The organism is Pseudomonas sp. FR229a (assembly GCF_030209115.1).
GTDB lineage: Bacteria > Pseudomonadota > Gammaproteobacteria > Pseudomonadales > Pseudomonadaceae > Aquipseudomonas > Aquipseudomonas moraviensis_A.
The window spans coordinates 115344-166665 of record NZ_JARVSP010000020.1 but is presented as its reverse complement, the minus strand read 5'-3'; the positions used below and the strand labels follow the sequence as shown (position 1 = coordinate 166665).

Genomic DNA, 51322 nt, shown 5'->3' with positions numbered 1-51322 from the left:
AGGTCCCATCATCCAAACCTGCCATTCTTCAATCTGAACTAGTCGGTTTCGTCAGAGTAATGCTGGGGTTAATGGATGTTAAGTATCAGCATGCGATACTAGGGCCTGATCGGGTTTTGAATGGTGGGGGCCCCGAAACTCCTGACAAACCGGAGAGACCTGAGGGGCGAGATAGACCTGAACGACCTGATGGTGTGCCTCAAGAACTTATAGCCAGGGACCGGAGGAATTGCGACACAGTGATTGGTGGAATTAGGGGTTCACAAATGTCTCCTGAAGAAAAGCAGCGCGGCATTGATCGGGTGGAAGCGCATCACCGAGAATGCATCGCTAATGCCGCGTCATGCCTACCATAGGTTAAACTAATGACTAATCAACCAAGTGAAACCATCGACGAACAAGATATGCCTGCTCCTAAAGAGCTGGGTGACTTCGTAGCATTATGTGGCCATCCAGATCACAAACCCGCATGGCACGGGGAATACAAGGAAACATTATTGTTGTCCGACGCTGATGCGAGCGCTCATATACATGAATTTCCGGACCACAAACCATTTTCTACAACTTCATCCGAAGCTCAGAGAATATTAAGAGATTGGCAAAGACAAGACAGAGAGAATTCTGGACGCCCATAATCTCGACCGAAACCACCATGCCAAGGTGACCCCAAAACACACGCAACCTATTGATTTATAAAGGAATCACCCCAAAATTGGCAGGGTAGAAAACCGACCTAATCCGCCATAAGAATCAACAACTTAGCGCCGTATTTTCCTACAGTGCTCTGCCCCGCCACGGCGTTCTGCCGACAATGAATCCCCCTGCTACTCTGGTTTCTTCCACGGAGGAAACAAAATGCAAAACTCTGATCTGCTCCCTTCCCTGCTCATGAAAATCAACGAAAACCAGCTCGCCCTTGAGGCTGCCATCATGGAGCTCACCCTTTGGGTCGAGCAGCGCGGATCCGCCGATGTCGCCGAAAACATCCGAGGCTCTCTGGCCGCGCTTGATCGAAATGAAGAATTCATCAAAATGACCTTGGCTGTATTGATGGCGCCGGACTGACAGCTCGTCGCCTCAGCCTCGCCCACCTGCCGCGCCTCGATTACTGTATATGCAACCAGTATTCAGTAAGGCATCACCGTGGACCCCCTCTATATAGAAGACACCGACGATTGGCTCGGCAACCCGACCCCGCTCGAAACCTGTCGGCATCAGCTGCGGATGTACGAGAACGAGTTCGAAGCGCTCACCCTCCAGCTCGAGCGCGCACTGGAAAACCTTCGGGGCCTGGTCTGTGACAATGACGCTCTCATACAGGAGAGGAATTCTCTCAAGGCGAAGCTCCACCGCGCCGATGGTGATCTATTGAGCGAAAGGCGCAGATTTGCAGACGTGGAGCACCAGAGAGAACACCTCTTCCGAGAAAATCAGCGCCTGCTCAGGGAGCTTCGCGATAGCGAGGAGGAAGAGTGAGCGCGATTCGGGCTACGGCACATCCTTGAAGAAGACGTGGTGACCGAGTTTCAGCGTCCGCTTGGCCTTTGCCGCCCAGGCCGGCGCCTTGATGCTGATGGCGTAATAGTGGGTGGCTCCGCCGGTAGGATCCGGCACCTTGCCATCGATAACCTGGTCAGCCACGACCCGGCACTGCGCCAGCTCGCGGAACGGGATCTGCTTCACGCCGATCAGGAACTGATAATTCGGGTCAATCTTGTTCCAGCAGCTGAACTGCCACGGCTTTTGGCAGACGCCGGCGTAGCCTTCACCCCACCATGACTTCTCCTTGCCGTCGAACACGCGGTTACGGATCGTCCATGCCACGGCAACCTGCCCGGCGGCTCCCTCCCCACGAGCCTCTCCCCACAACGTCCGGGCGAGGATGTCTCGGTCTTTTTCAGTGGCACTCATAATTTTCTCCAGGCAAAAAAATACCCGCTCAAGGCGGGTTCGGTTTTCGTGACAATGTCAGACTGAGGGGGCGGCGCGCGCCACGGACGTCTCTTCGTTGTACGGCTCTGGTTGCTCAGGCCATGCGGGTTGAGTCGGCCAGGTCGGCTGGCCGGTCACGCGCCCGAGCAGCACGCGATACTTTTTCCATTCGGCGAGTGCCGATACCCGCACCGGCTTTTCTTCGACTTCTTCGGGGAGCGCGTAGTCGCCCTCGATGGCGTCAGTAATGGCGTCAATGCGACTTTGCAGGGCGGTAATTTGTGCGGTCGCCAAACGGGTTCGAGAATTGAGCATGGCGGATGTTTCGCGCAGGAGGTCCTGCGCAGCTATTTCATCAATAAGTTCCTGCGGAATCTCATCGACGTACGTCTCTCCTGCCACCAGATCCATGTCCGGATTGATGGCACGCCAACCTGTTGCGGTAATTGCGTAGGGCATGTTTCACCTATCGAAGTAGTAACCGAGCGCGTAACAGTTGGCACTTCCGCCACCGATGGCGCTGTACGTAATGGTCCCGTCTGAAGCAATAGGGCATCGGCCATTGAAAATGGCACCAGGCGGCACGAACACCATCCAGCCGGTCGAAATCGGTGTACCCGCGTCAGATGGGCTGAATCTCACCGAAGCGCTCCCGACGTTCTGCCAGGCGGCCTCGATAGTGTGCGCCGTAGCCGGAGTGATAGTGCGCGTATTGAATGCAGCAGCCGTTGTGCCGCCACTGAGCAGCCGGAAGGCCGCACTTTCCGGGTTGCCCACCGTGTACATTATCGAACTGTCGGACAGGCGATGGACGAACTGATAGGCACCAGCAGCATTCGTATTGATCAGAATCGAACCGATGTAACGGCGACTGTTGTCGCCAGATTTCTGGTGTGCCTGGTTGTAGTACCGCACCGGTGCAGCCGTCGCGGACTGCTCAATGGTTCCGGTGTCGGTTAGGTATAAGTGCACGGAGGTGTTGACCACTCCGACTGTGATGGGTGCGATCGTGCCGCCAGCGTAAGTCACAACTTTCCCAGCCGATGGCACGTAGGCACTACCTGGTCGGATCGCGATACTCGTTCCGGAAGACCAGACTAAGCCGAGCCCTTCGATGAATCCCGCGGCCCCCTTTCCCACCTGAGCAGTAGCTTGTGCCTGCAGCTTCCCCAGCGAAACGAGAACTGTGTCAGTCGCCGCAATCGCCGCCGGGGTTCCTGGGATTGAAAGCCCTGTCAATACAACCGAGCGAACGCGTGCATCGGTGAAATACTTGTTGGTCGTACCCTCTGGCAGGCCGTCGGCATTGGTCAGGCCCAGCGAGGCACGAACGCCGGTCAACGTTGGATCCTCGCCAAGCACTGCAATCACGCCGCCGAACTGGTTGACCAAGGCCCGGAGCGCATCCGCCGAAGCTTTCACGTAACCCTGCATCGGAGCTATTGCGTAAATGCCGGCGGCGTTGGTCGCGCCTTGGTAGTTCGGCGATATCGACAAAGATGTATCGCTGGCGATGTTAGTGACCTCATACCAACCGCCATCGGGCCCGCGAAATGCATCACCAACCCGACCATTTGAAAGGAACGAAGTGCCAGTGCCGATCACCGCGTTGGAATTTTGGACGAGCGAAACCGTACCGGTTTTATACCAGGGCATTTGTTAGTCCTATAAAAATTATCAGACAGAGATTTTTGCGAATACTGCCGGCAGGTAGAAAGCGATAGGGTTGGCGAAAGCAACTGTAACTGCGTAAAGCTTACCGGCCGAGAAATCCCACCAATTATAAATAGACCTAGGTACCGGGCCTCCCGAGCACATATTCATTCCAAAGTTATTAATGAGCAGATACTCGTCAGGTGTGAAATTAAAATCTACTACGTAGTAGCTTCTAGTTTCTCCTTGCGGCCCTAACTCGTACGTGAAGAATGTCCAGTTTTGGAACGCTCTTGTAAACGTGGCGCTTGCGGTTCCACTGTCAAATAGAAGATTGCTTGATCCATCCCACAGCCTCATACCATACGACGCTACAGGCTGCGCACCAAAGGTTGAAACAAAATAGCGCCCGTTGGGTTTGAAACCTACTTGACTGTAGGCTCCAATATAAAAACCAGTCCAGTTTCCCGGGCTTCCCAATATTTTCATCCCCCCAAGCTGGGCTATACCTGCGACGGTATCAGGACGAACGAACACCAACGGGGGGTTTTGAGAGGTGACTACCCTCGAAAAAGAGGTTATGGAACCATATCCATTGGTTGCGTTTGGAATATACCTACCACTTTCAATTACACAAAGCCTTGCATATTCCGAATCAAGTACAACTGAATTTCCACTATTTAGAAACTGCAGGCCATAGGACATTAGTTAAATCTCATCACGATCAAGAGCATGCTCCCCACTGCAACCGTGCTCGCTGCAAAACCTCGAGTATGGTTGTAAACCCGAGCAACCCCATCTAGCAGTTCCGTTTCAAACTGAAGTTGGTTCGCGGCGTAATCCCCTTGCGGGATCACGATGGCTGCCCCATTACTAGGCCCGACCCCTGGAACAGAAAAATCCAGGCTGCTCTTGGTATTTCCGAAACTGACAATGGTCGACAACACAACTCTTACAGTGAACGAATTTTCGTCTATCTGCAGAGCCCCATCGGGGCCCCATATCCTCATTCCATATGCCATGTGCTACCCCAGATAGCCAAGACGAACACGCAGCACTTTATTGGCGTCGTAGACTGAGACGCTCATTGAGTTGATCACCAGACGCCCCTGCCCTGGAACGATGCCGTTTATTTCGAGCGTGCCGTCTTTGTTCAGGATCCAGCCTTGCTGGCCGGCGATGTAGTTGGTGGAACTGATGTAGCTGCCGATCTTGGCGTTGGTGATCGTTCCGTCCTGAATGAACGTCGAGTTCATGAACACCTGCCCACCCTGCACCGCAAACGGAACCGAAATGGCGCCGCCAGCAATTGTGTTGACGATCGCGAACCGATCAGCACTCACCAGAAACTGACTTTGCAATCCGGCTGGTCCGTTTTCGATACCCAGGCCCACACCGGCAGCGATGTACTGACCCGTCCCTGAGTTGTACTGCATCTTCACCGACCAACTCGCAGAGACCTTGCCGTTCACGTCATTGACGATGGACGTGTTTTGCTCAATCGCTGTTTGCTGCGTTCCGACTGTGGTGCTGAGCTGAGTGATTGCCTGAGCGGTGGCTTCTTTGTCAGTGGCAACAACTTGGCGCAGGTCCGTCACATTCGCCTCGTTCTCGCCCACCTTGGCATCCAGCGTGGTGATCTTCTGCGCACTGGCAAAGTTCTCAGAAGCCCTGACCTTGCTTTCAGAAGCGACTGCCGCCGTAGTGCTCCAACCTTTCAGCGCGTCAGCGAGATCGCCCTCCCCGTCGTCATCCCGAAAGGATGCGCGCAGTGCCTCGAACGCTGTCGCCTGCGCAGTGACAACGCCGTCGAGCTCGGTGATCTCGGCGGTATTGGTCGCGACCTGCTGGGCAAGCCCGTTGGCGGTCTCTACCGTTTGCCCAACGTCGAGCCAGTAATCGGCGTTTGGTGGCGGAGTATTGGCCGGCACCGGGCCAGTGGCTTGATAGATCCGCTTGCCCTGAACCACCAGGTCGTACTCTTCGTAGGTGGCATCAGGGACATAGCCTTTCAGGCCGTCGAGCGCATCAATTTGCGCCTGAAGCCCGGGGATTTTTTCGATTTCCCCCCGTAAGTCATCACTCAACTCGGTTTCGCCGATCTGGCCGGCGATGAGTTCCAGAATGGCAGCGGCGTCAGAACTGGATTGTCCCTGCACGCCAATGCCGACCGGATACCACGGCCCAATGTTGCCGATCTTGTCGACGATGCGCCCCCAGAAATAGAAGGTCACACCGGCTGCAAGCCCGAGCATCGAGAAGTCGCTCTGCGGGTACGCGAGATCTGTCAGCTTGGTGGCCGCCTCCAAGCTGGAGGTTGGCCCATACCAAATTTCGGTGCGCTGACTATCCTCGGCGCCGGCAGGGAAACCCCATTTGAGATAGATGCCGAACAACAGCGGATTTGCGGTGAGAAATGCCAGTGCCGGCGGGAGCCCCTGCTTCCCACTGAGGTTGGTCAGGATCGAATTGCGCCACGGCGACGTAATATCGAATGCGCTCACCGCGCGCACCCGAGCTACATAGGCGCCGGCGTAGATACCGACCACGTCGACGTTTGTCATGCCGGTGCGCTGGACCTTGATCCAGTTGCCGCTGTCTTTGCGCCATTCAATGTCATAGCCGACGGCGCCATCCACGGCGTCCCAGCTGATGGTCATGGTAGCCACGGCCAGCCCCTGAACAACCGATGAAGTCGCCGACAGCGTGACGCTTGCCGGCGCCGGCACAACGGTGATCGGGATCACGCTGATCGGGCGTTCTTCCAAGCGTGCACCGGTGTCGATGAAAGCGAACTTGCTCGGCTCGAACTGGAGCGCGCTGATTTCGTAGTCGCCCTCGGTGGTGCGCTTGGTGCGCAGTACGCGGTAGAGCGGGATCGCCAGATCATCGGCATCGAGCGCCCATTGCAACTGCGCAACCGGCGGCTCGCTGTAGGCGACCGTGACGGTCACGGCGCGGCCGTTGACGCTTTGCACTGTGCGACCTTCGGCGCGGCCGCCCGGCAGGTTGATGATCAGCCTGTCGCCGGCCTTGGCTTGGGTGTCGCGATCGAGCGTGATCACCCGCCCCGCCACCGCCGAGATCCGGCCGCCCACTTCGCGACCAGCCAGCAGCGAATCCGCCACTGGGATGATATGCCCGGGCAGCGGGATAACGCCTTCCATACCGGTCTTGAACGAGACGGTGCGGTCTTGGTTGTTGCTGAGGATCGCCCACTTGCCGCGGCGCTGGGCCTCGGAGGCGCGGGTGCAGCCAATGGCGCTCAGCTCGGTCGGCCGGTCGCCGTAACGGCGCTGCAGATCCAGGTCAGCGAACGGAATGACGTCGGTGTCGTAGTTGTTCGCCGGGTTGTCGTAGCTGACCAGCGCCCGGGTGTAACGGGTTTTCGCCGAGGCGCTGCCGTAGGAGAACTTGCCGTCGATCACGTTCGACCGAGTGAACACATAGTCGAAGTCCTGCGCGCGCGGCATGTCCGCCTGCATCACCAGCTGCCCCTGCGCCCAGTACGTCATGCCCCGGTAGATCGCCGAGATATCGCGCAGCAGCGACCACGCATCAGCCTTGCCCTGCAGGTTCATATCGCAGAGGAAGCGCGGCTCCTGACCGCCGAGCCCGTTCGGCACCAGTTGGTCGCAATACTGGGCGATGCGGTACAGCTCCCACTTATCGACCATGAACGGCTTGATGCGCTTGCCCAAGCCGAAGCGGTCTTCGGTGCAAGTGCCGTAAGTGATCCACGCCGGGTTATTGGTCCAAGCCGATTTCATCGAACCGTCCCACGTCCCGGTGTAGGTGCGGGCGATCGGGTCGTAGTTGCTCGGGACCATCCAGCGGCGGGCCTTGCACTTGACGGTGACGGCCGGGATGTTGGTGAACTGCTCGGCGTCGAACTCGATGTAGAGCAGCGCAGTGTTCGGGTAGCGCAGCTTGGCGTCGATCACCTCTGTGTAACCGGCCACCAGCATGGTGTCGGCGATCTTGTTGGTGTTCTTGTTCGGCGTCAGGCGGCGCACTCGAATCTGCCAGCCAGTGGTGGCGTCGGGCAGATCGATGCGGCGCGAGCGCTCGTAGCGCGTGGTGGTCTTGCCGTCGACGGCGTCCACCAGCACCTGCTGATAGGCGCCGCCATCGGTGGCCACGTCAATTGCGTACTCAATTCGGTACCCGCCGACGTTGCCCTGGTCATCGGAGCGTTGCAGCGCCGGCCAGGCCAGCCGCATGCGCACGGCGGAAAGCTGGGTATTGGTGATCGAGCGAATCCACGGCGAGTCGCTGCGCAGCTCAATGTTCAGCGACGTCTCGTTTTCCACGGACGGAATGCCGGGGATGTACGTCTGATCCACTGAGCCCGGGCGCCAATCCCACTTCACGTTCGGGAAGTTGTAGTTGCCGCTGGCATCGCGGATCGGCGTGTTGTCCAGGTAGATGTCGTAATCGGTCGGGACGCTGTCGAATTCACCCTCGCCCACGGCGATCAGCAGCTTGGCCAGGTTGGTCGAGCGCAGGCTGTCGCTGGCTTCGGTCGGCGATTTCGGCTTGCTGCTGCCGCCCTTCTCACCGTGGATATCGATCTGTGCTGCTGCGCCCATGCTTTCCTCCAGGCGTAAAAAAACCCGCCGAAGCGGGTTAGGTGGTGATCTGTGCGGTGGAGCTTATGAAACTGCTGGCAGATGGAGAAACTCTAAAGACAGGTCTTGGCGCTCGCGACGCGGCGATCGATTATCCATCCCATGCTGCCGCTAGTGTAGAACCGAACTACGGTTTGCCCTTTTTCGCCGATAACGTCCGCCATCTCTCTGTTTCCGGCGTTAACCACAGACTTCCCACCGCCTGGGCGAGGCTGAAGGCTCACCGCGTAGTGGACCCCCGCCAGCGACTGGTTTTGCCAGGCATAAAGGATGCATTCTGCGACCTGCTGCTCCGGCTTCTGGGTTGTGAAGGTCTTCTCAGGCCCCTCTGCCCGCATATCCTGGAGTGATGTGGTACAGCCGCCCAGAGCAACAGCACAACAAACTGCCGCGATTATCCTTTGCATCGTCTTCCCTCCAAAAAATGGCGACTGTATCACCGGCCGGTCCCAGGCCGTTAAGCTTTGTCTTCAGCCAGGATTGACGCAGAGATGATCATCCCGCCCCACCGGCGTTCACCGATGCAGATCGGTACCGGGTTGCCGCTGGCAGTGGTGTTCTTGGCGCTGCCGAAGGCGTAGGACGGAGAGTTTTCGGGGGATGCGCTTTGCTTCAGTCCAGAGGCTTGCGGACTGAGCATTTGAATGACGCCGCCGATCGCCATCGACGCGCCGGCCGCATATAAAAACGGCGATGCGGCTGCAAACGGAGTGAATGACAGCACATAGGCTGCGGCGATCATCACTGTGCCGATAATGGTCTGTAACCCGCCAGCACGCTTGCTGCCACCAATCACTGGAACAATGCGGATTTCCCGTGTACCGCCGAGATCGAATCCGTCCATTCCGATGTTTGCGCGATTGCGGAAGATCGCAAACTTCAGTCCAAGGCTCTCCAGTCGTTTAATTTCCTCGGCGAACCCATCAATGGTCGCATTGAGCGCACGGAACACCTCCACGGCCGATCCGCCGTCGAGATGGAATGGCTTGCTTCGAAAAAACTTCTTCGCAAGCGAGCCCGACAACATGACTTTCGTCATTGGCGTGTAGGTAATTGCTGAGCACATGCCATTCTCCAGGCAATAAAAAACCGCCCGGAGGCGGTCTGTTCAGAGAGTCGTGGGCAGTATGTCGATCTGCCCATCGCCCCCGGTGAAAACTCGGTATTTCTTGATCGCGCCGTCTTTCACGATCGCTTCCCTCTCCACTCGGGCCGCACCCATGGAGCAGATGCCAGAGCCGGTGTAAGCGGCGCCAACTGAAACCGAATCAGGCGGCAGATAGAAAGATGCCTTCTGACCCGGATCGAGCTTGGCAGCTTGTTTGCCATCGATAAAAACGGCCATTGAACAAAGGCTTCCGGTCTGCCCAGAGTCGCGGATCACTTGCAGTGTCCCATATGCCCCTGATGGCTTGGCCTGGTAGGCCGACAGCTGGCTGGCCGGCGCCTGCTTGGCTTCATTGGAAGGCGTCGGCGAAGTTGCACACCCCGCCAACAGCGCTACCGCCAACGCTCCTATCAATGTCCGCATATTTACTCCTTATGGTCTCGCACGCTGAAGGTGAAGAAATAGAACGAAATTTTTTCGTCCTCAATATCTCTCAGCTCATACCTGATTCTATCGAGACCGTCGTCGATACGAGTCACCACGAGGTCCATGAGTTGGGTCAGCCCGCCACCGAAACCGCTTAGGTTCAGTGAGCTGACGTCACGAAAAACGGCCGTCACGCCCTCGGTTTCAGGATCATCGGCAGAAGACATGGTCAGCGTGAGGTTGTATTTGAAATCCACCATTTCGAGCCGCATCGAAGCTACGCAGTTGTTCTCGAAAAAGAGCTCGTTGAGGCGCGACAGCTCCATTTAAAACCTCGAGGACAAGGCAGGTGCTGCACTGCCCCAGGTAAACGCTCCGATATTTAATTTCACGTGGTCGATTCCATTGTATTCAGTTGTCGATTTTTTCATCGGAAATTATTCGACGCTGGTTTTCACCGCCGTCTTCAAGTAGGGCCTTTAAAGCCTTGGCGCGGCGGTCAAGGCAAGCATTAAATCCTGGGCTTCCAGGATCACCGAAATCTAAGCACGGATCACGATTATCGAGTGGCTGCCTTTTGTGTGAACACCCAAAAAGGAGCACTACCGCCAGCGCTCCTACGATCAATTTCATGCAGGTCACTCCTGTGGGAAAGGAAGCACGATATCACCCTGAGAGCTGTGTGGGCATCCAGCGTGGACGAAAGCCCAGTAACTGGGTTGGATCCCATCGTAGTAGCGTTGTGCCTCCCTCCACAGCGGTGAACCGACCATGCCGTATTTCACGAAAGACACGTCGCAATATTTCCATGAAGAAACGCCGAAAGTAAGCGTGTTGGGCGGAGACCCTTGGGGCACAGCCCATAAAATTGGTGCAGAGGTGCCTCACTCCGGCATCTATCGCTGCACCGGATGCGGCGATGAAATCACATCAAATAAAGGCGACAAATTCCCGCCCCAGAATAGCCACCAGCACAACGTACTCGCGGGCGTGGCATGGAAGCTTGTCGCACGGACGAAGACGAAGTAGTCGAGGCCCAGTCCTTTGCCTGCAAGCCCAAGGACTGGGATTGCGCCAATCTCGGCGCGTTTATGACCTGGAGGTCAAAATGAGTGATGAGGACACGTTTTCGCCATATGAACGCCATGACGCCGCAATTATCGGATTGACTCAGGTGGTCAAGGTTTTAGCAGCTGCCTTGTGCAACAACGCCACCCTTCGAGATTTCGTAGAGGCTGAATTGAAAGGTGCTTTAGCCGATGACGCCCCAAAAGGCGTTGCGGCAGCCAAACTGCACCTCTACAGAGCCCCCATCAGCGGCGCACTTAAGGCAATCGAAAGTGTGAATGCCAAACCACAGTCTTAAGGGCTTCAGCCAGCACCTGTTCGCCTTCGCGCTCGTCGGAGGCGAATCCATCAGCAGGCACTGTGTCGCATAATTCTGTCCTTGCCGAGCTTTCATGCGTGATTAAAGCTGTTTCGATAGGATCCGGCATAGGCCAGGCGAAGCGCCCAACGATGCATTGGTCTTCATTAGCGCTATCGACGCTGGTGGAATCGCCTCGGACTTCATTTTTAACTTCCATACATCAATCTCCTGTCCTGCGGTGTTATGCAGCCGGTTGTGCATTTTTGTGCCTGAGAATCAGGCGCGTGCGGTCGAGCCACGGGCCGCCGAAGACAATGACCTCAGATGGCCTGCCGTACAGGTGGTGCAGCAGGAACGGGCCGGGGCCGAAAGTCGCAGCATCCTCACCCGGCAGCGCAGGATCAGTGCCGAGAAAGATCCCGGCGTGGTTCGGGTAAACCGTGCGCCCCACTTCCATCACGATCATGTCGCCGCGCTGCGGCTGGTCGACGCGGTAAAAGCCGGCGGCCTCGTAGTTCGCCTCGTAAAGGCTGGTGTTGTCCTTGCTTTCCCACCAGCCCTCGGCACGCTTGAAGGCTTCGAACTCCAGCCCCCACTCGCGCTTGTACCAATCAGCGCAGACCTGCCAGCAGTCCCAAGCCCCATGCACAAATGGTCGCTTCAACAACGGGACTTGGCCGGTCGGAACGATTGTTCGCAGATCGCCCTCGGGCCAGCTCAGGATGTGCCAGGGCAACGCTGTCGCTTCGCACATAGCCAGATCGCGCGGTGACGGCCTGCTGGTGGCGTCCGGATGCGAATGCACCACGCCGATCACCTCACCGATGTCCTCGGCTGCGGCGTACTGCTCCGGGTCGATTCGGAACTCTTCGTTCGGCTCGGTGGATAGGTTGATGCAGGGGAAGTATTGTTGCCTGCGCCCGATCGCCAGCAGCAGCCCGCAGCACTCTTTCGGGTACTCGGCCGCCGCGTGCGCCTGGATCGCGTTCAAGATGTGCTTTCGCATGTCAGCTCCTTGCGATCAGGGATACAGCGGGGAAGCCACCGAACGGCAGCGGATTGCCCTCGCCGAAGCGCGGGATGCAGCCCCTGCCCAGCGTGGCGTCGCACTCGTCCAGCTCAGGGTTGTCAGTGATGACACCGTCCTTCGTGACGTACGGCCCGGTGTAACCGCAGTTCGGCCCGCGATAGCCGCCGGTGAGGCACCAATGGCAAAGGGTTGTGGCTTGTCGGCCGATTGATTCATTGCCGACGTCGCCCGGGCTCGCCAACTCCCAACTGACCGTCTCCCCGTCCTCGTTCGTCTTCTGGTCGATGTACCAGACCTCAATCGTCTCTTGGGTAGGGTCGGCCGTTGGGTTGCCGGCTGGGAAGTTCGCCGCGTCGAGGTAGCTGCCGAGCGTGTGCCGCATCGTCAACTTGAACTCGAGCAAGTCCTCGAACGCCAGACAGAGCGCGGTGATACGCCCATTCACGTTGCCCACGGACAGAGTAGGCCGGACCGCAGTTCCGTCCCCATTGGTTTCGATGCCGTCGATCTGCATCGGCCAGGCGCTGTACTCGTTGCCCTGCCAGTAGATCGCCTTCGCCGGCAACTGGTCGGCATCGTCGCCTGCGGCAATCAACTCAGCCGGCGTGTGCGGTATCGCGTGCCCGTGGAAGCGCAGAACGTCCGCGCCGTAATCCGTGCCGTCCAATTCAAAGAGCAGCACTTCGCTGCCAGGTTCAAGCACCTGGATGTCACTGATCAGCGGCATGGTTGCCCCTTATGGTTGGAATGCCCGCTCGAACGTGGCGGTGAGTTTGAAGACCCCGCCGCCCATTGGTGTAGGAGCGGGATTTTTGCAGGTGAACAGCCCGAGCTCGCCGAGCGGCGTTGTCCACAGAAACGCCTTCGCGCCGGCGTGCCGATCAAGGAACGCCATGATCTCCAGCACCTTTGATTGAGGGCCGCTGTAAGTGATCGGGTAAGCCTCTTCCTTGTTGTTCGGCCCGTCGCCAACTTCCTGTTTGTAGCCGTCGCCGAACTGCGCGGTGCGCACCCGATACAAGATCTCGGGCGCGTCACCGTGCTGGGTTGGCCAGTTGAATGTCTCGATGGCCATCAGCCCCTCCCGTTCGTAAGTTTCCAGATTGAGCCGCCTGGCTGCACCGCTCGCGCGATCGCAGTTTCAGCCTCAGCTTTCGCTGCTTGCTGAATGCCCTTGCCCAGCTGCGTGGTGTCTTCGGTGCTGGCTGCGCTGCCACTGCCCTGGGTTTGCACCGACACCGCGACGGGGAAGTTGTAGACGTTGCCGCCCCCACTCCCGCCGCCGCTGATTGCACGAACTCCCAGCTGGCCGCCGGCGGTGCGAGTCAGAGGCATGATCGCTTCTGGTCCCGCCTCGCCCATGACGCCCGTCTGCCCGCCCGCCATCCCGAACGCTGTCGGCTTGCTTACGACGGAGTTGGTGAACGCCGCGCCATTGGCGAACATCTGCAAGCCGTTTGCCCATGCTCCGCCGAGCGCCTGTGGAAAGTAGCTGCCGGAATAGCCTGCCGAAGACGCCCCCAGATTCGACGACGTCGCACCAGCGGAACCTGCCGCCAATCCGTTGCCGGTACCGCTGCCAGTGAAGTAACTGGTGGCCGCACCAACCAGACTGCTCAGCAACGCCGAACTGGCCTGACGGGTCGCGATCCGAGCCATATCCGCCAAGATCGACTTGGTGAAATCCGCAAACGAAAGCTTGCCGGTCATGGCGAAGTTGACGACCGCATCTTCCATCGAGCTGAACGCGTTACCGAACAGGGTTTTCGTCTGGCCGGCGATATTGCTCGCCGAGTCCAGGTAATTTGCCCAGGCGGACGTTGCACCCTTGGTCCAGTCCCCTTGAGCTTTCTCCACATCGGCGTAGTTTTGCCGGATCTGATCGGTCGCAGCCTTGTTCGCATCTGCGAGCGCCTGCGATTTGCGTGCGAACTCCTCTTCGGACATCTTCCGTGATGGGTCGGACTTCTGGTTAGCCAATTCCAATGTTTGCTGTGCGAACCGATCCTGCTGGCTGTTCAGCTCGCCATTAAGCGCATTCTGACGATCGCCTTGACCGACACCTAGGACCGCACGCTTCCCTGCGAGCTCCAGCGCCCGCTGCTGCTGATTCAGCGCTTGGACATATTGGTCCATCGTGAAGGTCTGCTTCTTGACCCTTTCCTCTTCATTGAGGCGCAGCACTTCCAACTGGCTGTCAGCGTCTTTTTGCGCCTTGACCATGCCGGCGCGCGCGTCAGCGATCTTTTGGTCGAGCTGGATGCTTTGCGCCGCGGTCGTGGTCTTTTTCGCCTTTGCAGCTTCCAGCGCAGCAATCTCAGCCTCGTACGCGCTGCTCACTTCGTCACGCTCGTTGCCGATCAACGCTTCGCGCTTCAGGGCATAGTCAGCCTGAGAAACAAGCCCGGCCTTCTGCGCTGCCTCCAGTTCCTTCTGAGCGTTTTTATAGTCAGCGCTGATGGCGGCCAAAGCGTTTTTGGCATCATTGAAGCCTGTCAGGTCGACCTGAGACGCTGCCGATTTCGGACCTTTGTTCTTATCTTCAAGCCCTTTCTTCAGCGTGTCGTAGGCGCCGCCAGAGAACTTGCTGCCGTCGTAAAATACGCCATCAAGCAAGGGCGACTTCTGCCCTGTTTTCTCCGCATTTTCGTACAGGGTTTTGAACTGCTGGTTGAGCTTATCCAGCGCGGCCTTGCGCTTATTTAGCGGATTAATGTCATCGAGCTGCGCATCAAGCGCTTTCTGAACCTCGATGGCTTTCTGGTTGGCATCATTATTTTCACCGGTGGCGATTGCCAAATTGGTGCTGGCGGTCTGCCGGGCTTTGAGGCCGGCGAGTTTCTTCTCCAAAGCTTCGGTGGAGTCGTCATGCTCGCCAGTACCCAGGCCCAGTGCCGTGTTGAGAGAGCTGAGACCGTTGGAGATTACGCCCGCTACTCCGCCGCCCTTGCGGGTATCCAGAATGCGCTGAGTGATCTCGATCTGCTTGGCCAAGTCCGGGAATATTTCCGAACGGACCTCGGCGTACGCGCCTTTGATGGCTGATTTGATTTTGTCCCAGTCGCGCTCAACATCTGATAGGGACGCGCGATAGGCCTCCAATCGCTTAAGTGCGGCCTGATTCACATCTTCGCTGAGAACATCAAGCGCACGCTGGCTCTCGCCCTGATCATCAAGTGCTTTGATAACCTGATACTGCTCAAGAGTCAGCAACCCATACTGACTGCTGATCTTGCCTGCGGCTTCTGTTGCCGTGTCGCCAGCGGTGGCGAAAGACTTGGCGAGTTCGGCAGCGCCTTGGCCAGTTATTTCACTCACGGCCGCTGCGGCTTCAGCCAGATTACGCATTTGCGTGCCGCTGGTAGCTGCTCCGGATGCAAGCGAAATAAGTGCCTCGCGGGCGCCGGACAGATTGCCGGTGACGCGCCCAGCGCCGTCGGCCATGTCCTTCAGGCTGGCGATGGTCTGACCCGCGCCGTTCGTACCGCCATTGATAGCGGCATTGAATTCGCGCGCCTGTTTCATTGCATCGAAGTATGCGTACCCCAGACTGCCGATTACAGCGACCAAAAGGCCAGCCGGGATCAACATCCCTGCGAGACTTTTCGCTGATTCACCGGCGCCAGCGCCCAGTTGAGCGATTGCGCGCGCACCACTGCCCAGATCGCCTGCCTGAATGGCGTTGGCGAGCTGCATGACGTTTTCTTGAGCTTGGCGCGTGCCGAGCTTTAGCTTGTCGAATGCGCCCGCGGCTTCAGTCAGTCCCGCGCGGTCCTTGCCGATCTTGGCCAGGGCTTCGTTATAGCGCTCGGTATCGACCTGCCCAGCTTTGTGCAGGTCGTTTAGCGCCTTCTCCTGAGCCTCCAGCTTCGCCAACTTGGCGGTCACTGGATCAATACCGTTGACGGTGCGCTTCAGCGCCTCAATCTGCCGATTCTCAGCCTCGATCAGCTTTTGCTTCTGGGCCAGCTCTTTGGCTTCCGCCTTTTCAATCTTGTCGTAGGCCTTACCCAGTTGATCCTGGTACTTGGCCTGCTCCTCGATGGTGACCAAGCCGCCCTTGCGGGCGCGCTCCAGCAATCCCTCGGCCTGAACCAGCGATTCCATGCTCGAGATATTGCCCGTCATCGCCTTGTCGAGCTGACTGATGACGGAGATTTCCGCTACTGCGCTGTCAGTTGCTTTGCGACTTACCCCGGCTTGACGGGCCCTTGCCGCCGTTGATTTATCGATGCTTTGCGCAACGTCCGCTTCTGCCTGGGAAACCCTTTTACCAGTGTTGGCCAGGCCTTCGCCCGTTTTGCCCAGGTCATCAATGGCCTTCTGGGCGCCTCCTGCAGAATCGACGAGCTTATCCAGATCGTCAGCAGCCTTTGCAGCCTGTGACGACTCGACCGCAATACCCAGGGAAGCGAAGTTGGTGCTCATTTTTGATCTCTCTGTTCCGCCATCACCTGCAAGGCTTCAGCCTCCATTCGCCGGAAGTCGCTGAAAATGGTTTGTCGCTGGCTGATCGGTACGCCACACATCCGAATCACACCGGATAGAACGCTGTAGTCCATCCCTGTTGCGCCGCACGCGCCTGTGCGCCACTGGGTGCTCATAGCCTCGAAGACCTTGAAGGCGTTCCAGTTGTCAGGCCAGATGCCGACTTCCTTGTCGGGGATGTCCTGACGCGACAAACCGAAAGCCATCAGGTCCGCATCCGATGGCCCCGGCTCGTACAAGGCGCGGGAGGCGCTTAGGAGTTTCCCAAGCGAGCCTCACTGAAAGCTTCCGCGTAAGCGTTCAGCACAGCCTTGGGGGCCGAGTTGATCGAATTAACGAGGATGCGCACGTTTTCAGGTGTGAACTTCTCTTCAATATCCCAGCCGACTACCACCGCCAGGAGCTGTTCGACCTGCAAATCAATTTGAGCGGCCGTGAACGCCTTGAGGTCCATGTCGCCGACCTGCTTGCTCAATTCGTCGTGTCGCTCATTCCAGGCGGTATACAGGTCCGCAAGCTCGGTGCGGTCCAAGTACTTGAACTCGAACTCCACCTTTTCGGCGCTATAGCCGGCCCGCTGGATCATCACCGATGCCTTGAAGGTCGGCTTCTGGATCAACTTGAATTTGGCCATGGCTTACACCGTGGCCGCGTAGCGAGTTGGGCGACCGGTCAGCGCGATGCTGATCACGCGGGTCATCAGGTTGTTACGGGACATGGTCGGTGTCGAAGTGATCGACACGTAGCCGTTGTAGATGATGCTGCTGCCGCCAGGAAGGTTGAGTCGAAGCAAACGCGCCTGCTTGTCGTCGTCTGCAGCTTCGCAGACTTCCACGTAGGGCTTGGAAGGATCATCGGCAACGGTGATGGTCAGCGTGATCGGATTTTTGGTGGTTGGCATCTGGCGATCATCATCGTCGGCCAGGAAGCCAAAGGTCAGAAACTGCTGATCGCCGCCGCTGGAGTTCAGCTCGGTGATCTGCGAGATCTCAGTGAAACCAGTCACCTCTCGTACCGAGCCAATGCCCGAGCCGGCCGGATACTGCTGGACGTTCACGGTATTCACGTTTTCCAGCGCGAAAGTGCCGCTGGCGATCTCGCCGACTCGTACGCCCCGCCCTTCAAGGCGAGTCCAGCCGGAGTTGACGGCGATAACATCGCCCTCGGCCAGGCCATGCGCTGCTGCGGTGGCGACGGCTGGGTTGGCGTTCGTCAAGGCAGTGAATGGGATCGCCGGGCCGTAAGTGGCAGCAATCTCGAAGGTGGCGCCGTTGGGCATTTGGATGCCGGCCATGGGTGTTTCCTCTTTCAGAAATGACAAAACCCGCAAAGATGCGAGTTTCGGGGTATGCCCAGCGGGCGTATTCAAGTGGCGATGTCAGCTCGATACTCGAACGACACCGGTACAGTGTATGTGGGTGGATCAGGTATCCCGGGGCCGGGATCAACTGGCGACATCGTAACTACGGTGAGGCCTGCCTTTGTGTCTCGCGCATAAAGCGGGAACAGCATGGTCAGCTCCGCCACAAGCGGGTTGGTCTTCGCCTTGCCGGTGCCGGCCGGCGCCACAATGCTGACCTGGTAGACGCCGATGAATGCGCGGTGGTCGCCGGCGAGCGTGCTGTTCGCGGTATCGCCCGGCAGCAAGAACGCCCGCAGATAGGTTTCGCCGTCGGCCGGGTCGTATTGGACGTTTTCGAACACAACCTTGATCGGCTCCGACCGGACCTTGCTCCAGGCAATGAGCTTGGCCTCGTAGATCGAGGCAATAATGGCGTGACTCATACCCGGTTGTTCCTTGTGGCTTCGTCGACGATCTGCTGAAAACGGGCCAGGGTGACGCGCACCATGCCGCCCGGTGCCTGCTTGGAGTGGCCGTACTCTAGAGGCACCGCATATGGCAGGTTATTCACGATGTAGGCCGTCTCGCCCGCGGTGAGTGCCTGGACCTGAAGGCGCAATTTGGCCAAGGTCACGCTGCCTGCGGGATCCACTTGATCGAGCGTGCCCTCCGCCGGCGCGCCAATGGAGAGCTGCCAGTTCCCACGAAACCGCCCGCCGACGTAATCCTTGCCTGCCACCAGGCCATTCACATTGAAATTCTGGTCGCGCTCGGTCTTTGTCAGAGGCTTGGCATACTTAACACCCCGCCGCAGCTTGCCGGCCTTCGTGAAGTTCGATTCGTTGAGGTTGATGATCGTGTTGCGCACTGCGACCTTGAAGTCGTAGTCGTCGGCTGCGCGGGTGTTGGTCTGGCGGTGAGCAACGTTCGCGGCCCAGATTTCAGGATTTCCCACCGGTGACATGCGGATAACGCTGCTGCCGAGCTCGATCACAATCTCGCGGATGGTTGCGTCGATTCCGTCCTTCGCTCGCTCGGCGAAGTCGCGGATGTTCTCGGCAAAGCTGCCATTCATGCTCGCGTACTTGTTCGTCATGACCGCACCTGCAATTCGTACAGGATTGGCGTCCCGGCGGGATTCACCTCTTTCAACGGCGGCACAATTGACCAGGTGCGCCCTTCAATGATCACCTTGTCCAGCAGATCCGGAACCCATTCCAGCCCCTGCGCGGCGATCTTGAGCTTCTTGTCGCCCTGTTTGATGAGACTGTTGTTTTGGAACTCCTGACCCGTGAAATCGAGCAGGATGCCCTGGGCGCTCTGTTCAATGGTGGCGCCCGGCGCCTCGCCACCGATCTCAGGATCATACTCGCCCGGCTCAATCTTGCTGATGGTTACGGGCTGGCCGAACTCTGTGATCATCTCCTGAGCCATCATGGCCATTTCGTCGTAGAAGGCCATGGTGGCTCCAGATGTAAAAAGCCCAGCTCGATGGCTGGGCTTATTGGGCGTTCAGTGTTTAATGTCCGTTTGCTGCTTTTACACGTTTCTGGAATTCTTCAAGAAGCTCATCCGCCCTAACCGCAGCTTGTTTTGACGCATTTTCGTCATACTTTCCGTTTGCCAAGTATCCGGTCAATGCAGCTGAAGCGAACCCGATCCATGCCAGCTCTTGGTCTTTCAATACCTTACTCATTTGAAGCTCCATTTCTTTATGAGAGGCCATTTGACATCAGGCCCGCACTGCAAACAACCCTCTTTTCTGCAAATAGTCAGCAAACTGCGTTGCGCTCGGCCGATCCGGCGCTGCCGGCAACAGCCGGCCGCTGGTGTTCGGAATCGTCGCGTATTCGCGAGTTACCGCACCCTCGACACGCTCCAGCGTAACGGCGCCTTTACGCTTCTCGATCGGGTCGACGTCATCAGTGTGGATCTCGGCGGCCAACGCCATCTGGCCGTACTGGATCCGCGCTGGCAGGTAGTTGTCTGGCTTGATTTCGTAATCCAGTTCGACGCCGCGGCGTGGCCAGGACAGAGCCTGTTCGCTGTTGGACTTTCGCCCTTTCCACGTCATGCCATCCATTGCCAATGCGGACCGGCGCAGCAGCGCTTCCTGTGCTGACACTTCCGCCGGGATAGTCACGCCGAATTTCAAGGCGTACATGGCCAGATCTTCGGCAGATGCGTAGCTTTCGGCGTCAGGCTTGCCGGTACCGTCCTCGATGATGAGAGTCATGAATCAGCTCGCTGTGGTGTGCTGGATCGGGCGCCGCGTTGTCAGCGCCCGGATGGTTACGCCTGGTGTAGATCAGCAACTGCCTTTTCCAGCGATTCTACCGAAGCATTCGCCCGATACGTCACATTGGCGGCGTCGAGCTGCGCTTTGAGGCTCGCGATCTTCTCAGCATTGTCGACGGGCTCCGCTGCTGCCTTGAAGCGTGCAACTTCGCCACGTAGCGATTCAACCTCGCCCGCCAAGGTGTCGCGTTCATCCGTGAGGGTTTCGAAACCTTCGTGAACGGCTTTCAGCGCACCGAACAAGCGGATTGGCAGTTCGCCGGCGCCCGGGTGTTCCAGATCCGATTGCCCCTCGGCGGCGTCGACCAGTCGCAGAATGCCGTCACGCTCGGCGCGCAGCGTGGCGTTGTCCTGTTCCAGGCCGACAATAGCGTCAGCATCACCCGAATCAACCGGCGGGCTGATCAAAGGCTTCAACACTGAGACTTCGACGCCCATTGCCTCATAAGCGTCGACCACTTTCGGCCAGTCGCCAATCACAACTGCATGCGTCACTCCCGCTTCAGGCCGGTCGAAGTGCGCTGGGTTGCGGTACCGCTTTTCCGGATCGAAGTCCGAGTTTTGAGTGGAGTAAACCAGTTCCATAAAAGTCTCCGTAGCGGCCATTGCTGGCCGCTGTCAGGGCCGGTATCAGCCGCCGGCTGGTGGCGTGGTGGTCAGGGTGATCAGAACACCAGCAGTCACCTTATTGCTGTTGGAATGCTTGACCCAGTTCGCAGCCGATCCCACAGCGGCAAGCGTTGGGTTCGCGCCGCCAGCGGCTTCCTTCCAGCTGTAGCCGAGAACATCGATGTTGACGGTGCCTTCAGCGCGGTAGCCGATACCCAGGTTCTCTTCGTCGTTCACCGCATACGAACGGAAGCCGGGCGCCTGGGATTCAGTGATCACCACAGCGTTTGGCAGCAGGCCGAAGATCACATCTGCGGGCGCGGTGTCGGTGACCAGTACCGGCTTGCCGAGAGTGCCTGGCAAGCCGCCGTAGATGACGACACCCGCTTCTTCGTAGACTTTGTTCGCGATCGCCTCGTCGACGATGTCGAAGTAAGCACTGGAGTGCATGACCCACAGCGCGATACGACCGAACTTGTCGCCGAACTTGCGCATACCACGGGTCAGGGTCTTCTTGCCGTCGGTCTCGATGTTGGCAGTAACCACCATTTCAGCGTTGGAGCTGATCGAAGCGCGCAGCGCAGCAGTGGCGTACTGGATGAAACCTTCCAGAGTGGCATCAGCAACGTCGGCACCGATGATCTGGGAGAACTCGTCGACCGGACGGCCGCGGCGCTTGAAAGCTTCTTCGGTGGTCTGGTATGGGCCGTACTTCCACGGCGCCTTGACGCCGACGGCCTCACCGGCGCCGATCTTCTTCGCGGTCACTTTACCGGTGGAGTTGACGTCACGATGCTCCAGCGAGCCGCCGATCTTGTAGAACGAGCGCTTGCGGAAATCGCCTTCGATCAGCTCGTTGTCTAGCACGATCGCGCCGTTGGACGATGCGTTGAACACATCGAGGTTGTCCTGGACTCGCTCCAGGTATGCGGTTTGCGCCTCATCGTTGTAGATGATCAGGTCGCTGTTAACAGTCGTTGCCATGGGTGAATCCCCTTACTTGGGCAATTGCAGGTATGCGGTTTGGCCGTGTTTGCGCTGGTAGTCGCGCTTTTGCTCGGCAGTCATTTCGGAGCGCTTGAATGCAGCCTGGCCGCCACCCCCGCCCGGGGCTTGTGTCCCTGAGGCCCTTGGCCACAGATGAGGTGCGCTTTCGCGCAGGGATTCCGCCCATTCGAGCGGAGTCAGAGGGGTCTTGCCGTCTTTACCGAGGATGACCTGACCGGATTCATCAACGGCGACCGCTTCACCCTCTTCGTTCAGCGAGAACACGCCTTTGGCGCGCAGGATGATGTCGTCGGTTGCTTCCGGCAGTGCACCGGCTTTGAGTGCCGCACCGCGTACCGAATCGCCCAGGACTTTGCCCTGGAACTTGGCGGCGAATGCTTCGGCCTTTTCGGCTCGCGCGGTGACAGTCTTCAACTGCTTGTCGTAGTCGCCACGCAAACGCTCGGTACGACGATTGAACACCTCGTCCACCTTGCCCTCGGTCAGCAGCTTGGTTTCTTCGTCCTGACCGGCCCGGCTGAGCAAGCCTTTGACGGCGTCGATGTCGATGCCTTCGAATTGGGTTTCGAACTGAGTCAGCTTGCCGGTGGTTTCCTTCAGCTTGCCCAGCAGTTCGGAGTTTTTGGTTTTCAGACCAGAAACAGAGGACTCAACGGCAGTCGCGATTGCGGCCTTGATTGCCGGGTTGTCCAGGTCGATTTCGTTTTCTTCTGCCACGTTGTTGTACCCCTTGGGTATGTGTGACCCGCTTCGCAGGCATAAAAAAACCCGCAGGTGCGGGTTTTCATTATCAAATCTATATATCGTTTCTGCTTTCCGTGTCCTATCAGGATCAAGTGACAATGCTCGAAGCCGATACCGCTGCTCCTTCCCCAAGCTCTCTAAAGAATGCTTTTAAAATTGCGCTTATGTCGTCAGCTCTATTGCTCACAGGCTCGCTTACCACAAGTCTTAGTGGCTGGATCACAAGCAACCAAACCGTAAGACTCGCCGAAAAAACCAGCTGCATCGCGCGGCTAGACAAGCAAGAGGAGTCTCTCAGGATCAAAGGAGACAACTTCATCACCTCACTTGCCTCGCTAAGCGCCTATTACTTTTACCCCGACCCAACAGAGCAAATGAAAGCCGAGCGCTTGGAAATGGTGTCTAAAGCCGGTTATGCCCTTAGTGCCTTTGGCAATGATCGACTCCGAATTGCATCTGGATCATTCGTCAGCTCAATAGTCGACTCGGTGGCTTACACCGAGGTTGAAAACCGGGGGCGAGAAATGGATCGATACAAAAAGAACTTTGAAAACTGGATACTTTCTTTCCAAGCATTCGTCAAAGATATAGAGGAGCAGCGAGAAAAGTGCTAACCAATCAAACACCAGCTTTGGAGAATGCGAGCGGCTCCAAGGCCTTCATTTGCACCAAGTTCAACGGTGCGAAGTTTCGATCTAGCTGCAGCTCAGCGAAGCGTTCGACGCTCAGTCCTCCCTCGCGAAAAAGCTTTGCCCGCACCGGCCCGATTGCCACGTCCTGAAACGCCGGTGGCTGCTGCTGGAGCCAGTGATAATAGTCGAGGCTCGCGCTGACCTGCCCCGCTCCACCTGCGCCCACCGAAGCCCGCGTAGCGCCCTTGGCGAACATCTCGCTGAGCTTGGTCAGCAAGACAAACGTGGTGCGGCAATTCGGGTGAAACGGGGGCCTCGGCCCTGAATCGACCGGAAACCGTCGCTTGTCCATCGACCGGCACTGCTGGCTCGTTTTGCTGTCCAGCGTGGCGACCATTTCGACTTCAGACACGATGTCAGTGTTGGCCTTGGCCACCTCCATGCGCGCCTGAGACGACACATGCTGTATCGCGGTGTGCACGACCGTGCTGGCATTGCGGTTGGTGGTGGCGAGAATGCCGTCCTTGTAGCCGGCCGACTTTGTTCCGCGAATGTTGCGGATAATCTGGAAGTTCGTTTGTCCTTCGAAGAAGCCCTGCCGGATGGTGCCGGTGACGCGCTCGCGCTCGGCACTGGTCCAGCCCTTGATGAACGACTTCAGCAGCTTGCCGCCGCCGGTACCACGCACACTGAGGGGATTGGTGAGCACCGCTGTGCGGATGGCTGCCGCCGTCGGTGCTACCACATCCAACGTGACACCAACCGGCGCTGACCGGACCAGGCTCGACGCTTCAAACTCAGCCTCGTAATTGGCGATGTCGATCAGGTCGAGGTTCAGTTGTGCGCTGTAGCGGTCGAAGATGCCTAGGAGCAGGCTGTCGACCTCTTTTAGCAGCGCCTCCAACCGCTTCACGTTGTACTCGGTCAGATCCGACTGGGTGAGCCGGTCGCGTATCGAGCGGTCGATCTCCTTCAGGAAGGGGGCGAACTTGCCGACCTCCCCGGCCTTCAGCTTCTCGAGGAAGACAGCATGCCGAATCGTAGCGTCAAGGATTGCTTGGTTTGCTGCCATCTACCTTGTCCTCATCGTCCAGGCCCAAGCCGTCGCCCTGCTCTGCAAGCTCGCCATCGATCTGCTGGTCTGTACGCTCAGGCGCAATCAAGCCCAACTTGCGCAGGTATGCCCGAAGATCCGCTTTGGCGAATCCACCGTTTTGCCAGAGTCCGACCAGCGCGGTGATCATTTGCGGATCTGCCGTCAGCTCCACGAATTCCTGGTTGATCTGGTAGGCAACCTTTGCGTCGTCTACGCCCATGTAGGTGCAGCACCACATAATCGCCCTGGTGTAAGCCTCGCTGACGTTGGCTACGCAGCCGGCGAGCACCGACGTCGATGCAGATTGATCACCACGTGCTTCGGTCGCCGTCTTGGACGAGAGAGAGGCTACGACCATGCGGGCGCCCAGCTCGATCATCATCTGGTTCTTGTCAGCCATGGCCTCCTTCACCAACGTGTTCGGCAGTGGCTGGGCATAACCGAAGGCGCCACCTGTTGGCAGCATCATCGGGGCGCGGGACCCGACGTAAACGCCGCTCTTCTCCATCCAGTCGCGCCACTGTTCATCCAGACCGGAAATCCAAGGCTGGGCTTGGCCGCACCAGAAGACGCTGTCTTCATAGTCAGCGCTGTTCCGGTAGTGGCCCAGGTTGATCATTGCAATGTCGTATAGCGGTGACTCGTCAATGCTCGGGTCATTGTTCTGCGCACCGACGAAGGTGAAGGGGATCTCCTTCAAGCGGCCGGCGGCGCCGGTGGGTTTGAATTCCTGAACAACGGCCAGCGGCCCGCCACCTTTCGGCCCGGATCGACGCCAAACGCGGCAGACAAAGCCATCATCCTCGAGCGCCAATTCCCGGTATTGCTCTACCACCTTGAAACCGAAGCCGTCTTCGATCTCCGGCGACTCGCGCAGCACCACCAGGGTCAGCACGCTGTGACCGTTCACCATGCCTGTGCGCCAGTTGATGATGTCTTCGGCGCAGTACGACAGGATCACGGAGTGGCCACCGGTTCCGGCGTCCTGGTGGTAATCGACGTACAGACCATGCCGTCCAGCCTCAAGCACCTTTTCCAGCGTGCCTTGCGAGTGCTGGTAAATGCTCACCCCTGAGCCGCTGGCGTTGTCCTGCAGGTATTCCATCTTCTTCGCGACGGTCAACGTCGGGTCTTTGTGAAACGCCAAACCGAGCAAGCCATTGCGCGTGTGACCGGTGGCGTTCTTGAACACCGCCCGTTCGCGATAGGCCTTGTTTCGGTCTACGTTCTCCGGCGACTTGTCGTGAGCATTGATGTACGGCAGTCGATCAACAACCCTATGCTGGCCGGCGCAAACGTCGCGCACGGTCGCCCAGCGGTCCAGCACTTCGATGTAGTCCGCCCGCTTGAAGGAGACGTCGTTGCTCATCGGGCGTATCCCATTTTGATAGCGGTGACCGGTTTGATGATCGGGTACTCGCGGTGAATGAAGTAACCGCCGCCGTCGTTGGCGTGGTCGTTGCCTTGGCTTTTGTCCGGCTCGCCGTTTGGCGCCCAGATCTGCTGCTCTAGGCCATCGGCGTAGGTCGGGCATGTAAACGGGTTCACCAGGTAACGCCGCTCGCCCTGCGCGTTGCAGAACATGGCGTTCATGGCGTTGATGCGGTCCTTCACCGGTGGGTTGGCCGCCGGCGCGATGACCGTGAAGCCTGCCTGCTTGAGCATGGCGATATCGGTGAGACTGGCATTGACCGACTTGCGCGAGTCGCCGGAGGCGTCCGGGTAGATCCGGATCTCGCAGGTCTTCTTGTAATCGTTGCCAGTGTGCTCCCAGTACCTTTCTTTGATCCGGCGGATCATATCCGGCGTGTCGTAGCCATCCATCAACTCGTCCACGGCACGCGGCAGACCCTGATCACGTTTGACGTGGGTGATCGCAGCCATCTTGCCGACGTTGAAGTCCATGCCGATGAACAGCGGCTCGCCGGGCTGCACAGTGTCGAAACACTGGTTCAACTTGCGGTCGTAGGCGTGGTAGATCGATCCGGACGTCAGGTTGACGAACTGGCCGTTCAGGTACGCGCGGATCAATTGCTCGGGGTACGACTCCATCAGCGAGGCGATGTAATCGTCAGGCAGGTTCAGCTCGTTGTCGAAGGTGCTGGCCTGAATCAGTCCATACATTTCCTTCAGCGCCGGCTTGTCGCGCAGCTGCTTGACGAACTGGAGAAAGACGAACTTGAAGCCTTCCGGCGTCGTGGTCACGTCCACGCCGTTTTTAAGCCCGGGCAGGTTGTAACGCATCCGGGCAATGATCTTGCGCCAGGCTTGCTGAGCCTTGATCGACGTCAGCACGTCCAGCTCATCCACCAGGGCGTGACCGATCTTGAAGCCGACGATTGTTTGCGGCTTCTCCATCGACCGGCAAATCACAGTGCCGCGATACTGCCGGCCGCCGTAAATATGAACCTCATGGTTCGCCTGGTTGATCTTGGTCTTCAGCCCCCAGTCGTATGCCACCTCCTCCATCGTGGGATAGAAGATGTCCCGAATCTGCGGGTAGGTCGGTGCGAAGTAACCAGCATTTACGCCCGGCCACTCCATGAAATGCTTGCTCAAAGCCGAGCATCCGACCCAGGTCTTCCCCGAGCCGAAGCCAGCAACGAATGCGCGAAACTTGTGGGGCAAGAGGAGGAACTGCGACTGCGGAACGTTAAGGCTCGGCATTCGGCTTCCTCGCGTCCACTACGTCGACCTGAATGCGCGTTGGGATCGCCGGCTCATCGTCTGGCTCATCCTTCCGGTGGCGATTGACGTAGACGTCGCCGACTTCCTTAGCCGCCTGCTCGAGGATCTGCATGGCAAGACCGATGTTCTTCATCGTCTCGGCCCGCTCGACAAAACGGTTCATGGCCCTAAGCCGGAACGCTCGGTTGGCGATCGGGATCTCTGCGGTCTCTTCGCGGAAGCGTTTCCGGGCATCTTCAAACATCGTCACCCAGCGCTTGGCCAAGCCTTTCCCTGATGTCTTCGTGGGGTCGTGTGTTTCCACCTGCTGGCGAGTCACCGATATCCCGTATTCCTTTTGGACGGCTTCAACAACCTGTGAAGGCGTGTCGAAGCACGCCAAGGCCTGAACGATAAAGGCCTTCACGTCGTTTTGAAGGGCTGCCATAGATTTTCATCCGTCCAGAGCCTGTCCAGAATCAGGCCGACTTGAGCAGACAGGTTCCGCAGGCCCTTGAAATGTTCAATTTCCCCACCTCAGCAGGATTGTTTGCAGCGTCCACCAGCTCTTGCACTTGAGGGCTCGCCCCATACCGACGCACTACACCGACGAACTCTTCAACGTCGTGTCCGCGCATCTCAAGCTTGGGCAATCCTTCCTGGGTGAACTTGGGAGCGCCGTACTGATCGGTCGCCTGAGCGATGTGGTAGAGCTCATGCTCCACCAGGGCGCAGAAGTCAGCGTCGGAGCACTGAGCGCAGTAATCAGCAGCCAGGGTGATGATGTAGGCCGGCACGTCGCCGAACCAATCACGCATTTGCTGTTCCATGCGAGCCTTCTGCCACCCACCAGCGCGGAACGCTACCTGTTCGGCCTGTCCGACCACAGTGCGCCCTTTCTTCGTGGAGGCAGCAGACGCCCACATAACTCTCACGTCCGCATCGATCAGATGGGCGTGGTCTTCGTTGTGGATGCTTCCCGTGTCAGCGATGATCTCGGCTTGTAGCCACTCCCACACCTCAGGAGCAGGGATTAGGCGAATACCGGTGCTGGATAGCTCAGACAGGTCGAGCAGCGACTGCGGCGGTATTGGCCTATTCATGACTCACCTTGAGCTTGAAATGGTGGCTGTTTGCCGGTATCAGTACGTTTTCGGCAATGTTTATAGGAATTTCGCGTGTTAAAAGTTTTTCGTATTGCCATGACTGTGCTTGGCAGCGCCGGCCTCATCGCGGTGCTCACCCTCACGTACACGATATGGCGCGACTCAAAGGTGGATTCAATTGCGTACGGCGAAACAAAAGCCCTGCTTTCCACCACGACAGATCAACTGAAAGAGGCAAAGGCAGAAAATACGAAGCTGACGGACGAGATTGCGGAGCTCAGACGCACGGCTGATGGTTTGCGGCAGCGTCTGTTAACGGAGGAAACGGATAACAGGTACAACAAGCGACTATTGGATGAGTCGCTTGCCAAAACGAAGGCTCTAGATATCCAGCTTGAACAGATGTCTCGGCTAGTAAAAGCCGATGACCCTTGCTCACCTATAAGATTGCAAATCGCAGAAATCGAAAAAATCCTTCGGAGACCTAGCTACGATGCTTATGCCCCACAAGGTGAACAGCGAGAGCACTTGGCAACGAACCTGAATGAAAAGTACAAAACTCTTAATGCGTGTTTTGGCGCCAATAACTGAACAATTGGTCGCGACACAATTTGCGCTCTCGCGAAACGTGTCGCGACCTACTTGCTCTGACTGCGTTTGATCTGCGCGTCCACCTGGTCTGCACAGGTGTCGAGCAGGTTGATGGCTTGATTCTTCAGTTCCCACAGCTGGCCGTTGTCGGCGAGGTCTTCATCAGCTACCCGCTCACATGGCACCAGCTCAGGGGGTTCGACTCTTACCGCCGTTGTCTTTGTTACCAGTGGCGGCTTTACCGCGCAGGCCGTCAGGCAGAGGCTGAGCAGCCCAATCACGAACAGGCTTGCTGTTGCGCTTGAGTTCTTCAAAGTTCTTCTCCGCCTTTTTGGCTTTTGCCTGACTGGCCTGTAACCGCTTGTTCAGGTCTTTCTGGTAATCGGCGTTGCGCTGGGCTTCGGCGCGCAGGGTGGTGATCGTGGCCTGGCTTTCGAGGTTGGCGTCGACCGCCTTCTTCTTCTCGCTGGCTTCGAATGCCACCTCCCCGCGTAGGGCGACGACTCGCGACTGTTGAATCCCAACGAGGAGCAGGCCTACCAGGGCGATGATGATTGCTGCAGCGAAGGCCTTCATGCGGCATCCGCCTTGCGACCGAGGAAGCGGGTCACCAGCTCGCGAATGGCTGTCACGCCGAGGAACCCAATAGTCCCTCCGGCGGCAATCGATAGGCTTGAAGGCCAGGCCATCCACTCAATAACGCTGGACGCGACCAGACTCAGCGATCCGCAAATCAGCGCCTCGAAAATGATCCGGCGCACGCTGGTTTCTTTTCCGTCGTAGATGACGCGAAGCAAGCAAACGGTGATGGCCATGATGACGCCCGCCATTAGCGGATTGCTCAACGCCAGCCAGAGCTTGGCCCATGTGTCTGGTTTGTCTGGCATGTTTGGCATCTCGGTTCCTCCCCTTCAGGGAGTTAGGAATAAAAAAACCCGCTCAGTGGCGGGTTTTTTTGATTGGTAGGATATTACGAGGTGGCGGCCAAAGTTTTAAATCTCATAGCCCGAATTTTCCGAAGATTTTCTACGAAATGCTTAGTATCCAAGAAGTAGTTCGGATAAGCTTTTTTCAACGACTCCAAAGATTGAGCAGCCACAAGCACAATTTGAATCTCTGGCGAACCTTTAGCTGTCTTTTCCGCTTCTAGATAATCTTCAGTCGCCTTTACAAGCTCTGCTCGAGCATAACCTGTAATCTCAATCTGGTTACTTTTAGGCTGCAGTTCCATCAAGAAGTAGTGCGCTTTGCCTTGAACATCCTTTGGAACTTCTACCACTGCCTTATACATTTCAAGCTTTGAGATTACCTCTAGCTCTGCTTCGAGCTCCAGGGTCTTATCGAAAATCTCGTCATTGGTCATTCCGCGATGCCCAATAAAGACAGGAAGCTTTTCTAGGACTGCAAATGATGAGGATGCATAAGTAAAAAATTCAAGCCACTTCTCATTACCAATGCTAGATTTGAGCGCCTGCTCTAGGAATACGCCGGCAGTTTCGACCGCAGTCGCCCAAGAGTGCTGAAGTCGATTACGGATTTGAATCTCAAGTTGAAGGCCTTCGTAAGACGGTCCATCGCCTTTGCGATTATTATATTTATAAATAAGGTGAATGCCCCGATATCCTGACGACTTCGGCTCTGCAATATAATCATATTCAGAAACCAAAATATGGTCAAACTTACTATCTTTATAGGAGTTCCACAGCTTATATATCGCGTCGGTAGTTTCAACTACAGCTCTAAGGCCGCCGATATCTTGCATGCGCGAAAGGCTCATCTTCGGAAAACGATGAAGCTTTGCCAGTATAGAAGGAATGCGCTTTAATCGCTGCGCGACGGTAGCGTCTAGATTCAACTTGTTGAGCTTAGCCCGAAGACTCGCCTGGAATGTGTTGACCGGATAGCTATGAATTGAGCGCCAGTTATTGAGCACCTCAAGCGCTTGTTCCACCTCTTCGAACTCGTAATCATCGCTGATGAGAGTGATTCCGGCTTTTTTTACACGTTCCTTGCTGAATGCTGGCTTTACCCATGCCATCTTGAGCTTCCTACTATACTTCGACTGAACTGATGGCAGAATCATGCCTCACCTCTATGGCCCAAACCAGTAGGCGTTCAATTTTTTTTACTTTTCAATACCAAAATGCGAAGCACTGTGCCTCGCGATCCTTTGTTCCGAGCAGTTTGCCAACACTTCTCAACATCAACGCCCCAATGCATCGATCTCGCTGCTCCTGTTCGCGCCACCCTGAAAGCATTGTGAGGTCAGAGTGCGCGGGCTGCCGGCGTTGATCCGTGCGTCGCACTATCCGGTTATCGACGTCCAGGCCTTCCAGAAGGCTGCCCTGGCTACAGGTAAATTCAAGGCATTAAAAAACCCGGCACTTGGCCGGGTATCTTCGACTTGACTATCTCAATCTGGTTTTTCTTCATAATCTTCAAGATCGAACCAGGCGTCCGATGCCTTAACCACAATGATGTGTTCTTGGATATTGATCTGGTCCGATAGCTTCTTGTGCTTTTCAACGGCTTTCTTGGCCCGATCGAATACAACTTCAGCACGGGTTTTATCTGGTAGGCCAGATATGAAATACGTTGCATCGGGAAGCTGCTTCGTTTCCCCGCTTATACTTTTGATGGTCTGAGAAAAGCCTTGCTCGGCCATGCGCTCATGGAAGTCATCGTATTTGCTTCCGTTCGAAAGTTGTACACGAGCTAAAAACGCCGCTTCTTCGTCCGGCAAAAAGGTAGTGTGAGGATCTTGAAGAATCCCGATGAGGCGGCTTCTGAGGTGTCGCATCTTGACCATCCATAGTTAGGTGATGGCACCGTATATATGGTTAGCGCTATGAATTTCAAGGGTAAAAAAACCCGGCGCGGTGGCCGGGTTTAGAAAAAACAAATTACGAATCGAGCTGGTGCAGGAGTCGGTGTACTGTGGCGGTATCAATTTCTGCTTGAACACCTTCGAAAAACGCCACGCCGCCGCGTCTCGAAAGTGCCTCCAGAAGCTGATCTCCCAACTGCGTTCGCTCCATCGCCCCCAAAATCACAGCTGGCCCCGGGCGAACTCCGGCAGGACGAATAAACCCTTCGTCTTGGAGTTGCTCGGAAAAAAGATCAGCCAAATCTGAAAATTCATGGATGGGGTGTTTGGTATCGAGATTCTGTGCGATCAAATCCCTGAAGTAGGCCCCGGCGATAAGCCCAGGCGTAAACGATTGATTTCCACCTGTTGCTCCAGCCAACAGCCTTCTCACGTATTCCCACATTTCCATACGAATTCTTCCTTGGACGCTATATGCGAAAAAGCCCAGCTAGTTGCCGGGCTTTTATGGTCACTCCTAAACGCGCAGGAATGACAGGATTAGTGAATAATGGCTCATTGGCTCACTTGCCGTCAAGCGGCATGTGTGCCAATCAGTCCCTCTGTATCCAACAGGACTTGAGCGGACATCAAAGCCTCATCCACTTCGCGCTCCAGCGCCTTGCGGATATCCCTCCTCCACCGCTCCTGGGTCTTAATCGGGTGAGGTTCGTTTGACCAGTTGTCCATCTCGTACCAGCCGGCCGGCAGGACGTTGGTCGACCGCTTCCCGTCCACGCCCGCCAGCTTTGGCAAAGCCCAAGTAACGACAGCACAGTGAAGAAAACGCTCAGGGGCCGGAGACCGCATGACTTTGGTGAGCTCGGTAATTGCTGCGTGCTTGCGCTCGGTGTGCGTCGAGAACTTAGCGACCAGAGCCCGCCAATGCGCCGGCGACAACGACTTGTGCAAGCGGGCAAAAACCCAGCAGTCAGCAAGGAATGCAGCCTCTTTGCCGACGATCTCCCCCTTCTGCTTGGCGCACTGCACCTTAGGCTCGAAGTCACAGCCGCCGGCTGAGTTGATGGTTTCGGCGGCCAAGGCCCGGACCACTGCGGAAATCACGTTGCGATAGATCATGCTGCAGCCCTCTTCAGTTCGCGGGTCTTGGCCCGGTATTTGGCCTTGATGGTTTTTATTTCTTCGACGGTGTGCTTGCAGGCCGGGTGCGGTCCTTCCAGCCAATCGACCTTTTCCGGACCGATCAGCTGCAAGAGCGAAAGCCGGTAATTGACCAAGTTGCCGGACAGGTGCGTGTTGCAGGGCGCGCATTGCTTCCACACGTTGAGCGGTTCGAATCGCAGCTCGGGGTTCGCTCCCACAGAGCGATAGTGCCCAGCGTGGTATTGGCCTTCATGGTGGCGACCGCAGCTCACGCATGGGCGATCGGCATCACGCAGGCGGATCCACTCGTTGAACGCGGCCTGGGCTTCGCGCAAGTGTTCCGCCCTGCTCTTCAGCTTCTCCTTGCGCACCTGGATCTCGCGGCGGTCGCGCTGGTTGATCGCCTTGCGGGCTTTCTCGGTGTTTGCCGGCGCGTGAGCCAGCGCGCATTTCGGGCTGCACACCACCTGCGTAGTGTTGAACATCGGCGCGAACTTCTCGCCGCAGGCCTTGCAGGTTTTCTGCTTCACAGCTTTGAGGGCAGTGCGCATCAATACCGCCCTCCCCACTTGTCCTGCTCGGTCCAGCGGACGTCATGCTCGGCGCCGAAGGCATGCATCAGCTCGAACAGATCGCTGAACCACTTCTGCGATTGCTTGCGGGTCGATACGGCCATCACGACGAAGCCACCGTCGAGGCCAGGCTCAGCGCGCTGCTTCTCCAGCGAGGCGCTGAAAAGGCACTTCCAGTCCTCACTGGTCAGCTTCTTGCCGTGCCAGACCACCTGCTCGGATACGTCCTTGAGCATTGCCCACATCTTGCGATTGCAGACGTCAGGGCGCTTTTCGTCCTTGATGACCACGATCTTCGGCTTGGTGAAGTCGGTTGCGTGCAGGACACCCATGAGGCGGCTGATATCGCGCTGACTGCGGATTGCGAACTCGGTCATTGCCCGAACTCCTTGAGCAATTGGCGCGCACCCATGACGGCACCTTTGTCGCCTGAGGTACGGCTAATGTCCTGGAGCCACCCCAGCATCCGGGTGTTCTGCGCTTTCAGGTCGATGACCATGCCGAGCAACTCATCGCCGTCCGCGTCCATGTCGGACTTGAGTGCTTCGCCAATCGCGCCAAGGTCGCAAACGGCCGCCAGAAGCATGCGTTTGTGCGATTCGAGATCCTTGCGAATCACCTCGGTGTCAGCCAGCAGCTCCAGCGCCACCTCCTCCACGGTCTTCTCCCCGAGGAATTCCTGCAGCGCCTCGGTGTTGCGCTTCCAGTCTGCGCAGTCGGCACGGAATGAGGCGGCTTCGGCCCACAGCAGCTTCTGGAGTTTTTCTTTGTCGATGCTCATGTCAAAACCCTTCCTTGCCGCGCTGAGATTCCCAGTCGAACGGGACCACGATCATTCCACCCTCGCGCAGACGGTCGACGCAGCGGTCTCCCATGGCGGCCGGCAACTGGCTGGCCTCGAGGTTGGAAATCACCACCGTGGGGCGCTCCTGCTCGTAGCGGCCGTTGATGATTGCGAACAGGGTTGTCAGCTCGAAATCGGTCGGCTGCTCCTTGCTCACGCCAACCTCGTCCAGCACCAGCAGATCGGGATCGATCAGGCTCGACAGAATCTCGGCCTCGCTGCGTTCGCTGTGCTTGTCGTACGTGGAGCGGATCGCCTGAAGGATTGCGCCGACAGTGCGGTACACGGCCGTGCGCGACATGTTGTGCAGCAGCTCGTTGGCCATGCCGGCGCCGAGGTGCGTTTTCCCGGTACCGGGCTTGCCGATCAGCACCATGCAGCGACCGGTCTTCATGATCTCGTCAAAGATCTGCACGTAGTGCTGGCAGAACCGGAGGGCTTTGCGCTGGCCTTCGTTCTCGGCCTGGTAGTTGCCCAGGGTGCGAGTGGTGAAACGCTTCGGGATCAGCGCGTCACCCAGCTTGCGAGCGAGGGACATGCGCAGTTCCATCGCCTTGTTGGCTTGCTCGGCGGCTTCGGACTTCTCGCGGGATATCCGGGTGCACTCCGGGCAGTTGCTTTTCAGCTCCCGGCCAAGCACAGGAAAAACCCGCTGCTCGTAGGCACCGTGGGTTTCGCACTCGGCTGGCTGAATGCGAGTGCCCGGCGGCAGTTCCGGTGTGGCTTGGACTGGCTCAGAGCGCATAGCTGCCGTCCTCCCGCATCTTCAGGCCTGATGTGTAATCGCGATCGGCGAAGCCGGTGTGGCGGGATTGCGGGAACGGGTGCACGTTGCTGGCGACCTTGTCCGGGAAGATGCCGGTCCAGCCGTTGGAGATCGAGGTGGCGAGCACCTGGTCCGGCGCGGCATGACCCAGCAATGCCTTGGCCTGCTGCTCACAACTCTTGGCGGTCAGCGGCTTGCGGATTTCCTTGCGGTGCTGGCACCAGTCGGCCCACGACTTTTCGGACACGTTCTCAGGCTTGGCAGTGAGCGGATCGAATTTGGCAGACTTCGCCGGTGCGCCAGCACCATGCTTTTGATCTTGCTCTTTCTTCTCTTCTCTTCTCTTCTCTTCTCTGGTCCGCGTTTTGTCCGCATCGCTTGCGGACACATTGCGGACAGAATTGTTTTTGCGGTCGTTACGCTTGCGCTCGCTGTCGTTGGCCCGGCGCTTTGCGCTGGCACCGTTGTGCTCGTCAAAGCGAGGCATTACAAGGCTTCCATCGTCCTGCACGGACGCCCACTCCACTTCGATCATGGCCTGGGTAAAGCCCGGCCAGCCAACCACCGCGTCCATCGCATCGACGCTGTAACCGTGCAGCACACCGTCGTCGGAATGGGTGTCGAAGATGCTCCACGCAATGTGCAGTCCGCCAATGATCCGAAGTCTGTCCGCTTTCAATGCGGACACCATGCGGAAAACTTTCGGATGTGTCTGAAGGTCGATTCGCATTTTGATCCAGTCCCCGGCCATTACGCGGCCCTCAGTGCTTTGTCATGGGTGAACAGCCCGTCCCAGGTCTTCTTCATTGGCAGCTCGCCAGCCAGGTACAGGTCATACAGGCGCACGGCGCCCTTCTTGAGCAGGACGGGCGTGAAGGAAACGAACGGCTCTTTGCCGTGGGGAGTGACTTCGTGCTGATGCTCGGTCATGTACTTGTCGCGGGCGTAGGACGCCACACGGAAGCGCAGGCCGGATTTGCTCTCGTTGTAGAGCCAGTTGCGGCCCTCGAGGAATTTGCCCACCTGCATGACGTTGACCCCATTGAGGCCCTTGCAGAATTGGGTGTGCGTCATCCCTTCCTTGAACAGGTTCTCCATGGAGTGGATTTTCGAGGCTTGGGCTTCGACTTGGATGGTCAACTGCAGGCGCTGCTGCTCAGCTTCGAAGGCGAGTTGAATGAGATCCATACGCGAGAGTTCGCGTGGTTGGGTGATCTGCCCTTCCAGCTCCTGCCAGCGGTCCACCAGCGCGGCGGTGAACTCCGGGCTGAGCTGGGCAACCACGACGAAGCTGTCGCGCTTGCAGACGTGATACTGCTCGACGGTTTGCTTTAGGTGATTTTTAACTTCCACCAATGGTGGAAGTTGAATTACGCCCCTGTCCGCCAAGCGTTCGATCGTGCGCTTCACGCTGTCGTGGCGAGCGACGACCAGTTCGGCGATCTCTTGAGAAGACATGGTGGTACGCGACACGTTTTCACCGTTGCCAAATTGTGTCGCGACACTGGCCGGGGTATTGATCGTTTGGATTGATTGGTGCATGATTTGCTCCACAAGCGTTTCAAGAGAGCCGGGTCACTACCCCGGCTTTTTTTCGTCCCGAATTTGGCAGAGGCCCTCTGGATTACCCCGAAGAGTCCCTGCCAGAGGCCCTCATTGGGGTCACCAGTTGAAGGACTGGCGCCTTCTTCCTTCCCACCTCGGAAAGCGCCCCACTCGCGATGGCGGTTTCCGTCATTTCGTTGATCGCACGGCTGAAGCTCCAGCCGTTTACGCGCATCAGTTCCTCCACTCGCTGTCGAGTCCGCGGAGGCAGCCTTTCAAGCTCTACGGTCATTTGGCCCTCCAAAGGGGCTTCAGCCCGCGATATCTTCTTGTTTGTCCTGCATGAGCTCCTCGATCACGCCATTGGCCACTGCCCACTCGATGATTTCGTAGAGGTAGGTGGCGTGCTGCATACGGGTTTTGGTCGCGGCCTTACGCAGAATCCGATCAAGCACTGGTTCGAATCGAACCTTCACCGGGATGGCGCGCTTTTGATTGGGGTCCATGTACATGCTTCGATGCTCCTGGCTATTGAAGAGAAAACTGGTTGTTTGGGTGTCGGCAGATCTACGCAGCTTGGGATTTTTGCTCAGCTTTCAGCGCACCCAGAGTGATTCGCTCGATCTGGTACTGGCGCAGCTCAGGCACGTCGTCCCACTGGCGGACGGCCTCGTAGGTAACGCGGAGTGCTTTTGCCAGCGCCGAGACGGAGCCGAAATGCTTGATTGCTTGTGATTTGGTCATGCCGACCTCCTTTGCTCTTCCTCATATTCAAGCATGCTTGTTTATTCAAAACAAGCATGCTTGACAAGCACTCTTGTAGATTGCACCCATGAAAACGACTGAACGAATCACAAAACTTGTTCTTGCCCGAAAGCCGGACATTGGCGTGCGGAGTGTGAAGCGAGACATCGCGACCACCTGCGGCATTAGTTATGAGGCTGTGCGGCAGTGGTTCGCCGGCGATACCGAGAACATCAAGAACGAGAACCTGATTGCGCTTGCCGACGGCTACGACACGACTGTCGACTGGCTTTTGTCGGGAAAAGGTGAGCCGCCTCGGCGCAAGAATGGCGCCCAGCCCCCTGAAGCTGCTGAGGTGAAATCAACCGCTGACCTGGTAAGCGCCATGCTGACCAAGCATGGGAAGAACCTCAGTGATGAGGCGCGGACGAAAATTGCAGACGCGGTAAAAGACGCCGCTCAGCACGTCGTACTAGGGGATGCTACCGACGTTGATTACTACAGACCTGGCGCCGTGGGGGATGAGGTGTGGATCGCGCACTATGACGTCCGTGCAGCGATGGGGGGCGGCCAGATCCCGCATGATTATCCAGAGATGCTGCAGGATGTTCGGGTAAGCCCTCAGCATCTGCGGGAGATGGGCGTCGAGTTCAAAGAGCATTTCCACCTGAAGATGGTGACCGGTTGGGGTCAGTCGATGGCGCCAACGATCAAGCATCGCGACCCGCTGCTCGTCGATATCAGCATCCGGGAGTTCGTGGGGGATGGGATCTACATGTTTTCTTGGGAAGGCCATCTCTACATCAAGCGTCTCCAGTGGGTTGGCGATGATCAGATCAAGATGATTTCCGACAATGATCGTCACCCACCGCAAACGATTCGAGCAGATGAAACGTTCATCCAAGCTCGGGTACTACTCGTGTGGAATGCTAATCTTGTGTAGCTTCCCGCTGTAAAGACGTTGTTTTATTGATGCAGTTAGGGGCAGGAGGCCTCCTCATAATCGCCTCTGAATATTTAAATAGTTCAGGGTAAATTATGACAACCAACTTGCCGCCTGTTCCGCCAGTGCTTGTGCCAGCACCACCTCCTCCACCATTGCCGGCGACGCCGGTACCTAGCACCTATCAAGTAGCTAGTGGTATAGCCAAGTGGGCCATTTCCAGAGGATTGCTGCCACAGTTACCCCCGGATGTGGACGACGCATATTTAGCAGCGGTAGCGCCGATTCCATTTTCCGGTGACGCAGAACAGATCTTGCGACACAAGGGCATAGACTCAATCTCTTATAACGAGACGACCAACACGGTTTTTATTTATACGGTCAGAAAAATCAGTCAAAAAGACCTGAAATCCTTACCTCAAGGGATTTTTAGAAAAGGATTAGCCTACCCGCAAGGCGTCATAGAAACAGTCGGAAAGGAACTGTTGAAGAGCCAAGGCGCAACCTTCTCAATTCATCAGACTGCCGGCGGTCTCCAGCACTATGCATGCGGCTCCTCAATATCGCCAGGCAACGATGCTTCAGCTGGCACACTGGGCGCGCTCGTTAGGCTGGCTGATGGAAATGTCTATGGCCTAACAAACAATCATGTGAGCGCGTTGTGCAGCCACGTTCAACCGGGAACGCCAATACTCGCGCCTGGAGTTGTCGACGTGAGTCCTGCTGGTATCCCACCTTTTACGCTTGGATTCCACTCGACCGCCCTTGAAATGCACGTTGGCTCTGTCGGTAATGTCGACATCGCCGCCAACACTGACGCCGCACTCTTTATCATTCGAAACCTTGCAGACGTATCCTCGATGCAAGGTGCCGCCTTTGATACTCCTCTGGCTATTGCGGATCCAGTCGAGGGGATGAAGGTCGAGAAAGTGGGGAGAACCACTGGGCATACCAAAGGTCTGATAGTGAGTAGGAGTCTTAGACCCTATGGTATAAGTTACGCCGCCCAAGCCTATGGGTTTAGCGGAACGATATGGTTCGGCAATGTTTTTACCATCCATGGAAATGGCGCAGAATTTTCTCTATCGGGCGATTCCGGATCGCTTGTCGTGCAGGTTGATGATCATGGACGCGCTATTGCTGCGGTTGGTCTAGTCTTCGCTGGCGGCAACGACTCATCTGCACCTGGAGGAGCAAAGTCGCTCATTTTACCGATTAGGCCTATTCTCCAAGCCTTAGGCGCAACCCTCGTAGGAGGACATAATGTTTAGCGATTCAGCGGATCTAATGGTAGCCACGGAGCATCTACTCGAAGCTCTGGACGGCCCATCTGATCGTGCAGTTTCGATAGGGACGTTTTTCCGTCCCGGGCACCCCATCGCAATCAAGGTTTGTATTTCGCCAAATTTCAAGCACTTGAAGGCAAAGGTACCTCGGTCTGTTGACGGTTTCGAAGTTCTCTCTGAAGTCGTACCGATACCGTCTGCCTCTAGTTTTTAAACTCAATCAAAAAGCCCGCTTCGATAGCGGGCTTTTTTTCGTCTATCAAAAAGGAGCCGTCTGCTCCATCGCCACTTCAAACAAATTTTCCACCTCGGCGACTCGCTGCTCCTCGCCTTGAGGATCCCACCTGAGCGTTACCGACTCGTCGTCATTGAATGTCATGTCTATGCATTCCGTCTCCGAAAGCAGTCCCATCACCTCCTCCCACTCCCTGCCCCCATCGGTGTCCAAGCGATGGATCGTCACCCATCGCTGAATCTGAGCAACTGGGTGGTTGATCATCGACGACACCCTGAGCGATAGCCGCTCCAGGCCGGTTATCACTTGGCGATCCTTCTGCGACCGGCTCTTTTCTTGGCTACTCATACCCAACTCCTGACTACTGGATGCACATACAGTATTAAAAATAAACACAAGTTTGCTTGCATTCAAAACACCAGCATGCTTTTATAAATGCAAGTCCACTTGCACTTGGACAGGGCCTCAACAGACCCGCCGCTCTTTAACAACCAGCGCCATGAACGACTACCCGGCCAGTCCGGTTAGGTCACTCCCGGCTCCATCGGTGGGAGGTCAGTAAACCGATGAACAAAACCGCACTTGCCTCTACCGGCGACCGGCGATCCGACAGGCCCGAAAGCCTGCCAACGCGCAGCCCACTGCGACGGCGGACGAGGTGTTGACCGAACTGAGTGAATGACCTGGTAAGCGGGTGCGGAGAAAGACCACAGATTTACTGATGCCGCTTCGATGAGGCGGCATTGGAAATCGAACATGCAATACTGATCACATCGAAAACAGATTGGAGGTCAAAGTGGAAGCCAGCGAATTCATGGAGCGACTGATCGCCAGAGCAGGCGAATTCGGCCGATGGAACATTGAAAGGATTGTCGACGAGCATCGTGGCGCTGAGGTTGATCCAGGATTCTGCTGGAACGAGGCTCGAACCTCGGAAGACGATCCGGAGCTGAAGCGTGGCTGGCTGTATTTCGCCATGGGTAGCGGAAAATATCTGTTTGTCAGCTACATGGACCTGCCCAGCAGCAGGCGATAGAAATCGCTGAGCAAATCAAGCCCGATGACTTCGGGCTTTTTTGTGCCCGATCCTCTCTATGAGAGCGCATCGGGGTGTGATTTGGAGTTTGCCTCGGCGGATCAGGGGCGCCCTGCGTGCGGGGTGGTGTCGACTAGGTAGCGCTGCCGAAATAGACGTAATTCTTTTGGGTTCGAATCCCTACCAAATCACACCCCGATGCGGACGAAACTGCGGCCTATAACCGCCCACCTGCATCAAATCCCAGAATCGGTTGTTATCGAGCGCTGGCGAACTGAACACGGCCGTGGAACTCGGCGCCGGAGACGTAACCTGCAGCTCGGGTAACTTGAGCTGGTCCCGCGGGCATGGTCAAATAAGTAATGGCCTTTTGCTACGGTAATCCCAGTTGAAACAGAATCGCGGAATAATCATATTTTTCTCTGCAGTGACTTTGCTCTTTATCTTGGTACAGGTATGGCATGCGAAGACTGCTCCGGAAGAGAAAATGCAGGAGCGTGAACGCCAGCTAAAGGGGCTCGCGCTGATCATGAGTGTTCAGTCCGGAAAAGCATCTGATGACTCAACTCGCATCGACTCGGTGACCTACAGCGATGACGTCATGCGTATCTCTTACACACTCACAAAAGTAGCGAAGGACGAAATCGATACCGATGAGTTCACCGCGGACGCCAAAGCGCTTGCAGTTTCTGCATTCTGCAATGAGAAAGGTTTAGGACAGTTCGTAAAAACGGGTCTTTCCATTAACCTTCTGTATAAGGATTCAACCAGCTCACCGATAGTTGAGTTTCAGATAGGCAAGTCCGACTGCCTCTGAAGACTGCCTACTGAAGCCCGCCTCTCTCGCGGGCTTTTTTCTGCGTGTCGTACCGCAATGAGTCCGCGCAGCTAGTCATCAAACTACCGACCAATCCCGAATGCACTCCCCTCCGCGCCCAACGGCAAACAGCGGAGCGGATGAGTGCATCCAAGTTTTGTTGGATCAACACCCCGCCACTCTGGAGACGACCATGTCAGCTCTACGCAAGCCCATCCCGGAAGACGACTTTCTCGACACGGAGGCAGGTCAGGAATGGTTGACCGAGTCGATCGACGATCTGCTTTATCGGCGCCACGTCGAGGCACCAAATCCAGTAGGCCGAAGTAAGGTTCTGGTCAACGCAGACCACCTGCCGGAGGCGCTGGCGGATTACATGGCTGCGAACCCAGACCCAGATCGGTACATCGAGAAAATCCTGATCGAACTGATCAGGCGGCAAGACGGCGGGGTTCTGCACACCTGGGCCATTGAAGCCGTCGGCGGTGATCCGCAAATCGTTCGGTCGCTCGCCGCCGACTTGGTTGCCGTGCACGCCAACGAATACCGCGACACCAAGCGCGAAAGCGATCTCGTCGAGCAGGAGTGTGGGTTTTGAGTCCGCACGTCCTTATTGGCGAAGAGTTGGAGACCTTGCAGCACCCAGAAACGCCGATCAGTTGGTCGCTGATGATTCAGAAAACCATCAGCGAAATGATGACCGACGAGCGCATCACCATCGAAGAATTCAACCACTACTGCGGACGCCTCAACAAGATTGTTGCAAGGCGCAAGGAGTCGTCATGGCTACCCCAATCGTGAAATCGCTGGTCGATGAACAGCTCGAGGATATAGAGCGCCGCATTGCGATTCTCGGCTTCGGCCTGCCCTTCAATGAAGTGATCGGCCGCAAGCGCGAGGATCTGGTCGACAACCTCCCGCAGCGCCTGTCGGTGACCATGAAGGGCGGACGCATCGCGGTGAGGGCTCGGCCATGAATCTCTTGTACTGGTTTCTCGTTGTGATCTTGATTGCCGGCGCAGGCGCCTACGGCGTCATCGCTGACGGTTCAGGCTCGGCGCCGTGCCAGGTGCCGCGCTCCACCACCGACCACGTTTTCCGATGACGAGCGTACAGCGAGCACGCCGCATTCTGATTAGGCGCGGATCCTTTTCCGCCATCGGCGTGTACACCTTTCTGATGCTGCTCAGCGCCCTCGCCGATCGCATCACTCAATAAACAAAGCATTCAACCGCTGCGCACCGCGCGGCAAGGAACCCTCATGTCCGCTCAAAGCGTAGCGCCGGTGGCGCACGAACGAAATCTCCACGTCCTGCCGCACGCGGCAACAAGCACCAGCGCGCTGGTTCTGGACGGCGACAGCCTGGACAAAATGATGCGCTTGGCCGAAGTCATGGCCACCGGCCGAGCCACACTTCCGAAGCATTTCAACGGCAATCCGGCGGATTGTCTGGCGGTCGTCATGCAGTCGATGCAGTGGAAGATGAACCCATTCGCCGTGGCGCAGAAAACGCACCTGGTGAACGGCGTATTGGGATACGAGGCACAGTTGGTGAACGCCGTGATCACCACCTGCGCACCGGTACTGGATCGCCTTCACTACGAGTGGTACGGCGCGTGGGAAAAGGTGATCGGTAAATTCACCATCAAGAACGGTGACAAAGGCGAATACCGCGTCCCTGGCTGGAAGCTTGAGGACGAGCAAGGGCTGGGCGTGAAGGTCTGGGCGACCTTCCGCGGCGAAGACGAGCCTCGCGTCCTTGAGTTGCTTCTGGCCCAGGCTCGCACCCGAAACAGCACGCTCTGGGCGGATGATCCTCGCCAGCAGTTGGCGTACCTCGCCACCAAGCGCTGGTCGCGTCTGTACTGCCCGGACGTGATCCTCGGCGTTTACAGCCCCGACGAGTTGGAAGAAACATCGCCAACCATTCGCGATGTATCGCCGGCGCGCGGAGCGGCCGCTGCTGAGCTCCCGCCCTACCCCGACGATAAGCTCGCAGAGAACCTGCCAAAGTGGCAGATCGCGGTCGACGCAGGCCGCTCTGCTCCCGATCACCTGATCGCAACCGTCAGCAGCAAATTCACCCTGAGCGAAGAGCAGGTCGCCAAGATCAAAGCACTTGCGCCACTTGAAGGAGACCATGAATGAAAATTCACAACGTCGCTCAGGGCTCCGACGCCTGGCATGCGCTCCGCGCCAATTACTTCACCGCGTCAGAAGCGCCGGCAATGATGGGCGCCTCGAAACAGATGAAGCGCACCGAACTGCTGCACGCGAAAAAGACCGGCCTCGATCGAGACGTGTCGTGGTGGGTGCAGAAAAACCTTTTCGACAAGGGGCACGAAGCGGAGGCGCTCGCTCGACCGATCCTCGAGGCGCGAATCGGAGAGGATCTGTTTCCCGTGGTCGGCACCGAAGGTGATCTGCTCGCATCGCTCGACGGCTGCACGATCCTTGGCGACGTACTTTTCGAACACAAAATGTGGAATGAGCAGCTCGCTGCTGACGTTCGTGCCGGCAGCCTCGACCCCCACTACTACTGGCAGCTTGAACAGCAGCTGCTGGTGAGCGGCGCCGAGAAAGTGATCTTCGTGTGCTCCGACGGCACCGGAGAAAACTTCGTTTCGATGGAATACGCACCGGTCCCGGGTCGTGCCGCGACACTCGTCGCAGGCTGGAAACAGTTTCAAGCGGACCTTCTGGACTTCACACCAGCTGAAGCGGTGCCTGAGGCGGTCGGCAAAACGCCCGAATCATTGCCAGCGCTGCGCATAGAAGTGACCGGGATGGTTACCGCCAGCAACCTGGAGCAGTTCAAAGCACACTCGCTGGCGGTGTTCGGCTCGATCAACACCGAACTGGAAACTGATCAGCACTTCGCCGACGCAGAAAAAACGGTCAAGTGGTGCGGTGATGTCGAGGAGCGGCTGGAAGCTGCGAAGCAGCACGCCCTGAGCCAAACCGAGAGCATCGACGCCCTGTTCCGTACCATTGACGAGATCCGTGCCGAAGCACGTGCGAAGCGCCTGATGCTCGACAAGCTGGTGAAGGCTCGTAAGTTGAGCATTCGCGAAGATATTGTCATGACCGCAGCCAAGGCGCTTCAGACGCACATCGACCAGATCAACACTTCACTGGGCGGTAAAGCGCGCATGCCGGCAGTGCCTGCGGATTTCGCCGGGGCCATCAAAGGCAAGAAGACGATCAGCAGTCTGCGCGACTCCGCCGACTCCGAGCTGGCCCGGGCGAAGATCGCCGCGAGCCAAATCGGCGACAGCATCCGGACCAACTTGGCCAGCTTGGACGAGCTCGCTGCCGACTACCTGTTTCTGTTCAACGACGTCCAGCAGTTGGTGATGAAAGCGAATGAAGACTTGGTCGCGCTGATCAAGGTGCGGATATCGGAACACCAGAAGGCGGAGGACCAGAAAGCCGAAGCGCAGCGTGAACAGATTCGTCAGGAGGAGCTGAAGCGAGTCGCGGACGAAGCGAAAGCCAACGCACCGGTTGAGCCTGCAACAGTCGCAAACCCGTCACCGGTGAAAGCCGCCGCGCCGATTCAGCCTGCTTCGAAGCCAGCCACCGCGGCGCCGGTGAACCTGCAGGCCGAAGTGTTCGATCTGGAGTCGCTGATCAAAGCTGTCGCCTACGGCCAAGCCCCTATTTCGGTGCTGACCGTCGACTGGGAAAAGCTCGACGCGATGGTCGCAGCCCAGGGCACCAATTTCAGCCTGGCAGGCGTGAAGCTAGTCAAGGTGGCCGCATGATCATAAATGCGATGACCTACTCAAAAGCGGTACGCAGCAGGAGCTTGATGAGCTGCGGGATCTCAAGCGGTAATGATAGATCTTCCCGCAGTCTTAACTACCGCCGTAGTAGCTGCAAACTGTCTGCGAAACGAAAAACTCGCTCTTCAAGGTAGCGGCCGGGGAATAAGCTTTTAGCTTCTTTCGAGTTTTTGGAGAAATAAAAGCCATCGTTATAAACATAACAATCTCACACGGCTCCATCGAGTCAAGAAGCAAGGAAAAATAATACTTTTTTCTTTTCAGAGAAAGGCTTGACCCATTCACAAAAGCAAAAACCTGAAGAGCCCTTAAAATTGCTTTTTTATCCCTGTCATTACCGAGATGCCTCCTTGCTGCATTACCAATCTCCTTTATTCTTTTTCTTGCAGGAAGAATGTCAACCTCACTCCTCTGCTTTTTCAATTCTAATACTTTGTTAATCCCCCGAGTATAATCCTCCCCCTCGGGGGTTTTCCTCCAATACTTTTCCGCGGAAACCTCATACCTATCAAGTAATTTATAAAAGCTTGACTCGAATCGCTCTTGCTCGAAAAGCCTTTGTTGCTCCAGCATTATCGAAGAAGTTTTTCGAGTCTCAACAGTTTGAATCAACGTAGTCCTTAAAAGAACTACCAGCGCAATAAAACTAAGAACTGGATTAGTGAGCCCTCCTACGAAATCTCCAACCTGGCCCAAATTATCAGATACTTTAAATTCATCACCAACAAAAATATAAAACAAAAATAAAATTACTAGCGCAAAACCTAACGCACAAGCGCCTATCGAAAATTGACTATAAGGCTCAACATTATCGTCCCTCTTTTTTCTTGTTAAACCATATAGATATATTGCGATTATTATAGTGAATATCTGAAGGGTGATAAGAGCGATAATTGCGATATACATTACGCAGCGTCCTCGACATAGGCGACGCGATGATAGTGACGTTTGGCAACATTTCCAATCGCAATTTGCCATCACCCGACATGACCATGCTGTCTCTCAGTGGCCGGGGCGCCTGATCGTGGAAATTCATCAGCCCAGATGCTCTGCGAATACGTCCGACAGCACCACCGGATGCCAACCGAAAATGGACGTAACATGATAATCCACTGTACAAAATGAAATTCACGTCCCTCCGTGACGCGACCATCAGCCGTGCGCAACAGCACAGACGACTGACCTGGCTGGACTTGCCGGCCGGCGGAATTGAAGAGGTAGGCCATGGCCAAGAGCAATGCAGATCGCTCAGCGAAAGCCGCGGCGAAGAGGAAGGGGCGCGGCGAAGAGGAAATCAGGCTGCACTGCCTGCCCGGTACGCGCCAAGCACTTGCTGAGCTGATGGCATGGAGCGGCATCGAGGAACAGGGCGAGGCGATCACGCTGATGATTCACCACCTGCACGGACTTGGGCCGGGCGGAGCACTTCCCTTGCTGACACCTCCGCGACACGAAATCACAGTTTCTCCATCTGTGGCGCGGAAGCTTCAGCAGTTCAGCCAGCGCGAAGCCGGCCGAATCACTCAGGACTGATCGTTATCTCAGACGGGAGCCGATGTACTTCAAGTACTCCGCGGCTTCTGTTTTTTGCTCAGGGCCGCCGGGACCATCGCTACCGAACAAAGATGCGTTCGCCCGTTCGAGAAGCTCGCTCTTGGGCACGCCGTTAGAGATGGTGCTGTTCAGCACCGCAATCAACAGATGTTCGATCGCTTCGACTTGCGCGTTGTTACTCATCACCACTCCTTAATCCGGCGGCATGCCGGGCCATCAAGCAATAGCTCACAAACTCATAACTCGCCACCACCGGTCACGGAGGGCGGCGCCTGACTGGAGATAATCCATGACCCACAACTGCGCATACGTCCGGCAGCACTATCAGGTGCCCGCCGAGATTGGCCGCCGCGTCATCGCCTACGGAAAGCCCGGCGTTATCCTGGCCGATCGCGGCCACTACATTGGCGTGGTGCTGGACGAAGACCCAAAGAAGCGCATCGGCAATTACCACCCCACCCACGAAATGCAGTACGGCGAAATGGCCGAAACGTTGCCGCTAAAAGAGTGGTTGGTCCTGCCGTTCAAGCATGACTGGGGTGATCTCGACTGGAACCGGGAGGCTCGCGAAGATCTGGTCAGAGTCTGGGCAGCCACTCGAAGCCAGGCCAAGTACAAGGCCTACGAGCGGCTTCAGGATTACTGCCACAGCATCAAGGCGATGCTCCACTTCAAGGTTCGGCGCGCCTGACCCGCCCTCACCTGCTGCGCTGAGGGCTGAGACTGAAACTTATTGGCAAGGAATCTGACTTTTGTAAGTGTCACAAAAGCTCTGCCAAGCGCCGATTGCAACCGCCAGTTCTTCTTGAAGAGCATCAAACTCCTCGAAAATCGAATCATCCAGCAAATCAGGAGTTTTAGCTTTGAAGGCTTCGATTGCGTCAGATTTTTCGCCCATGACTGCTGAAAGTCGGGCGCACTCGTAGAAATATTCTTGTCTGGTCAATTTGCTCTCCTCTCCGGCTCCATGCCGGGCCTAACACAAATACCGCAACGGTCGGAGATACGCGAGCTCAGACGAAAGTCGGCGGCTCAACGACTCGATGCGCCGAATCCATGTAGCTGGCCAGGTCGATCACCTCCCGAAGGAACACGACCACCTCCAGCTTCACTGCATCGTCAGGCAGCCCTATCCGTTTCAGCATCGCTTTAGCGTCCTCTTCGATAGCCGCTAACGCATCCACATCGCTCTGCAACCTCATGTCGGCCTCCTGCCAGTGTGAGTTCAGAAATACATACCCCACTTCTACGAATCACGCCAGCCGGCGAGGATCCCCTATGCACGTTTTGTTCTGCAGTTACGGGAACGACTCCATCGCCCTGATCCAGTGGGCTCATGAGCGCGGCCTGAAGGATGTCGTGTGCCTCTACTCAGACACCGGCTGGTCCGCATCCTGGTGGGCTGACCGTGTAGCCGAAGGAGAGGCACTTGCCCAGGGATATGGATTCACCACAGCCCGCACCAAATCGGAGGGGATGCTCGAACTGGTAAAGCGCAAGCGCGGCTGGCCCGGTGCAGGTGGGCAGGGCCAATTCTGCACGGCTGAGCTAAAGGTGCTTCCAGCTTTGGAATGGCTCGACTTTAACGACCCAGACAAAGAGGCAACAGCCATGACCGGCGTGCGCCGCAGCGAGAGCAGGCACCGTTCGAACGCCGAGGAACACATTGTGGAATCAGAGCGGCATGGCGGACGTGAACTGTGGCAGCCACTTGTTCGGCACGACGATGTAATGCGTGACGCCCTACTCCACCGGGCCGGCTTCGACGTACTACCTCACCGGTCGCTTGAGTGCTACCCGTGCATCAACGCGAACATCGACGACATACGGCTGCTTTCCGAGGATCGGATACAGCTGATCGACATTACAGAGAAAGACCTGGGCTTCACCAGGAAGGGAAAGCCCCGAGTAATGTTTCGCACGGCACGCCGCAAAGGCGCCGCTGGTATTCGCGCTGTCGTGCAATGGGCAGCAGCACCCAGGCCGCGCGACCAGATGGAGTTGTTCCCAACTGAGTGCGACTCAGGCTATTGCAGTGGATGAATTAGCTACCAGCAGATACTCGACTACTCCGGCACCCATTTCGATATGTTCGCCGATCACGACGAGGCAATTGCGTGCTTCTGTGGCGGTTGAAATCCAATCAATCATCTACGCTCGGAATCATTGGCTCGCCTGGCATCCCAACATAATGTTCTTGATGCCCACTGCGTATATTCTCGTAATACAATTTATAGTGCGCCTCGAACGCCTGCCCTTCTAGCAGACATGGCTCTATTTCGTCACGACCACAAAACACGCGTATCCGGCTCATTACTTCAGACATATTGAAGACATGTCGGGCTGGACTACTTGTAAAGCCCGTGGCAACTGGGTACTCCATAAAAGCCCAAAAACATATCTGCGGTTCATTTGGACGTGCATGTTCGTAGTGCATCTCGCTCAAAAGATCAATGCAATCACTAATCCAATCATAAAATTCTAAATCGCTCAAAGGTTTTTCAGTTCGCTCAATAATGGCAGCGTACTGGGCCTTCCAAGAGTCAAAAACTTCTTCGCTACCCTTTGAATCAAAAACCTCACCAGAATAATGATTATTCGGGAACAATTTTTTATACAGCTCATTCTTCCTATAAAAAATTACTTGTAATTCTTTTGCGACGTAATCCAGTAATTCTCCGAAATCTGCACGATGGCTTATGTATAACTGCGCTCTTGAAAATGCCTTATTGTCTTCAGCGGACCGTTTAGCAATTGTTGCGGCCCTCCATGAAGCCCATGCTGCAACAGCAGCCGCTATAGCAGATAAGCCTCCAACGAAATCAGTTATCGAAGCCTGTGCCCAAGTAATTTTAGGAAGGATATTGAAGTAGACCCCCCCCGAAAGAAAAAGCCCAATACAACCACCCCAGACTGTCCAATCCTTTTTCAAAACTCGCTCTCCATTAATTCATGGCTCGATTATGCCCTAGCCAAAGACGCTCGACGAGGATCCCCTATGTCCGCACAACAGAAGAAACACCCATTCGATTTCAAAACTCAATACGGACTCGGCTTCAGCACTCAGGACGATGAGATCGTTGTCGACTTCTTCTGCGGTGGCGGCGGTGCCGGTACCGGGCTGGAGATGGGCCTGGGCCGCGCGGTGAACGTCGCGAAGAACCACAGCCCGCAGGCGATCAGCATGCACACCGTGAATCACCCGGGCGCCGTGCACTACACCACCGACGTGTTCGACGGTGATCCGGACACCGAGTGTGGCGGCAAGGCCGTGGGCTGGTTCCACATGTCGCCGGACTGCACGCATCACAGCCAGGCCGCCGGCGGCCAACCGCGCAAGCGTGAGATCCGGAATCTGTCGTGGATCGGGCTGAAGTGGGCTGGCAAGAAGAAGCCTCGCGTCATCAGCTTGGAGAACGTGAAACAGATCCTCCAGTGGGGGCCGCTGATCGCCAAGCGCTGCAAGTCGACCGGCCGCGTGATGAAGCTGGGCGGTGCCATCGCCGAGCCTGGCGAAGTCGTGCCGGTTCACCAGCAGTTCCTGGTGCCTGACCCGAAACGCCGCGGGCAAACGTGGGCAGTGTTCGTCGCTGAGCTGCAGCGTTTGGGCTACGCCGTCGAATGGCGGGTCATCAAGGCCTGCGACTTCGGTGCACCGACCAGCCGTGAGCGGCTGTTCATGATCGCCCGCTGCGATGGACAGCCGATTGTGTGGCCCGAGCCGACCCACGCGAAGAACCCCGCCAAGGGCCAGCAGAAATGGCGCACCGCCGCCGAATGCATCGACTGGACCATCCCGAGCAAAAGCATTTTCGATCGGGCAAAGCCGCTGGCACCCGCCACCCTGCGCCGGATTTCCAAGGGCATGAAGAAGTTCGTCATCGATGCCGCTGACCCATTCATCGTGCCGATCGCGAACTGGTCGGGCGAAAGTGTTCAGTCTGCCCATGAGCCACTGCGCACGGTGACGTCCTGGCCGCGCGGCGGATCGTTCGCCATGGCGAGCCCGATCATTGCGCCAGCAACGCATCAGGGCAGCGATCGCATCAACAATCCCCACGCCCCGCTGCCGACTGTGACGTGTGCGAATCGCGGCGAGTTGACGCTGATCAGTCCGGTGATGGTCACGGCTGCGCACGGCGAAGGGAAGCCGGGCGGCGTTCAGCGCTGGGGCGACGGCAGCAAGTTTGCCGGTGACCCGCTGGGCACAGTTACTGCGAGCGGCGGGCATTCAGTCGCCGCCGCTCACCTGGTCAAGTTCCGGTTTGCGGACGAAGGCAAGGCGCTTGATGAGCCGCTGCCGACGATCACCAGCGGCGGCGACTACAAGCGTCCGGCCGGTGCCGCTCACGCCATGGGTATCTCAACCGTGTTCATGGCCCAGATGAACGGCGGGTTCAACACCACCGACGCCAAGAGCGTCGACGATCCGATGACCACGGTGACCAATACCGGAAGCCAGCAGCAGTTGGTGACGGCGAACCTGGTGCA

The 51322-nt window shown here is 56.9% G+C and carries 74 protein-coding genes and 1 pseudogene (1 of these 75 running past the window's edge); 23 read left to right on the top strand and 52 right to left on the bottom strand.

The features are described 5' to 3' along the window. Positions 1 to 365: 365 nt before the first annotated feature. The 3 genes from QRN33_RS15810 to QRN33_RS15800 all read left to right on the top strand — a co-directional run bounded on the left by QRN33_RS15810 (position 366) and on the right by QRN33_RS15800 (position 1476). Positions 366 to 635, top strand: coding sequence for a hypothetical protein (locus QRN33_RS15810; RefSeq protein ID WP_285409323.1), 270 nt, complete (start codon positions 366 to 368; stop codon positions 633 to 635). A gap of 220 nt (positions 636 to 855) precedes the next feature. Continuing rightward, positions 856 to 1065 (top strand): hypothetical protein, encoded by a 210-nt coding sequence (locus tag QRN33_RS15805; protein ID WP_285409322.1) that lies wholly within the window; start codon positions 856 to 858, stop codon positions 1063 to 1065. A gap of 78 nt (positions 1066 to 1143) precedes the next feature. Then, positions 1144 to 1476 carry a hypothetical protein gene (locus tag QRN33_RS15800; RefSeq protein WP_252881682.1) on the top strand — a complete coding sequence of 111 codons (333 nt, stop codon included), beginning with the start codon at positions 1144 to 1146 and terminating at the stop codon, positions 1474 to 1476. Between the two features lie 12 nt (positions 1477 to 1488). On the opposite strand, the gene QRN33_RS15795 is transcribed toward QRN33_RS15800, so the two are convergent. From QRN33_RS15795 to QRN33_RS15770, 6 genes are read right to left on the bottom strand one after another with little or no spacing between them, the layout of a single operon-like run. Then, complete coding sequence (locus tag QRN33_RS15795) at positions 1489 to 1911, bottom strand: cell wall hydrolase (RefSeq protein ID WP_285409321.1); 423 nt, start codon at positions 1909 to 1911, stop codon at positions 1489 to 1491. 57 nt (positions 1912 to 1968) lie between these two features. Further along, complete coding sequence (locus QRN33_RS15790) at positions 1969 to 2391, bottom strand: tail fiber assembly protein (RefSeq protein WP_285409320.1); 423 nt, start codon at positions 2389 to 2391, stop codon at positions 1969 to 1971. Positions 2392 to 2394: 3 nt separating this feature from the next. Further along, complete coding sequence (locus QRN33_RS15785; RefSeq protein ID WP_285409319.1) at positions 2395 to 3588, bottom strand: hypothetical protein; 1194 nt, start codon at positions 3586 to 3588, stop codon at positions 2395 to 2397. Positions 3589 to 3609: 21 nt separating this feature from the next. Next, the gene (locus QRN33_RS15780; RefSeq protein WP_285409318.1) at positions 3610 to 4290 is read right to left on the bottom strand and encodes a hypothetical protein; all 681 of its coding nucleotides are present in this window, start codon (positions 4288 to 4290) and stop codon (positions 3610 to 3612) included. After that, the gene (locus QRN33_RS15775) at positions 4290 to 4595 is read right to left on the bottom strand and encodes a hypothetical protein (RefSeq protein WP_285409372.1); all 306 of its coding nucleotides are present in this window, start codon (positions 4593 to 4595) and stop codon (positions 4290 to 4292) included. Before QRN33_RS15775 ends, QRN33_RS15780 begins: the two co-directional genes overlap by 1 nt. A 15-nt stretch (positions 4596 to 4610) precedes the next feature. Further along, positions 4611 to 8177, bottom strand: coding sequence for a TipJ family phage tail tip protein (locus QRN33_RS15770; RefSeq protein ID WP_285409317.1), 3567 nt, complete (start codon positions 8175 to 8177; stop codon positions 4611 to 4613). A 65-nt stretch (positions 8178 to 8242) separates the two neighbouring features. Here QRN33_RS15770 and QRN33_RS15765 point away from each other — a divergent pair, with 65 nt between their 5' ends. Then, positions 8243 to 8566: a hypothetical protein gene (locus QRN33_RS15765; protein ID WP_206420619.1), complete on the top strand. Its 324-nt coding sequence runs from the start codon at positions 8243 to 8245 to the stop codon at positions 8564 to 8566. Positions 8567 to 8673: 107 nt separating this feature from the next. On the opposite strand, the gene QRN33_RS15760 is transcribed toward QRN33_RS15765, so the two are convergent. The 4 genes from QRN33_RS15760 to QRN33_RS15745 all read right to left on the bottom strand — a co-directional run bounded on the left by QRN33_RS15760 (position 8674) and on the right by QRN33_RS15745 (position 10383). Continuing rightward, positions 8674 to 9282, bottom strand: a complete 609-nt coding sequence (locus QRN33_RS15760; RefSeq protein ID WP_285409316.1) for a tail assembly protein — start codon at positions 9280 to 9282, stop codon at positions 8674 to 8676. A gap of 42 nt (positions 9283 to 9324) precedes the next feature. After that, a complete protein-coding gene (locus tag QRN33_RS15755; protein ID WP_252874260.1) occupies positions 9325 to 9747 on the bottom strand; it encodes a hypothetical protein in 423 nt (140 codons plus the stop codon). Positions 9748 to 9749: 2 nt separating this feature from the next. After that, the gene (locus QRN33_RS15750) at positions 9750 to 10076 is read right to left on the bottom strand and encodes a hypothetical protein (protein ID WP_285409315.1); all 327 of its coding nucleotides are present in this window, start codon (positions 10074 to 10076) and stop codon (positions 9750 to 9752) included. An 85-nt stretch (positions 10077 to 10161) separates the two neighbouring features. Further along, positions 10162 to 10383 (bottom strand): hypothetical protein, encoded by a 222-nt coding sequence (locus QRN33_RS15745; protein ID WP_156889204.1) that lies wholly within the window; start codon positions 10381 to 10383, stop codon positions 10162 to 10164. 138 nt (positions 10384 to 10521) lie between these two features. On the opposite strand from QRN33_RS15745, the gene QRN33_RS15740 reads away from it, so the two are divergent. Together QRN33_RS15740 and QRN33_RS15735 are read left to right on the top strand one after the other, a co-directional pair. After that, entirely contained in the window at positions 10522 to 10779 is a 258-nt protein-coding gene (locus QRN33_RS15740) for a protein L (protein WP_285409314.1), read from the top strand. A 79-nt stretch (positions 10780 to 10858) separates the two neighbouring features. Further along, entirely contained in the window at positions 10859 to 11116 is a 258-nt protein-coding gene (locus tag QRN33_RS15735; RefSeq protein WP_285409313.1) for a hypothetical protein, read from the top strand. On the opposite strand, the gene QRN33_RS15730 is transcribed toward QRN33_RS15735, so the two are convergent. The 16 genes from QRN33_RS15730 to QRN33_RS15655 form a co-directional block, all read right to left on the bottom strand. Next, positions 11076 to 11336, bottom strand: coding sequence for a hypothetical protein (locus QRN33_RS15730; RefSeq protein WP_285409312.1), 261 nt, complete (start codon positions 11334 to 11336; stop codon positions 11076 to 11078). The genes QRN33_RS15735 and QRN33_RS15730 overlap by 41 nt on opposite strands. Before the next feature lie 24 nt (positions 11337 to 11360). Continuing rightward, on the bottom strand, positions 11361 to 12125 hold the full coding sequence (locus QRN33_RS15725; RefSeq protein ID WP_285409311.1) for a C40 family peptidase: 765 nt from the start codon (positions 12123 to 12125) through the stop codon (positions 11361 to 11363). 1 nt (position 12126) lies between these two features. Beyond that, positions 12127 to 12876 carry a phage minor tail protein L gene (locus QRN33_RS15720; RefSeq protein ID WP_285409310.1) on the bottom strand — a complete coding sequence of 250 codons (750 nt, stop codon included), beginning with the start codon at positions 12874 to 12876 and terminating at the stop codon, positions 12127 to 12129. A gap of 9 nt (positions 12877 to 12885) precedes the next feature. Next, a complete protein-coding gene (locus QRN33_RS15715; RefSeq protein ID WP_252881672.1) occupies positions 12886 to 13224 on the bottom strand; it encodes a phage tail protein in 339 nt (112 codons plus the stop codon). Next, on the bottom strand, positions 13224 to 16577 hold the full coding sequence (locus tag QRN33_RS15710; RefSeq protein ID WP_285409309.1) for a phage tail tape measure protein: 3354 nt from the start codon (positions 16575 to 16577) through the stop codon (positions 13224 to 13226). The genes QRN33_RS15715 and QRN33_RS15710 overlap by 1 nt, the downstream gene beginning before the upstream one ends. Beyond that, positions 16574 to 16843, bottom strand: a complete 270-nt coding sequence (locus tag QRN33_RS15705) for a DUF1799 domain-containing protein (RefSeq protein WP_038861478.1) — start codon at positions 16841 to 16843, stop codon at positions 16574 to 16576. The genes QRN33_RS15710 and QRN33_RS15705 overlap by 4 nt, the downstream gene beginning before the upstream one ends. A 47-nt stretch (positions 16844 to 16890) precedes the next feature. After that, a complete protein-coding gene (locus QRN33_RS15700; RefSeq protein ID WP_285409308.1) occupies positions 16891 to 17271 on the bottom strand; it encodes a phage tail assembly chaperone in 381 nt (126 codons plus the stop codon). A 3-nt stretch (positions 17272 to 17274) separates the two neighbouring features. Beyond that, a complete protein-coding gene (locus QRN33_RS15695) occupies positions 17275 to 17931 on the bottom strand; it encodes a phage tail protein (protein ID WP_122758033.1) in 657 nt (218 codons plus the stop codon). A 71-nt stretch (positions 17932 to 18002) separates the two neighbouring features. Then, on the bottom strand, positions 18003 to 18422 hold the full coding sequence (locus QRN33_RS15690; RefSeq protein WP_285409307.1) for a phage tail terminator-like protein: 420 nt from the start codon (positions 18420 to 18422) through the stop codon (positions 18003 to 18005). Further along, entirely contained in the window at positions 18419 to 19075 is a 657-nt protein-coding gene (locus QRN33_RS15685) for a hypothetical protein (RefSeq protein ID WP_285409306.1), read from the bottom strand. Before QRN33_RS15685 ends, QRN33_RS15690 begins: the two co-directional genes overlap by 4 nt. Next, a complete protein-coding gene (locus QRN33_RS15680) occupies positions 19072 to 19440 on the bottom strand; it encodes a hypothetical protein (RefSeq protein ID WP_285409305.1) in 369 nt (122 codons plus the stop codon). Before QRN33_RS15680 ends, QRN33_RS15685 begins: the two co-directional genes overlap by 4 nt. Before the next feature lie 58 nt (positions 19441 to 19498). Continuing rightward, positions 19499 to 19675, bottom strand: coding sequence for a hypothetical protein (locus tag QRN33_RS15675; RefSeq protein ID WP_285409304.1), 177 nt, complete (start codon positions 19673 to 19675; stop codon positions 19499 to 19501). A 36-nt stretch (positions 19676 to 19711) separates the two neighbouring features. Next, positions 19712 to 20215, bottom strand: coding sequence for a DnaT-like ssDNA-binding protein (locus QRN33_RS15670; RefSeq protein WP_285409303.1), 504 nt, complete (start codon positions 20213 to 20215; stop codon positions 19712 to 19714). Positions 20216 to 20271: 56 nt separating this feature from the next. Then, positions 20272 to 20862 (bottom strand): hypothetical protein, encoded by a 591-nt coding sequence (locus tag QRN33_RS15665; protein WP_285409302.1) that lies wholly within the window; start codon positions 20860 to 20862, stop codon positions 20272 to 20274. A gap of 45 nt (positions 20863 to 20907) precedes the next feature. Next, the gene (locus QRN33_RS15660; protein ID WP_285409301.1) at positions 20908 to 21870 is read right to left on the bottom strand and encodes a major capsid protein; all 963 of its coding nucleotides are present in this window, start codon (positions 21868 to 21870) and stop codon (positions 20908 to 20910) included. Positions 21871 to 21882: 12 nt separating this feature from the next. Beyond that, positions 21883 to 22611 carry a hypothetical protein gene (locus tag QRN33_RS15655; protein ID WP_215502876.1) on the bottom strand — a complete coding sequence of 243 codons (729 nt, stop codon included), beginning with the start codon at positions 22609 to 22611 and terminating at the stop codon, positions 21883 to 21885. A 125-nt stretch (positions 22612 to 22736) separates the two neighbouring features. Between QRN33_RS15655 and QRN33_RS15650 the strand changes: the two genes are divergently transcribed. Beyond that, positions 22737 to 23252 (top strand): hypothetical protein, encoded by a 516-nt coding sequence (locus QRN33_RS15650; protein WP_034152695.1) that lies wholly within the window; start codon positions 22737 to 22739, stop codon positions 23250 to 23252. Positions 23253 to 23256: 4 nt separating this feature from the next. Here QRN33_RS15650 and QRN33_RS15645 read toward each other — a convergent pair whose 3' ends face one another. From QRN33_RS15645 to QRN33_RS15625, 5 genes are read right to left on the bottom strand one after another with little or no spacing between them, the layout of a single operon-like run. Continuing rightward, a complete protein-coding gene (locus tag QRN33_RS15645) occupies positions 23257 to 24342 on the bottom strand; it encodes a minor capsid protein (RefSeq protein WP_285409300.1) in 1086 nt (361 codons plus the stop codon). Next, complete coding sequence (locus tag QRN33_RS15640; RefSeq protein ID WP_285409299.1) at positions 24317 to 25735, bottom strand: DUF4055 domain-containing protein; 1419 nt, start codon at positions 25733 to 25735, stop codon at positions 24317 to 24319. Before QRN33_RS15640 ends, QRN33_RS15645 begins: the two co-directional genes overlap by 26 nt. Continuing rightward, on the bottom strand, positions 25732 to 27033 hold the full coding sequence (locus tag QRN33_RS15635) for a terminase large subunit domain-containing protein (RefSeq protein ID WP_285409298.1): 1302 nt from the start codon (positions 27031 to 27033) through the stop codon (positions 25732 to 25734). Before QRN33_RS15635 ends, QRN33_RS15640 begins: the two co-directional genes overlap by 4 nt. Continuing rightward, entirely contained in the window at positions 27020 to 27481 is a 462-nt protein-coding gene (locus QRN33_RS15630; RefSeq protein WP_280074955.1) for a DUF2280 domain-containing protein, read from the bottom strand. The genes QRN33_RS15635 and QRN33_RS15630 overlap by 14 nt, the downstream gene beginning before the upstream one ends. A 31-nt stretch (positions 27482 to 27512) precedes the next feature. Continuing rightward, entirely contained in the window at positions 27513 to 28136 is a 624-nt protein-coding gene (locus tag QRN33_RS15625) for a putative metallopeptidase (protein WP_285409297.1), read from the bottom strand. Between the two features lie 75 nt (positions 28137 to 28211). Here QRN33_RS15625 and QRN33_RS15620 point away from each other — a divergent pair, with 75 nt between their 5' ends. Further along, positions 28212 to 28730 (top strand): hypothetical protein, encoded by a 519-nt coding sequence (locus tag QRN33_RS15620; protein WP_285409296.1) that lies wholly within the window; start codon positions 28212 to 28214, stop codon positions 28728 to 28730. Positions 28731 to 28777: 47 nt separating this feature from the next. Here QRN33_RS15620 and QRN33_RS15615 read toward each other — a convergent pair whose 3' ends face one another. From QRN33_RS15615 to QRN33_RS15545, 15 genes are all read right to left on the bottom strand, one after another. Continuing rightward, positions 28778 to 28960, bottom strand: a complete 183-nt coding sequence (locus tag QRN33_RS15615; protein WP_252877551.1) for a hypothetical protein — start codon at positions 28958 to 28960, stop codon at positions 28778 to 28780. Further along, the gene (locus QRN33_RS15610; RefSeq protein ID WP_285409294.1) at positions 28920 to 29306 is read right to left on the bottom strand and encodes a hypothetical protein; all 387 of its coding nucleotides are present in this window, start codon (positions 29304 to 29306) and stop codon (positions 28920 to 28922) included. The genes QRN33_RS15615 and QRN33_RS15610 overlap by 41 nt, the downstream gene beginning before the upstream one ends. Further along, positions 29303 to 29617: a phage holin, lambda family gene (locus QRN33_RS15605; protein ID WP_016773996.1), complete on the bottom strand. Its 315-nt coding sequence runs from the start codon at positions 29615 to 29617 to the stop codon at positions 29303 to 29305. Before QRN33_RS15605 ends, QRN33_RS15610 begins: the two co-directional genes overlap by 4 nt. Positions 29618 to 29700: 83 nt before the next feature. After that, entirely contained in the window at positions 29701 to 30768 is a 1068-nt protein-coding gene (locus tag QRN33_RS15600; RefSeq protein ID WP_285409293.1) for a RelA/SpoT domain-containing protein, read from the bottom strand. A 375-nt stretch (positions 30769 to 31143) separates the two neighbouring features. Next, positions 31144 to 31530, bottom strand: coding sequence for a hypothetical protein (locus QRN33_RS15595; protein ID WP_285409292.1), 387 nt, complete (start codon positions 31528 to 31530; stop codon positions 31144 to 31146). 103 nt (positions 31531 to 31633) lie between these two features. Beyond that, complete coding sequence (locus tag QRN33_RS15590) at positions 31634 to 32008, bottom strand: hypothetical protein (protein WP_285409291.1); 375 nt, start codon at positions 32006 to 32008, stop codon at positions 31634 to 31636. A 122-nt stretch (positions 32009 to 32130) separates the two neighbouring features. Beyond that, positions 32131 to 32676 carry a hypothetical protein gene (locus tag QRN33_RS15585; protein ID WP_285409290.1) on the bottom strand — a complete coding sequence of 182 codons (546 nt, stop codon included), beginning with the start codon at positions 32674 to 32676 and terminating at the stop codon, positions 32131 to 32133. Further along, positions 32673 to 33251, bottom strand: coding sequence for a recombination protein NinG (locus QRN33_RS15580; RefSeq protein ID WP_285409289.1), 579 nt, complete (start codon positions 33249 to 33251; stop codon positions 32673 to 32675). The genes QRN33_RS15585 and QRN33_RS15580 overlap by 4 nt, the downstream gene beginning before the upstream one ends. Then, positions 33251 to 33649, bottom strand: coding sequence for a recombination protein NinB (locus QRN33_RS15575; protein WP_262948979.1), 399 nt, complete (start codon positions 33647 to 33649; stop codon positions 33251 to 33253). The genes QRN33_RS15580 and QRN33_RS15575 overlap by 1 nt, the downstream gene beginning before the upstream one ends. Beyond that, positions 33646 to 34053, bottom strand: coding sequence for a hypothetical protein (locus QRN33_RS15570; RefSeq protein ID WP_285409288.1), 408 nt, complete (start codon positions 34051 to 34053; stop codon positions 33646 to 33648). The genes QRN33_RS15575 and QRN33_RS15570 overlap by 4 nt, the downstream gene beginning before the upstream one ends. A 1-nt stretch (position 34054) precedes the next feature. Continuing rightward, positions 34055 to 34861: an ATP-binding protein gene (locus QRN33_RS15565; protein ID WP_285409287.1), complete on the bottom strand. Its 807-nt coding sequence runs from the start codon at positions 34859 to 34861 to the stop codon at positions 34055 to 34057. After that, on the bottom strand, positions 34851 to 35633 hold the full coding sequence (locus QRN33_RS15560; RefSeq protein WP_285409286.1) for a phage replication initiator YdaU family protein: 783 nt from the start codon (positions 35631 to 35633) through the stop codon (positions 34851 to 34853). The genes QRN33_RS15565 and QRN33_RS15560 overlap by 11 nt, the downstream gene beginning before the upstream one ends. Further along, positions 35633 to 36424, bottom strand: coding sequence for a Rha family transcriptional regulator (locus QRN33_RS15555; RefSeq protein WP_285409285.1), 792 nt, complete (start codon positions 36422 to 36424; stop codon positions 35633 to 35635). Before QRN33_RS15555 ends, QRN33_RS15560 begins: the two co-directional genes overlap by 1 nt. A 314-nt stretch (positions 36425 to 36738) precedes the next feature. Then, positions 36739 to 36939 carry a hypothetical protein gene (locus tag QRN33_RS15550; RefSeq protein ID WP_039012569.1) on the bottom strand — a complete coding sequence of 67 codons (201 nt, stop codon included), beginning with the start codon at positions 36937 to 36939 and terminating at the stop codon, positions 36739 to 36741. A gap of 55 nt (positions 36940 to 36994) precedes the next feature. Next, positions 36995 to 37171 (bottom strand): Cro/CI family transcriptional regulator, encoded by a 177-nt coding sequence (locus QRN33_RS15545; protein ID WP_110598807.1) that lies wholly within the window; start codon positions 37169 to 37171, stop codon positions 36995 to 36997. 88 nt (positions 37172 to 37259) lie between these two features. Here QRN33_RS15545 and QRN33_RS15540 point away from each other — a divergent pair, with 88 nt between their 5' ends. Both QRN33_RS15540 and QRN33_RS15535 read left to right on the top strand, forming a co-directional pair. Then, the gene (locus tag QRN33_RS15540; RefSeq protein ID WP_285409284.1) at positions 37260 to 38114 is read left to right on the top strand and encodes an XRE family transcriptional regulator; all 855 of its coding nucleotides are present in this window, start codon (positions 37260 to 37262) and stop codon (positions 38112 to 38114) included. 95 nt (positions 38115 to 38209) lie between these two features. Then, positions 38210 to 39385, top strand: coding sequence for a Nal1-like putative serine protease (locus tag QRN33_RS15535; protein WP_285409283.1), 1176 nt, complete (start codon positions 38210 to 38212; stop codon positions 39383 to 39385). Positions 39386 to 39659: 274 nt separating this feature from the next. Here QRN33_RS15535 and QRN33_RS15530 read toward each other — a convergent pair whose 3' ends face one another. Further along, a complete protein-coding gene (locus tag QRN33_RS15530) occupies positions 39660 to 39983 on the bottom strand; it encodes a DUF1654 domain-containing protein (protein WP_077571976.1) in 324 nt (107 codons plus the stop codon). 448 nt (positions 39984 to 40431) lie between these two features. Here QRN33_RS15530 and QRN33_RS15525 point away from each other — a divergent pair, with 448 nt between their 5' ends. From QRN33_RS15525 to QRN33_RS15490, 8 genes are all read left to right on the top strand, one after another. Next, the gene (locus QRN33_RS15525; RefSeq protein WP_285409282.1) at positions 40432 to 40671 is read left to right on the top strand and encodes a hypothetical protein; all 240 of its coding nucleotides are present in this window, start codon (positions 40432 to 40434) and stop codon (positions 40669 to 40671) included. 388 nt (positions 40672 to 41059) lie between these two features. Then, the gene (locus QRN33_RS15520; RefSeq protein WP_285409281.1) at positions 41060 to 41488 is read left to right on the top strand and encodes a hypothetical protein; all 429 of its coding nucleotides are present in this window, start codon (positions 41060 to 41062) and stop codon (positions 41486 to 41488) included. A gap of 193 nt (positions 41489 to 41681) precedes the next feature. Continuing rightward, the gene (locus tag QRN33_RS15515) at positions 41682 to 42086 is read left to right on the top strand and encodes a hypothetical protein (protein ID WP_064361106.1); all 405 of its coding nucleotides are present in this window, start codon (positions 41682 to 41684) and stop codon (positions 42084 to 42086) included. Beyond that, positions 42083 to 42289, top strand: coding sequence for a hypothetical protein (locus QRN33_RS15510; RefSeq protein ID WP_130927945.1), 207 nt, complete (start codon positions 42083 to 42085; stop codon positions 42287 to 42289). The genes QRN33_RS15515 and QRN33_RS15510 overlap by 4 nt, the downstream gene beginning before the upstream one ends. Further along, the gene (locus tag QRN33_RS15505) at positions 42271 to 42465 is read left to right on the top strand and encodes a hypothetical protein (RefSeq protein ID WP_285409280.1); all 195 of its coding nucleotides are present in this window, start codon (positions 42271 to 42273) and stop codon (positions 42463 to 42465) included. The genes QRN33_RS15510 and QRN33_RS15505 overlap by 19 nt, the downstream gene beginning before the upstream one ends. After that, the gene (locus QRN33_RS15500) at positions 42462 to 42593 is read left to right on the top strand and encodes a hypothetical protein (RefSeq protein ID WP_285409279.1); all 132 of its coding nucleotides are present in this window, start codon (positions 42462 to 42464) and stop codon (positions 42591 to 42593) included. The genes QRN33_RS15505 and QRN33_RS15500 overlap by 4 nt, the downstream gene beginning before the upstream one ends. 156 nt (positions 42594 to 42749) lie before the next feature. Further along, the gene (locus QRN33_RS15495) at positions 42750 to 43637 is read left to right on the top strand and encodes a RecT family recombinase (RefSeq protein ID WP_285409278.1); all 888 of its coding nucleotides are present in this window, start codon (positions 42750 to 42752) and stop codon (positions 43635 to 43637) included. Then, positions 43634 to 45256 (top strand): YqaJ viral recombinase family protein, encoded by a 1623-nt coding sequence (locus tag QRN33_RS15490; RefSeq protein ID WP_285409277.1) that lies wholly within the window; start codon positions 43634 to 43636, stop codon positions 45254 to 45256. Before QRN33_RS15495 ends, QRN33_RS15490 begins: the two co-directional genes overlap by 4 nt. Positions 45257 to 45349: 93 nt before the next feature. Here QRN33_RS15490 and QRN33_RS15485 read toward each other — a convergent pair whose 3' ends face one another. After that, complete coding sequence (locus QRN33_RS15485; protein WP_285409276.1) at positions 45350 to 46183, bottom strand: hypothetical protein; 834 nt, start codon at positions 46181 to 46183, stop codon at positions 45350 to 45352. 318 nt (positions 46184 to 46501) lie between these two features. Here QRN33_RS15485 and QRN33_RS15480 point away from each other — a divergent pair, with 318 nt between their 5' ends. Further along, positions 46502 to 46810, top strand: coding sequence for a hypothetical protein (locus QRN33_RS15480; RefSeq protein WP_285409275.1), 309 nt, complete (start codon positions 46502 to 46504; stop codon positions 46808 to 46810). Between the two features lie 3 nt (positions 46811 to 46813). On the opposite strand, the gene QRN33_RS15475 is transcribed toward QRN33_RS15480, so the two are convergent. Further along, positions 46814 to 47014 carry a hypothetical protein gene (locus tag QRN33_RS15475; RefSeq protein WP_285409274.1) on the bottom strand — a complete coding sequence of 67 codons (201 nt, stop codon included), beginning with the start codon at positions 47012 to 47014 and terminating at the stop codon, positions 46814 to 46816. Positions 47015 to 47120: 106 nt separating this feature from the next. On the opposite strand from QRN33_RS15475, the gene QRN33_RS15470 reads away from it, so the two are divergent. Next, the gene (locus QRN33_RS15470; protein WP_285409273.1) at positions 47121 to 47522 is read left to right on the top strand and encodes a hypothetical protein; all 402 of its coding nucleotides are present in this window, start codon (positions 47121 to 47123) and stop codon (positions 47520 to 47522) included. Between the two features lie 39 nt (positions 47523 to 47561). Here QRN33_RS15470 and QRN33_RS15465 read toward each other — a convergent pair whose 3' ends face one another. Together QRN33_RS15465 and QRN33_RS15460 are read right to left on the bottom strand one after the other, a co-directional pair. Further along, entirely contained in the window at positions 47562 to 47777 is a 216-nt protein-coding gene (locus QRN33_RS15465) for a hypothetical protein (RefSeq protein WP_285409272.1), read from the bottom strand. 67 nt (positions 47778 to 47844) lie between these two features. Then, entirely contained in the window at positions 47845 to 48033 is a 189-nt protein-coding gene (locus QRN33_RS15460) for a hypothetical protein (protein ID WP_285409271.1), read from the bottom strand. 76 nt (positions 48034 to 48109) lie between these two features. On the opposite strand from QRN33_RS15460, the gene QRN33_RS15455 reads away from it, so the two are divergent. Both QRN33_RS15455 and QRN33_RS26600 read left to right on the top strand, forming a co-directional pair. Then, entirely contained in the window at positions 48110 to 48874 is a 765-nt protein-coding gene (locus QRN33_RS15455) for an adenine nucleotide alpha hydrolase family protein (RefSeq protein WP_285409270.1), read from the top strand. Positions 48875 to 48877: 3 nt separating this feature from the next. Beyond that, positions 48878 to 48967 (top strand): annotated as a pseudogene (locus QRN33_RS26600) (phosphoadenosine phosphosulfate reductase domain-containing protein); the annotation flags it as partial. A gap of 7 nt (positions 48968 to 48974) precedes the next feature. On the opposite strand, the gene QRN33_RS15450 reads toward QRN33_RS26600, so the two are convergent. Next, a complete protein-coding gene (locus QRN33_RS15450) occupies positions 48975 to 49763 on the bottom strand; it encodes a hypothetical protein (RefSeq protein ID WP_285409269.1) in 789 nt (262 codons plus the stop codon). Positions 49764 to 49829: 66 nt separating this feature from the next. On the opposite strand from QRN33_RS15450, the gene QRN33_RS15445 reads away from it, so the two are divergent. After that, positions 49830 to 51322: the 5' portion of a DNA cytosine methyltransferase gene (locus QRN33_RS15445; RefSeq protein ID WP_285409268.1), read on the top strand. It continues 577 nt past the right edge of the window; the window shows 1493 of its 2070 coding nt (coding positions 1-1493); it begins with the start codon at positions 49830 to 49832; its stop codon lies off the right edge, out of view.

Bases quoted from the DNA above. Each gene is read 5' to 3' on its own strand.
- QRN33_RS15810 (WP_285409323.1), top strand. From the start codon at position 366: ATGACTAATCAACCAAGTGAAACCATCGACGAACAAGATATGCCTGCT.
- QRN33_RS15805 (WP_285409322.1), top strand. From the start codon at position 856: ATGCAAAACTCTGATCTGCTCCCTTCCCTGCTCATGAAAATCAACGAA.
- QRN33_RS15795 (WP_285409321.1), bottom strand. From the start codon at position 1,911: ATGAGTGCCACTGAAAAAGACCGAGACATCCTCGCCCGGACGTTGTGG.
- QRN33_RS15790 (WP_285409320.1), bottom strand. From the start codon at position 2,391: ATGCCCTACGCAATTACCGCAACAGGTTGGCGTGCCATCAATCCGGAC.
- QRN33_RS15785 (WP_285409319.1), bottom strand. From the start codon at position 3,588: ATGCCCTGGTATAAAACCGGTACGGTTTCGCTCGTCCAAAATTCCAAC.
- QRN33_RS15780 (WP_285409318.1), bottom strand. From the start codon at position 4,290: ATGTCCTATGGCCTGCAGTTTCTAAATAGTGGAAATTCAGTTGTACTT.
- QRN33_RS15775 (WP_285409372.1), bottom strand. From the start codon at position 4,595: ATGAGGATATGGGGCCCCGATGGGGCTCTGCAGATAGACGAAAATTCG.
- QRN33_RS15770 (WP_285409317.1), bottom strand. From the start codon at position 8,177: ATGGGCGCAGCAGCACAGATCGATATCCACGGTGAGAAGGGCGGCAGC.
- QRN33_RS15765 (WP_206420619.1), top strand. From the start codon at position 8,243: ATGAAACTGCTGGCAGATGGAGAAACTCTAAAGACAGGTCTTGGCGCT.
- QRN33_RS15760 (WP_285409316.1), bottom strand. From the start codon at position 9,282: ATGTGCTCAGCAATTACCTACACGCCAATGACGAAAGTCATGTTGTCG.
- QRN33_RS15755 (WP_252874260.1), bottom strand. From the start codon at position 9,747: ATGCGGACATTGATAGGAGCGTTGGCGGTAGCGCTGTTGGCGGGGTGT.
- QRN33_RS15750 (WP_285409315.1), bottom strand. From the start codon at position 10,076: ATGGAGCTGTCGCGCCTCAACGAGCTCTTTTTCGAGAACAACTGCGTA.
- QRN33_RS15745 (WP_156889204.1), bottom strand. From the start codon at position 10,383: ATGAAATTGATCGTAGGAGCGCTGGCGGTAGTGCTCCTTTTTGGGTGT.
- QRN33_RS15740 (WP_285409314.1), top strand. From the start codon at position 10,522: ATGCCGTATTTCACGAAAGACACGTCGCAATATTTCCATGAAGAAACG.
- QRN33_RS15735 (WP_285409313.1), top strand. From the start codon at position 10,859: ATGAGTGATGAGGACACGTTTTCGCCATATGAACGCCATGACGCCGCA.
- QRN33_RS15730 (WP_285409312.1), bottom strand. From the start codon at position 11,336: ATGGAAGTTAAAAATGAAGTCCGAGGCGATTCCACCAGCGTCGATAGC.
- QRN33_RS15725 (WP_285409311.1), bottom strand. From the start codon at position 12,125: ATGCGAAAGCACATCTTGAACGCGATCCAGGCGCACGCGGCGGCCGAG.
- QRN33_RS15720 (WP_285409310.1), bottom strand. From the start codon at position 12,876: ATGCCGCTGATCAGTGACATCCAGGTGCTTGAACCTGGCAGCGAAGTG.
- QRN33_RS15715 (WP_252881672.1), bottom strand. From the start codon at position 13,224: ATGGCCATCGAGACATTCAACTGGCCAACCCAGCACGGTGACGCGCCC.
- QRN33_RS15710 (WP_285409309.1), bottom strand. From the start codon at position 16,577: ATGAGCACCAACTTCGCTTCCCTGGGTATTGCGGTCGAGTCGTCACAG.
- QRN33_RS15705 (WP_038861478.1), bottom strand. From the start codon at position 16,843: ATGGCTTTCGGTTTGTCGCGTCAGGACATCCCCGACAAGGAAGTCGGC.
- QRN33_RS15700 (WP_285409308.1), bottom strand. From the start codon at position 17,271: ATGGCCAAATTCAAGTTGATCCAGAAGCCGACCTTCAAGGCATCGGTG.
- QRN33_RS15695 (WP_122758033.1), bottom strand. From the start codon at position 17,931: ATGGCCGGCATCCAAATGCCCAACGGCGCCACCTTCGAGATTGCTGCC.
- QRN33_RS15690 (WP_285409307.1), bottom strand. From the start codon at position 18,422: ATGAGTCACGCCATTATTGCCTCGATCTACGAGGCCAAGCTCATTGCC.
- QRN33_RS15685 (WP_285409306.1), bottom strand. From the start codon at position 19,075: ATGACGAACAAGTACGCGAGCATGAATGGCAGCTTTGCCGAGAACATC.
- QRN33_RS15680 (WP_285409305.1), bottom strand. From the start codon at position 19,440: ATGGCCTTCTACGACGAAATGGCCATGATGGCTCAGGAGATGATCACA.
- QRN33_RS15675 (WP_285409304.1), bottom strand. From the start codon at position 19,675: ATGAGTAAGGTATTGAAAGACCAAGAGCTGGCATGGATCGGGTTCGCT.
- QRN33_RS15670 (WP_285409303.1), bottom strand. From the start codon at position 20,215: ATGACTCTCATCATCGAGGACGGTACCGGCAAGCCTGACGCCGAAAGC.
- QRN33_RS15665 (WP_285409302.1), bottom strand. From the start codon at position 20,862: ATGGAACTGGTTTACTCCACTCAAAACTCGGACTTCGATCCGGAAAAG.
- QRN33_RS15660 (WP_285409301.1), bottom strand. From the start codon at position 21,870: ATGGCAACGACTGTTAACAGCGACCTGATCATCTACAACGATGAGGCG.
- QRN33_RS15650 (WP_034152695.1), top strand. From the start codon at position 22,737: ATGCTCGAAGCCGATACCGCTGCTCCTTCCCCAAGCTCTCTAAAGAAT.
- QRN33_RS15645 (WP_285409300.1), bottom strand. From the start codon at position 24,342: ATGGCAGCAAACCAAGCAATCCTTGACGCTACGATTCGGCATGCTGTC.
- QRN33_RS15640 (WP_285409299.1), bottom strand. From the start codon at position 25,735: ATGAGCAACGACGTCTCCTTCAAGCGGGCGGACTACATCGAAGTGCTG.
- QRN33_RS15635 (WP_285409298.1), bottom strand. From the start codon at position 27,033: ATGCCGAGCCTTAACGTTCCGCAGTCGCAGTTCCTCCTCTTGCCCCAC.
- QRN33_RS15630 (WP_280074955.1), bottom strand. From the start codon at position 27,481: ATGGCAGCCCTTCAAAACGACGTGAAGGCCTTTATCGTTCAGGCCTTG.
- QRN33_RS15625 (WP_285409297.1), bottom strand. From the start codon at position 28,136: ATGAATAGGCCAATACCGCCGCAGTCGCTGCTCGACCTGTCTGAGCTA.
- QRN33_RS15610 (WP_285409294.1), bottom strand. From the start codon at position 29,306: ATGAAGGCCTTCGCTGCAGCAATCATCATCGCCCTGGTAGGCCTGCTC.
- QRN33_RS15605 (WP_016773996.1), bottom strand. From the start codon at position 29,617: ATGCCAGACAAACCAGACACATGGGCCAAGCTCTGGCTGGCGTTGAGC.
- QRN33_RS15600 (WP_285409293.1), bottom strand. From the start codon at position 30,768: ATGGCATGGGTAAAGCCAGCATTCAGCAAGGAACGTGTAAAAAAAGCC.
- QRN33_RS15595 (WP_285409292.1), bottom strand. From the start codon at position 31,530: ATGCGACACCTCAGAAGCCGCCTCATCGGGATTCTTCAAGATCCTCAC.
- QRN33_RS15590 (WP_285409291.1), bottom strand. From the start codon at position 32,008: ATGGAAATGTGGGAATACGTGAGAAGGCTGTTGGCTGGAGCAACAGGT.
- QRN33_RS15585 (WP_285409290.1), bottom strand. From the start codon at position 32,676: ATGATCTATCGCAACGTGATTTCCGCAGTGGTCCGGGCCTTGGCCGCC.
- QRN33_RS15580 (WP_285409289.1), bottom strand. From the start codon at position 33,251: ATGCGCACTGCCCTCAAAGCTGTGAAGCAGAAAACCTGCAAGGCCTGC.
- QRN33_RS15575 (WP_262948979.1), bottom strand. From the start codon at position 33,649: ATGACCGAGTTCGCAATCCGCAGTCAGCGCGATATCAGCCGCCTCATG.
- QRN33_RS15570 (WP_285409288.1), bottom strand. From the start codon at position 34,053: ATGAGCATCGACAAAGAAAAACTCCAGAAGCTGCTGTGGGCCGAAGCC.
- QRN33_RS15565 (WP_285409287.1), bottom strand. From the start codon at position 34,861: ATGCGCTCTGAGCCAGTCCAAGCCACACCGGAACTGCCGCCGGGCACT.
- QRN33_RS15560 (WP_285409286.1), bottom strand. From the start codon at position 35,633: ATGGCCGGGGACTGGATCAAAATGCGAATCGACCTTCAGACACATCCG.
- QRN33_RS15555 (WP_285409285.1), bottom strand. From the start codon at position 36,424: ATGCACCAATCAATCCAAACGATCAATACCCCGGCCAGTGTCGCGACA.
- QRN33_RS15550 (WP_039012569.1), bottom strand. From the start codon at position 36,939: ATGTACATGGACCCCAATCAAAAGCGCGCCATCCCGGTGAAGGTTCGA.
- QRN33_RS15545 (WP_110598807.1), bottom strand. From the start codon at position 37,171: ATGACCAAATCACAAGCAATCAAGCATTTCGGCTCCGTCTCGGCGCTG.
- QRN33_RS15540 (WP_285409284.1), top strand. From the start codon at position 37,260: ATGAAAACGACTGAACGAATCACAAAACTTGTTCTTGCCCGAAAGCCG.
- QRN33_RS15535 (WP_285409283.1), top strand. From the start codon at position 38,210: ATGACAACCAACTTGCCGCCTGTTCCGCCAGTGCTTGTGCCAGCACCA.
- QRN33_RS15530 (WP_077571976.1), bottom strand. From the start codon at position 39,983: ATGAGTAGCCAAGAAAAGAGCCGGTCGCAGAAGGATCGCCAAGTGATA.
- QRN33_RS15515 (WP_064361106.1), top strand. From the start codon at position 41,682: ATGTCAGCTCTACGCAAGCCCATCCCGGAAGACGACTTTCTCGACACG.
- QRN33_RS15505 (WP_285409280.1), top strand. From the start codon at position 42,271: ATGGCTACCCCAATCGTGAAATCGCTGGTCGATGAACAGCTCGAGGAT.
- QRN33_RS15500 (WP_285409279.1), top strand. From the start codon at position 42,462: ATGAATCTCTTGTACTGGTTTCTCGTTGTGATCTTGATTGCCGGCGCA.
- QRN33_RS15495 (WP_285409278.1), top strand. From the start codon at position 42,750: ATGTCCGCTCAAAGCGTAGCGCCGGTGGCGCACGAACGAAATCTCCAC.
- QRN33_RS15490 (WP_285409277.1), top strand. From the start codon at position 43,634: ATGAAAATTCACAACGTCGCTCAGGGCTCCGACGCCTGGCATGCGCTC.
- QRN33_RS15485 (WP_285409276.1), bottom strand. From the start codon at position 46,183: ATGTATATCGCAATTATCGCTCTTATCACCCTTCAGATATTCACTATA.
- QRN33_RS15480 (WP_285409275.1), top strand. From the start codon at position 46,502: ATGGCCAAGAGCAATGCAGATCGCTCAGCGAAAGCCGCGGCGAAGAGG.
- QRN33_RS15475 (WP_285409274.1), bottom strand. From the start codon at position 47,014: ATGAGTAACAACGCGCAAGTCGAAGCGATCGAACATCTGTTGATTGCG.
- QRN33_RS15470 (WP_285409273.1), top strand. From the start codon at position 47,121: ATGACCCACAACTGCGCATACGTCCGGCAGCACTATCAGGTGCCCGCC.
- QRN33_RS15460 (WP_285409271.1), bottom strand. From the start codon at position 48,033: ATGAGGTTGCAGAGCGATGTGGATGCGTTAGCGGCTATCGAAGAGGAC.
- QRN33_RS15455 (WP_285409270.1), top strand. From the start codon at position 48,110: ATGCACGTTTTGTTCTGCAGTTACGGGAACGACTCCATCGCCCTGATC.